At 63.6% G+C, this 54,300-nt stretch carries 60 protein-coding genes (1 of these 60 only partly in view); 29 read left to right on the top strand and 31 right to left on the bottom strand.

Translation table 11 applies throughout. The features are described from left to right. The 3 genes in view from RID11_RS13135 to RID11_RS13125 are tightly spaced (each overlapping or abutting the next) and all read right to left on the bottom strand, a layout consistent with a single transcriptional unit that may run on beyond the window. Positions 1-353, bottom strand: the 5' portion of a protein-coding gene (locus tag RID11_RS13135; protein WP_350139882.1) for a sensor histidine kinase. Its footprint begins 1,399 nt before the window's first position; the window shows 353 of its 1,752 coding nt (coding positions 1-353); the start codon lies at positions 351-353; the stop codon falls past the left edge of the window. Then, the gene (locus RID11_RS13130) at positions 350-904 is read right to left on the bottom strand and encodes an RNA polymerase sigma factor (RefSeq protein WP_350139880.1); all 555 of its coding nucleotides are present in this window, start codon (positions 902-904) and stop codon (positions 350-352) included. The genes RID11_RS13135 and RID11_RS13130 overlap by 4 nt, the downstream gene beginning before the upstream one ends. Beyond that, a complete protein-coding gene (locus tag RID11_RS13125) occupies positions 901-1,068 on the bottom strand; it encodes a NepR family anti-sigma factor (RefSeq protein ID WP_350139878.1) in 168 nt (55 codons plus the stop codon). Before RID11_RS13125 ends, RID11_RS13130 begins: the two co-directional genes overlap by 4 nt. 139 nt (positions 1,069-1,207) lie before the next feature. Here RID11_RS13125 and RID11_RS13120 point away from each other — a divergent pair, with 139 nt between their 5' ends. Continuing rightward, entirely contained in the window at positions 1,208-2,026 is an 819-nt protein-coding gene (locus RID11_RS13120; RefSeq protein WP_350139876.1) for a response regulator, read from the top strand. 84 nt (positions 2,027-2,110) lie between these two features. Here the strand turns inward: RID11_RS13120 and RID11_RS13115 are convergent, their stop codons facing one another. Next, positions 2,111-2,281: a DUF1328 domain-containing protein gene (locus RID11_RS13115; RefSeq protein ID WP_350139874.1), complete on the bottom strand. Its 171-nt coding sequence runs from the start codon at positions 2,279-2,281 to the stop codon at positions 2,111-2,113. 173 nt (positions 2,282-2,454) lie between these two features. Here RID11_RS13115 and RID11_RS13110 point away from each other — a divergent pair, with 173 nt between their 5' ends. Continuing rightward, the gene (locus tag RID11_RS13110; protein WP_350139873.1) at positions 2,455-2,784 is read left to right on the top strand and encodes an ElaB/YgaM/YqjD family protein; all 330 of its coding nucleotides are present in this window, start codon (positions 2,455-2,457) and stop codon (positions 2,782-2,784) included. Positions 2,785-2,787: 3 nt separating this feature from the next. Beyond that, positions 2,788-3,141, top strand: a complete 354-nt coding sequence (locus RID11_RS13105) for a phage holin family protein (RefSeq protein WP_350139871.1) — start codon at positions 2,788-2,790, stop codon at positions 3,139-3,141. Here the strand turns inward: RID11_RS13105 and RID11_RS13100 are convergent. After that, a complete protein-coding gene (locus RID11_RS13100; RefSeq protein WP_350139869.1) occupies positions 3,138-3,545 on the bottom strand; it encodes a hypothetical protein in 408 nt (135 codons plus the stop codon). The genes RID11_RS13105 and RID11_RS13100 overlap by 4 nt on opposite strands. Positions 3,546-3,612: 67 nt before the next feature. Between RID11_RS13100 and RID11_RS13095 the strand changes: the two genes are divergently transcribed. After that, a complete protein-coding gene (locus tag RID11_RS13095; protein ID WP_350139868.1) occupies positions 3,613-4,344 on the top strand; it encodes a Crp/Fnr family transcriptional regulator in 732 nt (243 codons plus the stop codon). Between the two features lie 4 nt (positions 4,345-4,348). Here the strand turns inward: RID11_RS13095 and RID11_RS13090 are convergent, their stop codons facing one another. The 3 genes from RID11_RS13090 to RID11_RS13080 form a co-directional block, all read right to left on the bottom strand. Then, the gene (locus RID11_RS13090; RefSeq protein ID WP_350139866.1) at positions 4,349-6,004 is read right to left on the bottom strand and encodes a mechanosensitive ion channel family protein; all 1,656 of its coding nucleotides are present in this window, start codon (positions 6,002-6,004) and stop codon (positions 4,349-4,351) included. A 65-nt stretch (positions 6,005-6,069) separates the two neighbouring features. Then, a complete protein-coding gene (locus RID11_RS13085; RefSeq protein WP_350139864.1) occupies positions 6,070-6,561 on the bottom strand; it encodes a pyridoxamine 5'-phosphate oxidase family protein in 492 nt (163 codons plus the stop codon). Further along, a complete protein-coding gene (locus RID11_RS13080) occupies positions 6,561-6,761 on the bottom strand; it encodes a CsbD family protein (protein WP_350139863.1) in 201 nt (66 codons plus the stop codon). Before RID11_RS13080 ends, RID11_RS13085 begins: the two co-directional genes overlap by 1 nt. 108 nt (positions 6,762-6,869) lie before the next feature. Here RID11_RS13080 and RID11_RS13075 point away from each other — a divergent pair, with 108 nt between their 5' ends. Beyond that, a complete protein-coding gene (locus RID11_RS13075; protein WP_350139861.1) occupies positions 6,870-7,964 on the top strand; it encodes an AI-2E family transporter in 1,095 nt (364 codons plus the stop codon). Positions 7,965-7,968: 4 nt separating this feature from the next. Here the strand turns inward: RID11_RS13075 and RID11_RS13070 are convergent, their stop codons facing one another. The 3 genes from RID11_RS13070 to RID11_RS13060 form a co-directional block, all read right to left on the bottom strand. Further along, positions 7,969-9,561, bottom strand: coding sequence for a phospholipase D family protein (locus RID11_RS13070; protein ID WP_350139859.1), 1,593 nt, complete (start codon positions 9,559-9,561; stop codon positions 7,969-7,971). Positions 9,562-9,819: 258 nt separating this feature from the next. Beyond that, positions 9,820-10,821 (bottom strand): YihY/virulence factor BrkB family protein, encoded by a 1,002-nt coding sequence (locus RID11_RS13065; protein ID WP_350139857.1) that lies wholly within the window; start codon positions 10,819-10,821, stop codon positions 9,820-9,822. Between the two features lie 9 nt (positions 10,822-10,830). Continuing rightward, on the bottom strand, positions 10,831-11,010 hold the full coding sequence (locus RID11_RS13060; RefSeq protein ID WP_350139855.1) for a PLDc N-terminal domain-containing protein: 180 nt from the start codon (positions 11,008-11,010) through the stop codon (positions 10,831-10,833). A 111-nt stretch (positions 11,011-11,121) separates the two neighbouring features. Here RID11_RS13060 and RID11_RS13055 point away from each other — a divergent pair, with 111 nt between their 5' ends. Further along, positions 11,122-12,237, top strand: coding sequence for a PRC-barrel domain-containing protein (locus tag RID11_RS13055; protein ID WP_350139853.1), 1,116 nt, complete (start codon positions 11,122-11,124; stop codon positions 12,235-12,237). 88 nt (positions 12,238-12,325) lie between these two features. Here the strand turns inward: RID11_RS13055 and RID11_RS13050 are convergent, their stop codons facing one another. The 5 genes from RID11_RS13050 to RID11_RS13030 all read right to left on the bottom strand — a co-directional run bounded on the left by RID11_RS13050 (position 12,326) and on the right by RID11_RS13030 (position 16,398). Further along, on the bottom strand, positions 12,326-13,090 hold the full coding sequence (locus RID11_RS13050; RefSeq protein WP_350139851.1) for a TIGR02186 family protein: 765 nt from the start codon (positions 13,088-13,090) through the stop codon (positions 12,326-12,328). After that, positions 13,090-14,004 carry a sulfite exporter TauE/SafE family protein gene (locus RID11_RS13045; RefSeq protein ID WP_350139849.1) on the bottom strand — a complete coding sequence of 305 codons (915 nt, stop codon included), beginning with the start codon at positions 14,002-14,004 and terminating at the stop codon, positions 13,090-13,092. Before RID11_RS13045 ends, RID11_RS13050 begins: the two co-directional genes overlap by 1 nt. 153 nt (positions 14,005-14,157) lie before the next feature. Continuing rightward, on the bottom strand, positions 14,158-15,474 hold the full coding sequence (locus RID11_RS13040) for an MATE family efflux transporter (protein ID WP_350139847.1): 1,317 nt from the start codon (positions 15,472-15,474) through the stop codon (positions 14,158-14,160). After that, a complete protein-coding gene (locus RID11_RS13035) occupies positions 15,467-15,976 on the bottom strand; it encodes a PaaI family thioesterase (protein ID WP_350139845.1) in 510 nt (169 codons plus the stop codon). Before RID11_RS13035 ends, RID11_RS13040 begins: the two co-directional genes overlap by 8 nt. Continuing rightward, complete coding sequence (locus RID11_RS13030) at positions 15,976-16,398, bottom strand: PaaI family thioesterase (protein WP_350139843.1); 423 nt, start codon at positions 16,396-16,398, stop codon at positions 15,976-15,978. Before RID11_RS13030 ends, RID11_RS13035 begins: the two co-directional genes overlap by 1 nt. Positions 16,399-16,515: 117 nt before the next feature. Between RID11_RS13030 and RID11_RS13025 the strand changes: the two genes are divergently transcribed. The 8 genes from RID11_RS13025 (at position 16,516) to RID11_RS12990 (ending at position 25,028) form a co-directional block, all read left to right on the top strand. Continuing rightward, positions 16,516-16,884, top strand: a complete 369-nt coding sequence (locus RID11_RS13025; protein WP_350139973.1) for a MerR family transcriptional regulator — start codon at positions 16,516-16,518, stop codon at positions 16,882-16,884. A gap of 172 nt (positions 16,885-17,056) precedes the next feature. Further along, positions 17,057-17,458: a MerR family transcriptional regulator gene (locus tag RID11_RS13020; RefSeq protein ID WP_050663189.1), complete on the top strand. Its 402-nt coding sequence runs from the start codon at positions 17,057-17,059 to the stop codon at positions 17,456-17,458. A gap of 36 nt (positions 17,459-17,494) precedes the next feature. Then, on the top strand, positions 17,495-19,273 hold the full coding sequence (locus RID11_RS13015; protein ID WP_350139841.1) for an acyl-CoA dehydrogenase C-terminal domain-containing protein: 1,779 nt from the start codon (positions 17,495-17,497) through the stop codon (positions 19,271-19,273). Between the two features lie 42 nt (positions 19,274-19,315). After that, complete coding sequence (locus tag RID11_RS13010; RefSeq protein ID WP_050663187.1) at positions 19,316-19,528, top strand: hypothetical protein; 213 nt, start codon at positions 19,316-19,318, stop codon at positions 19,526-19,528. Between the two features lie 25 nt (positions 19,529-19,553). Next, positions 19,554-20,687, top strand: coding sequence for an acyl-CoA dehydrogenase family protein (locus RID11_RS13005; protein WP_350139838.1), 1,134 nt, complete (start codon positions 19,554-19,556; stop codon positions 20,685-20,687). A gap of 268 nt (positions 20,688-20,955) precedes the next feature. Continuing rightward, entirely contained in the window at positions 20,956-21,591 is a 636-nt protein-coding gene (locus RID11_RS13000; RefSeq protein ID WP_350139836.1) for a glutathione S-transferase family protein, read from the top strand. Positions 21,592-21,605: 14 nt separating this feature from the next. Continuing rightward, positions 21,606-22,817 carry an acetyl-CoA C-acetyltransferase gene (locus tag RID11_RS12995; protein WP_350139832.1) on the top strand — a complete coding sequence of 404 codons (1,212 nt, stop codon included), beginning with the start codon at positions 21,606-21,608 and terminating at the stop codon, positions 22,815-22,817. A gap of 15 nt (positions 22,818-22,832) precedes the next feature. Then, positions 22,833-25,028, top strand: coding sequence for a 3-hydroxyacyl-CoA dehydrogenase NAD-binding domain-containing protein (locus tag RID11_RS12990; RefSeq protein WP_350139829.1), 2,196 nt, complete (start codon positions 22,833-22,835; stop codon positions 25,026-25,028). Between the two features lie 100 nt (positions 25,029-25,128). On the opposite strand, the gene RID11_RS12985 is transcribed toward RID11_RS12990, so the two are convergent. After that, positions 25,129-25,779, bottom strand: a complete 651-nt coding sequence (locus RID11_RS12985) for a carbonic anhydrase (RefSeq protein ID WP_350139826.1) — start codon at positions 25,777-25,779, stop codon at positions 25,129-25,131. 164 nt (positions 25,780-25,943) lie between these two features. Between RID11_RS12985 and RID11_RS12980 the strand changes: the two genes are divergently transcribed. From RID11_RS12980 to RID11_RS12960, 5 genes are all read left to right on the top strand, one after another. Further along, positions 25,944-26,324, top strand: coding sequence for a hypothetical protein (locus RID11_RS12980; protein WP_350139824.1), 381 nt, complete (start codon positions 25,944-25,946; stop codon positions 26,322-26,324). A gap of 79 nt (positions 26,325-26,403) precedes the next feature. Next, entirely contained in the window at positions 26,404-27,783 is a 1,380-nt protein-coding gene (locus RID11_RS12975; protein ID WP_350139822.1) for a leucyl aminopeptidase family protein, read from the top strand. Next, positions 27,780-28,553: a C40 family peptidase gene (locus RID11_RS12970; RefSeq protein WP_350139820.1), complete on the top strand. Its 774-nt coding sequence runs from the start codon at positions 27,780-27,782 to the stop codon at positions 28,551-28,553. The genes RID11_RS12975 and RID11_RS12970 overlap by 4 nt, the downstream gene beginning before the upstream one ends. Continuing rightward, entirely contained in the window at positions 28,550-29,518 is a 969-nt protein-coding gene (speB, locus tag RID11_RS12965; protein ID WP_350139818.1) for an agmatinase, read from the top strand. Before RID11_RS12970 ends, speB begins: the two co-directional genes overlap by 4 nt. Before the next feature lie 260 nt (positions 29,519-29,778). Then, positions 29,779-31,167 carry an autotransporter domain-containing protein gene (locus RID11_RS12960; RefSeq protein ID WP_350139815.1) on the top strand — a complete coding sequence of 463 codons (1,389 nt, stop codon included), beginning with the start codon at positions 29,779-29,781 and terminating at the stop codon, positions 31,165-31,167. Between the two features lie 91 nt (positions 31,168-31,258). On the opposite strand, the gene RID11_RS12955 is transcribed toward RID11_RS12960, so the two are convergent. After that, positions 31,259-31,504 carry an accessory factor UbiK family protein gene (locus RID11_RS12955; protein ID WP_350139812.1) on the bottom strand — a complete coding sequence of 82 codons (246 nt, stop codon included), beginning with the start codon at positions 31,502-31,504 and terminating at the stop codon, positions 31,259-31,261. Between the two features lie 100 nt (positions 31,505-31,604). On the opposite strand from RID11_RS12955, the gene lgt reads away from it, so the two are divergent. From lgt to pgeF, 3 genes are read left to right on the top strand one after another with little or no spacing between them, the layout of a single operon-like run. After that, positions 31,605-32,495: a prolipoprotein diacylglyceryl transferase gene (lgt, locus tag RID11_RS12950; RefSeq protein ID WP_350139810.1), complete on the top strand. Its 891-nt coding sequence runs from the start codon at positions 31,605-31,607 to the stop codon at positions 32,493-32,495. Beyond that, on the top strand, positions 32,468-33,553 hold the full coding sequence (locus tag RID11_RS12945) for a class I SAM-dependent methyltransferase (protein ID WP_350139807.1): 1,086 nt from the start codon (positions 32,468-32,470) through the stop codon (positions 33,551-33,553). Before lgt ends, RID11_RS12945 begins: the two co-directional genes overlap by 28 nt. Then, positions 33,550-34,305 (top strand): peptidoglycan editing factor PgeF, encoded by a 756-nt coding sequence (gene pgeF / locus RID11_RS12940; RefSeq protein WP_350139804.1) that lies wholly within the window; start codon positions 33,550-33,552, stop codon positions 34,303-34,305. Before RID11_RS12945 ends, pgeF begins: the two co-directional genes overlap by 4 nt. 70 nt (positions 34,306-34,375) lie before the next feature. On the opposite strand, the gene lpdA is transcribed toward pgeF, so the two are convergent. The 8 genes from lpdA to sucC all read right to left on the bottom strand — a co-directional run bounded on the left by lpdA (position 34,376) and on the right by sucC (position 44,188). Then, a complete protein-coding gene (gene lpdA, locus RID11_RS12935) occupies positions 34,376-35,764 on the bottom strand; it encodes a dihydrolipoyl dehydrogenase (RefSeq protein WP_350139801.1) in 1,389 nt (462 codons plus the stop codon). 134 nt (positions 35,765-35,898) lie between these two features. Further along, positions 35,899-36,294: an MAPEG family protein gene (locus tag RID11_RS12930; RefSeq protein WP_350139798.1), complete on the bottom strand. Its 396-nt coding sequence runs from the start codon at positions 36,292-36,294 to the stop codon at positions 35,899-35,901. Continuing rightward, positions 36,291-36,872: a GIY-YIG nuclease family protein gene (locus RID11_RS12925; RefSeq protein ID WP_350139795.1), complete on the bottom strand. Its 582-nt coding sequence runs from the start codon at positions 36,870-36,872 to the stop codon at positions 36,291-36,293. Before RID11_RS12925 ends, RID11_RS12930 begins: the two co-directional genes overlap by 4 nt. A 21-nt stretch (positions 36,873-36,893) precedes the next feature. Next, positions 36,894-38,456, bottom strand: a complete 1,563-nt coding sequence (gene odhB / locus RID11_RS12920) for a 2-oxoglutarate dehydrogenase complex dihydrolipoyllysine-residue succinyltransferase (RefSeq protein WP_350139793.1) — start codon at positions 38,454-38,456, stop codon at positions 36,894-36,896. A 3-nt stretch (positions 38,457-38,459) separates the two neighbouring features. Next, complete coding sequence (locus RID11_RS12915) at positions 38,460-41,420, bottom strand: 2-oxoglutarate dehydrogenase E1 component (RefSeq protein ID WP_350139791.1); 2,961 nt, start codon at positions 41,418-41,420, stop codon at positions 38,460-38,462. Between the two features lie 13 nt (positions 41,421-41,433). Continuing rightward, entirely contained in the window at positions 41,434-41,949 is a 516-nt protein-coding gene (locus tag RID11_RS12910; protein WP_350139788.1) for a hypothetical protein, read from the bottom strand. 95 nt (positions 41,950-42,044) lie between these two features. Further along, entirely contained in the window at positions 42,045-42,935 is an 891-nt protein-coding gene (gene sucD, locus RID11_RS12905; protein ID WP_350139786.1) for a succinate--CoA ligase subunit alpha, read from the bottom strand. A 59-nt stretch (positions 42,936-42,994) separates the two neighbouring features. After that, entirely contained in the window at positions 42,995-44,188 is a 1,194-nt protein-coding gene (gene sucC, locus RID11_RS12900) for an ADP-forming succinate--CoA ligase subunit beta (protein WP_350139783.1), read from the bottom strand. 516 nt (positions 44,189-44,704) lie between these two features. On the opposite strand from sucC, the gene RID11_RS12895 reads away from it, so the two are divergent. Further along, positions 44,705-45,382 (top strand): VPLPA-CTERM sorting domain-containing protein, encoded by a 678-nt coding sequence (locus RID11_RS12895; protein ID WP_350139781.1) that lies wholly within the window; start codon positions 44,705-44,707, stop codon positions 45,380-45,382. Positions 45,383-45,459: 77 nt separating this feature from the next. Here RID11_RS12895 and mdh read toward each other — a convergent pair whose 3' ends face one another. Then, a complete protein-coding gene (gene mdh, locus RID11_RS12890) occupies positions 45,460-46,422 on the bottom strand; it encodes a malate dehydrogenase (RefSeq protein WP_350139778.1) in 963 nt (320 codons plus the stop codon). Between the two features lie 157 nt (positions 46,423-46,579). On the opposite strand from mdh, the gene RID11_RS12885 reads away from it, so the two are divergent. Next, entirely contained in the window at positions 46,580-47,323 is a 744-nt protein-coding gene (locus RID11_RS12885) for a sulfite exporter TauE/SafE family protein (protein WP_350139775.1), read from the top strand. A gap of 5 nt (positions 47,324-47,328) precedes the next feature. On the opposite strand, the gene RID11_RS12880 is transcribed toward RID11_RS12885, so the two are convergent. After that, positions 47,329-47,634 carry a hypothetical protein gene (locus RID11_RS12880; protein WP_350139773.1) on the bottom strand — a complete coding sequence of 102 codons (306 nt, stop codon included), beginning with the start codon at positions 47,632-47,634 and terminating at the stop codon, positions 47,329-47,331. A 207-nt stretch (positions 47,635-47,841) separates the two neighbouring features. On the opposite strand from RID11_RS12880, the gene RID11_RS12875 reads away from it, so the two are divergent. From RID11_RS12875 to RID11_RS12860, 4 genes are read left to right on the top strand one after another with little or no spacing between them, the layout of a single operon-like run. Continuing rightward, a complete protein-coding gene (locus RID11_RS12875; protein WP_350139771.1) occupies positions 47,842-48,702 on the top strand; it encodes an HpcH/HpaI aldolase/citrate lyase family protein in 861 nt (286 codons plus the stop codon). Positions 48,703-48,708: 6 nt separating this feature from the next. Continuing rightward, on the top strand, positions 48,709-49,254 hold the full coding sequence (locus tag RID11_RS12870) for an NnrU family protein (protein ID WP_350139769.1): 546 nt from the start codon (positions 48,709-48,711) through the stop codon (positions 49,252-49,254). Between the two features lie 4 nt (positions 49,255-49,258). After that, positions 49,259-49,462 (top strand): DUF1737 domain-containing protein, encoded by a 204-nt coding sequence (locus tag RID11_RS12865; protein ID WP_350139768.1) that lies wholly within the window; start codon positions 49,259-49,261, stop codon positions 49,460-49,462. A 2-nt stretch (positions 49,463-49,464) separates the two neighbouring features. After that, the gene (locus tag RID11_RS12860; protein WP_350139765.1) at positions 49,465-50,493 is read left to right on the top strand and encodes a MaoC family dehydratase; all 1,029 of its coding nucleotides are present in this window, start codon (positions 49,465-49,467) and stop codon (positions 50,491-50,493) included. 253 nt (positions 50,494-50,746) lie between these two features. Here RID11_RS12860 and RID11_RS12855 read toward each other — a convergent pair whose 3' ends face one another. The 3 genes from RID11_RS12855 to RID11_RS12845 are packed head-to-tail and all read right to left on the bottom strand — an operon-like array spanning position 50,747 to position 53,063. After that, positions 50,747-51,487: a lysophospholipid acyltransferase family protein gene (locus RID11_RS12855; protein WP_350139763.1), complete on the bottom strand. Its 741-nt coding sequence runs from the start codon at positions 51,485-51,487 to the stop codon at positions 50,747-50,749. Beyond that, complete coding sequence (locus RID11_RS12850; RefSeq protein ID WP_350139760.1) at positions 51,484-52,389, bottom strand: cell division protein FtsX; 906 nt, start codon at positions 52,387-52,389, stop codon at positions 51,484-51,486. The genes RID11_RS12855 and RID11_RS12850 overlap by 4 nt, the downstream gene beginning before the upstream one ends. Continuing rightward, entirely contained in the window at positions 52,386-53,063 is a 678-nt protein-coding gene (locus tag RID11_RS12845; protein ID WP_074785618.1) for a cell division ATP-binding protein FtsE, read from the bottom strand. Before RID11_RS12845 ends, RID11_RS12850 begins: the two co-directional genes overlap by 4 nt. A 109-nt stretch (positions 53,064-53,172) precedes the next feature. On the opposite strand from RID11_RS12845, the gene RID11_RS12840 reads away from it, so the two are divergent. Beyond that, positions 53,173-54,105, top strand: a complete 933-nt coding sequence (locus RID11_RS12840) for a zinc-ribbon domain-containing protein (protein ID WP_350139756.1) — start codon at positions 53,173-53,175, stop codon at positions 54,103-54,105. The last annotated feature ends 195 nt before the right edge of the window (positions 54,106-54,300 follow it).

Raw genomic sequence — 54,300 nt, 5'->3', positions numbered from 1 at the left:
CCGCGTGCGTTGTCGCGGTAGCCCGCAAAGGCGAAATTGTCGGATCGTTCCACCACCTCGGACATCACCGCGCTACAGGTGTCGCCCGACGATTGCAGTGCGGAAATCTGAACCGCCAGTGTCTCGGCCGAACTGATGGCCGAGCGGATGACCTCGCGGCTTTCGCCGACCGCCTGCTGCGTGCGTTGCAGAAGGGCGGATTCGGAAAGCGACTGGCGCTCCTGCAGGACCTTGTTGGTCTGATAGACCGAGATCAGCCCAAGCGGCAGGATGGCGATGCTGAGAACCACGATCAGTTGCGTGGCAAGACGGGGTTTGAGAGCGCGCCGGGACAGCACGGGCCGGGCACTCATGCCGCAGGCGTGCCCTGGACCACGGCGAGCGTCGCGGCATCTGTCATCTCAAGTTCGTCCTCGTCATCGAGATGCATCAACTCCGCCAGCCGCTTGCGGGCGCGGTTGGTGCGGCTCTTGATTGTGCCGACGGCACAGCCGCACATCTCGGCGGCGTCCTCATAGGAGAAGCCCTCAGCCCCGACGAGTACCAGAACCTCGCGCTGTTCGTCGGTGAGTTTGGCGAACGCCTCGCGGAAATCGGTCATAGCAAGATGTCCGTCATGGGCGGGCTTTTCCGACATTTGCCCGGCCATCGTGCCGTCGGGGTCCTCGACCTCGCGGCGGCGCTTGCGATAGAGCGAATAGTAAGTGTTGCGCAAGATCGTGAAGAGCCAGGCGCGCAGATTGGTGCCGGGCTGGAACTTGTCGAAATTGCCCCACGCCTTGACCACCGCGTCCTGCACGAGATCATCCGCCGTCGCCGGATTATGCGTCAGGCTCATCGCGAAGGCGCGCATTGCTGGCAAATGCTCAATCAGTTCGTCTCTGGGATCGGGTTGACGGGTCACGAGTCATCCTTTGACGATTGCTCGGAATTGTCCTGGGATTCTTCGGGCTCGTCACTCTCCTGCGCGCGCAACTGGTCTAGCAATTGCGAGAAACGGTCCGGCAACGGCTCTTTCACCGTGTCCGAATAGACGCGCCGGAGATTGTCGTCGATCTGCTGTTGCAATCTTGAAGTCCTGTGTTTGTTTGCCATTGTGCCGCTTTTTCTGCCATGCTTGAGCGGGCGGTTTTTTTCGCCCGAGCGGGAACCTAACACGCCAAGCCGCGTTTGGTTCCATGCACAGTAACATTTTTTCGAGGATGCCATGACGGAAACCCAAAGCCAGCCTGACCTCGCGCAGAACATTGCGGAAGAGTTGCCCTATCTGCGGCGCTATGCGCGGGCGCTGACCGGCAATCAGAAAACCGGGGATCACTACGCGGCGGCCACGCTGGAGGCGCTCTTGGCCGACAGGGACGTGTTCGATACGGGCCTGTCGCACAAGGTGGCCCTGTTCCGGGCGTTTCACCAGATCTGGGTCTCGTCCGGCGCCCCGGTGGACGAGATGGGCGAGGCGGATGGGGCCGAAGCCCGCGCGCAGTGGCGGCTCTCGACGCTGACGCCCAACACGCGCGAGGCGCTGTTGCTGCACAGTATCGAGGGGTTCCAGACCAGCGACATCGCCGCCATTCTGGACGTCAGCCCCGACGAGGCGCACGAGTTTCTAAGCATCGCGCATCGCGAGATGTCGGGCGACATTCGCGGGCGGATCATGGTGATCGAGGATGAGGCGATCATCGCCATGGACATCACCGCCATCGTCGAGGGCATGGGCCATGAGGTGACCGGCAATGCCCGCACCCGCGACGAGGCGGTGACGCTCGCACGGCGCGACCCGCCGGACATGATCCTTGCCGATATCCAGTTGGCCGACAGATCCTCGGGCATCGACGCGGTCAATCACATTCTCGAAGAGATCGGCGAGGTGCCGGTTGTCTTCATCACCGCATTCCCCGAACGGCTGTTGACCGGTGAGCGGCCAGAGCCTGCCTTTCTGATCACCAAGCCCTATTCCGAGGATCAGGTGCTGTCGGCGGTGAGTCAGGCGATGTTCTTTGCCAGCACGGAGACGTTGCAGGGCTGATTGCCAGCCCGTGAGATCGGAAAAGGCCCCGCACCGGCGAGGTGCGGGGCCTTTTTACGTGTTTGGTCCTTGAACCGACCCAAGTCAGGGCGAGCGGCCCTTGAGCGCGCGCACGACCATCGCCACGACGAAGAGAACGAGGAAGATCACGAACAGGATTTGCGCGATCCCCGCCGAGGCCGAGGCGATCCCGCCAAAGCCGAAGACGCCGGCGACAAGCGCGACGACGAGAAAGGTGAGTGCCCAGTAAAGCATGAAAGCCTCCATTGCTGAGTTTCCGTTGCGTTGAAAACCCCCGAGTGCGGCAAATGGTTCCGAAGAAAATACCGGAGCCATGGTTCGACCCGGAATTTTGACTGGTTTTTCGGGAACTTCCATCGCGCGTCCGCGTTGACCGTGTAACGCAACACGAAACGGAGGGCCGCAAAATGGCACAATCGAGAACCACCGACGCATCGCCGCAAAAGGACATCGACCAACTCTCGGAGCAGATCGCGACGCTGCGGCAGGATATTTCCGACATCTCGCAGACGCTGTCCGGGCTGGGCCGGTCGTCGCGCGACGCGGCCAGCGAACAGGCCCGCCAAAAGGCCGCCGACCTGCGTGATGCGGGCGCGCGGCAGATGCACAACGCGCAATACCGCGCCGAGGAAATGGGCCAGCAGGCCGCCGATCAGGTGCGCAATCAGCCTGCAGCGGCGGTCGGGCTGGCTGTTGGCCTCGGCTTTCTGCTTGGGTTCATGACCGGGCGGAAGTGACCGATGACCGGTTTCTTCTCGAGCATGGGCGCGCGCCTGCGCAATGCGGCGCGCGCCACCGCGTTCAGCGTGATGGGCGTGGTATTTGGCCTTGCGGGATTGGGATTTCTGACCGTGGCGCTTTGGATCCTGCTGGCCGTGCATGAAGGCGTGCTCGTTGCCTATACGGTGATCGGCGCGCTTTATCTTGTGCTCGGGCTATGCCTGATGGCGCTCGGGGCGCAGGGCGGCGGGGCAGATGAGCCGCGCCGGGCTGACCCACCGTCAGAGCAGCCCAAGGATCCGCTGGTGCAACTTGCCGAGGGCTTTGCCATGGGTATGCAGGCCGGACGGGCGATGCGCGAGCGGCGCGACTAGCGCCGCCGCTTGATCGTGCCCATGAGCGCCTCGCGGAGCATCTCGTCGGTGAAGGGGCGCACCAGCATGCCCCAGCCAAGCGCGTGGGCGTGGGCCGCGTCATCCTCGCCGATGGTGAGGATGACATGCGCGCCATGTTCGGCCAGACGCCGGTCAAGACCCAGTTCCAAGACCTGCGTCAGGCGCATTTCCAGAAACACCGCCGAAACTGCCGGTTCCGCGCTCAGATGCGGCGTGATCTCGGACGCGTCGCTGACATGGATGGTGCGGCACGGCCCCATATCCGCAAGCGATCCCATGATATCCTCTGCAATCAGCGCGTCGCGCTCCAGCACAAGGAAGACGGGTATCACCGGATTCGTGGTTTCGGGCATTGCATTGTTCATTGTATCGATCTCGGGCATGCTTCTTGGGTAGAGCATGCAAGGCACCCCCGCATTTAACTGTGACATATCGGGAAGGAAATATTCGATGGCGACTTCTTGCCGAAACTGCCCATTGCGCAAGCTGTCGCTCTTTGCCCCGATGAGCGAGCACGAAGTCGATTTCATGCAGGATTTCAAGACCGGGGAATTGCAGGTCGATCCGGGAACGACGCTGATGCTGGAGGGGTCGAACAGCCCGCAGCTTTATACCGTGCTGGAGGGGATGGGCCTGCGCTACAAGACCATGGCATCCGGCGACCGGCAGGTTCTCAATATCGTTCTGCCGGGGGATTTCGTCGGGTTGCAGGCCGGTGTGATGGAGGAAATGCAGCATTCCGTCGAGGCAACCACAGCGATGACGCTGTGCGTGTTCGACCGGAAATCGCTGTGGGCGCTGTTTCGGGATCAACCGGAGCGGGCGTTTGATCTGACATGGATCGCCGCCGTCGAAGAGCATTTTCTGGGCGAGGTTCTGGCGCTGATCGGACATATGAGCGGGATCGAGCGGATCGCGCGCGCCTTTGTGCGGCTGCATGATCGTGGCATGGCGCTCGGGTTGGTGGAGGGCGCGGAGATGCCCCTGCCCTACCGGCAACAGGATCTGGCCGACGCGCTCGGCCTGTCCCTGGTGCATACCAACAAGACGCTCAAGCATCTGCGCGAGGAGCGCATGGTGTCCTGGCGCAACGGGACGCTGCGGTTTCTCGACTATGACAAGCTGTGCGATATCGCCGGTCTGGACGGGGCGCGTACCCCGCTCACGCGCCCTCTGATCTGAACGATCACCCCTCCGAGGCCGGGACGAGAGCGCTGCCTTCGACGCGCTCTTGTGGCCACCAGTCAGGATGATGCTCGCGGATATAGCGCAACAGCCCCTCGCGCAGACGCATCTCTGTGGCCCAGCCGGTCGAAGGGTCGGGCGACATGGCGTAGAACGATATCTCCATCCCCTGCGCGTTGTGATCGGTCACATAACAGGCGATCTGATCATGCTCGATCACGCCCTCGTCGTTGCGTGCCAGGTCTATGAACCGGTCGCGCAGCACGTCGCTGTCGGCGCTGTGATCAAGACGTAGCCGGACGGTGTGCATGATCCGTGCATCCTTGACCGACCAGTTCTCGAAGGGTTTGGAAACGAAATAGCGCACCGGGACGATGATCCGCCGCTCGTCCCATGTGCGCAGGCGCATGAAGGTGTAGAAGATGCTTTCGACATAGGCCCACTCGTCCTCGAAGAGCACGCTGTCGCCGATCCGCACCGGCTTGGCCAGCGCGATCTGGAGCGAGGCGAGGATATTGCCCAGCACCGCCTGCCCAGCGATGCCCAAGAGCACCGTCAGCACACCCGCTGAGGCCAGCAGCGTCATCCCGACGGATTGAAAGAGGTTGAGCCGTGCCAGCACGTAGAACGCGGCAAACCCCACCATGAAGAGCACGATGACCCGCCGCAGCGCGTAAATCGAGGTATAAAGCTCGCGCTTGTCGAGACTGCGCGTGTCGTCGATATCGCCGACATAGCGCAGCGTGACGCGATCAAGGATCGCATCGACGATGCGCAGCGCGGCCATCCCCACACCAGAGGCCATGATGATGACGAGCAAGGGCTGCACGATGCTGGTGACCGGACCCGAGAACGAGACCGCAAGGCTGAGCACGACCTGCGCCAGCACCGCCACGGCGAACAGCGCCAGCGGGAATCCCGCGCGGGCGAACGCGTGCTGCAGAAAGCCGTAAGGGGCCTTGCGCGCGAGCATGGTGACCATCGAATTGACCGACCAGCCGATGCCGATAAGCAGGCCCAGCATGATCGGCAGGCCGATCCATTCCCAGATCCGCAGACCGCCCAACTGATCCTTCATACGGTCGGGGATGTATTGCTCGAAGGCGCGCGGGCCGTAGGCATCGTGCAGCGCTACGACATCCTCGACCGTCTGCGGTGTAAAGAGCCAGACCGGCTCGCTGTCCTCGCCTGCCTTGTAGCGCGCGATGCGTATCTCGTAGGCGCGGCCGTTCAACTCGAAGAGCTTGATCCCCAGATCGCGGCGCACCTCTCCCGGGGCGTTGCCCTCGCTGGCGGATTGCGCAACCTTGGCATCTAGGCGTGAGGGCAGACTGGACCAATCGACCCAGACGCGGCGATCGATTACCTGATATAACTGCTGCGCGACGCGAACCGCGCGGTCAACCTGACGTTCCGGATCGACCCGAGACAGGTTAAGAACATGCGCGGCCGCGTCGAACTGGCCCGCGCCCGCATATTCGACAAAGCTGCGCATCGCTGCGCGCGGTGTCGAGAGATCAAGATCATCGGGCGCAGGGCCAAGCCCCTCGTTCAACGCCTCGGCGGAGTACCACGCATCTGGTGTGTCTTGTGCGGCGGCCACCGTGCAGAAAAGAACGGTGGCGCAAAGGAAGAACAGGCGGGCAAAGGATACCATGATTGCCAAACGCCCGAGGGGGCGAATGGTTCCGTCATGGTCGTCTGTCTGGACTGCATTGTCGCTTAAGGCAGGGTCACCACGTCATGCGTGCCCAGATCGGGCCGCGCCTTGGACCCGAAGGCCGCACGGGCGATTTCAGCCGCGAATTGCGTACCGCTTGCCTCGACCGTCCAGATTTCGGCCTCTTCCGGCGTCAGTTCCAGCAGCACGGCGCTCGACTCCTCCGGCCCGCCCTCGAAAAAGGCCGAGGCGAAGACACTCCAGAGCTCGTTGAGCTTGTCGCGGTCACGGCTCACGGTGATCGGGCCGCTGAGGCAGGCGTAAAAGCGTTCATCGGGGCTCTGGATGGTAAAATGCGCGCGCCCGCTTTCGGCCCCGGTCTGTGCCAGTTGGTTGTCCGAGGCACACAGAAACCAGACCGTGTTGCGCGCCGCATCGGCATGGGGGGTCATCGGGCGCATGTGCAGCCCTGCCCCTTCGATACCCATCATGCCCGCAGTCTGATCGTCCAGCCGTTTCCAGAGGTCTTGCTTGAGGTCGTTTTTATCAGTCATCACGACACCCTCCGGCACCAGTTGTCGATCTCTTCTTCGGCTTCTTTCTTGGAGCGTCCATATTTTTCCTGGATCAGACCCACGAGCTTTTCACGCTCGCCCGCGACGCGCTCCAGATCCTGATCGCTCAATCGCGCCCACTCGACGCGGGCATTGCCCTTGAGTTTGTTCCATTTGCCTTGGATTTGTTCCCAGTTCATGACGCACTCCTTTCGGTTGCGATGCTCTGTCGGGACAACGCTGCCACGCGGCGCGTTGTTCCGCGCAAAAGCCATGGAACATTCGCGCGCGGCGTGCGTTGTGTCGGCATGATTAGTCCTCATTCCACTGGTGATCCGATCGTGCGGGTGGCCGTCATCGTGATCGCAGTGACGCTCGGCTTCGGGACGTTGAAACTCGGCGCTGACATTTTCGCGCCCATGGTTCTGGGGGTCGTGACCGGGGTCATCCTCGCGCCGATGACGGATGTCTTCGAGCGGTGGGGCCTGCCTGCCGGGTTGGCCTCGGCAATCATGCTTGTCCTCGGGGTGTCGGGGATCGCCGTAATGGGGATACTGGTGGAGCCGCTGATCTGGCGCGTGGTCGAGCATCTGCCGGCCATCAAATGGGAACTGAGCGCCATCATCGGAGAGTTTCGCGGCCTCGTCCGGGGGTTCGACGCGGTCAACCGCGAGGTCGAGGAAGCGCTTGGCACCCAAGCCCCCGGCAGCGGCGAGACCGAGAGCGAGAATGGACCCGACCCGATGCCGACCCTCACCAGCACGCTGTTTCTTGCCCCGGTGGTGCTGGCGCAGGTGCTGATCTTTGGCGGGACGCTGTTCTTCTTTCTGCTCACGCGCAAGGGCATCTATCAATGGCTGGCGCACTGGATCGGCACCTCGCGGGACACCGCGATCATTCAGCGCCGCTTTGCCACCGCCGAGCGGCTGGTGGCGCGCTATTTCCTGACGATCTCGATCGTCAATGCCGGGCTTGGGGTTGCGCTCGGCACGGCGCTTGCCCTGATCGGCATGCCCGCGCCAATCATCTGGGGGATCGGCGCCGCGTTGTTGAATTTCATTCTCTATGCCGGGCCGATGGTCGTGGTGGGCGCGCTTTTGCTTGCGGGGCTGATTGTCTTTGACGGGCTGATGATATTTGCACCGGCGGCGATCTTTCTTACCCTCAACATGTTCGAGGCGCAGTTCGTCACGCCCTCGATGGTGGGCAAGCATATTTCGGTCAACCCGCTACTGGTCTTCGTGTCGCTGGTGATCTGGCTGTGGATCTGGGGGCCGATCGGCGGGATCGTCGCGATCCCGGTACTGGTCATGGTCTTGGTCATGCTGGACATTTTCGAGGTCGACAGCGAGATCGGCGCTGAGACCGCGATGTCGCAGGGCACCGCAGACAACAGCAACTGAAGGCTCAGACGACCTCGTCCGGCAGGCCCGGGACCGGCGCGGCGACATCCCGTGCCACGTCCGAATCGTAGCGCACCAGAAAGCCCTGCCGCTTGCTGGGCGGCAGCGCGCTGTTGCTCTCCACAAGGCGCTGCCAGTGCTCGAACGCGATTTGCGGGTCAAGATACGCGGCGTCCGATTGCGGCGGCAGCCAGTGCCCCATCACGCGGCGGCGCAGTTCCTCGACATGGGCGGGCTGATCGAGGTAAAGCCCGGCCTCGCTATCCCACCGCATGCTGCGCCCGTTGAGATTGGCCGAAGACAGGATCGCCCCGAAATCATCAAAGATCGAAACCTTGGAATGCACGTAGACCAGCGGCGCATCCTCCAGCGCATCGCGACCGTCGCTGTCGGTCTTGCGCGGCTGCACCGGTGAGGCCACCAGAAACCGATCCGAGCCGAACGCGCGTTGCAGCCGTGTCAGGCAGCGCACCTGCTGGTATTCGCCGTAGCGCAGATCGAGACCCTGATTGCTGTCAAAGGCGGCGTCCTCGGGGGCGGCGGGCAAGACGACGATCAACCGCAGATTGGGACAGACGCGGGCGCGCATCGCAAGCGCGCGCGCTAACGGCATGTGCCGCAGAAACTGCGTCTCCAGATAGATCAGATGGCGGGCCTTGCCGATCGCTTCGATATGGCGGGTTTCGATCTCGCGCAGCACGGTTCGGGGGGCAAGGCGCAGCGGCATGCCACGACGGCGCCGCGACAAGGTGCGCAGAAAACCGGGTGCGGCGGGGGACGGGGCCGACCGTCCCGCGACACTGTCGAGAAAACTCTCCAGATGGGCCTGCGCGGCCTGTACCACGGGGCCCGTCACAATGGCCTGAATATCATGCCACGTGCGTTCGGCGGCGCGGCGGTGACGCTTGGTATCATAGCGCCGCTCATTGAGGTCGAGCCCGCCGATATACAGCGTCTCGCGGTCGAAAACGGCCATCTTCTGGTGATGGGTTGCCGGAAAAAGATCGACCGGGCGGAGCGGAAAGCAAAGCTGACCGTCACCATTCTCGTAGCAGATTTTCTGCAACCGGGGCGTCTCGATCCGGAAGCGTTCGCGCTCCGGCTCGCTCATCTCGCGCCAGGTCTGGGCAAGCTGGTTCATCTTGTGGCGCACGATCGGATAAAGCACCAGACGCGGCACGGTGCCGGTGCGCGCGTCGTGCAGCGCCAGCGTGAAATCGAGCCGCGCGGGTTCGCGCGTCAACTCACGCACCGCCGCGACCTGACGCAGCGTGCGCCAGGCCAACTGATGCAATTCCGGCGCGGCCACGGGATCGAAGTCGGACGTCACAAGACGCACCGCGACACCGCGATCGAGCGTGTGGACCAGAAGGTCCATCCACGTGGTGCCGATCTTGCGCGCCTCAGGCGAGCGCAATCGCGTGGCAAGGTCGATGACACGGAAACTGGCGATGATCTCGGATTTGGCCGTCAGAAACGCCCGCTCGAACGCAGGATAGGCTTCCTCGGCAGTGACCAGCACATCGAACTGATCGACAGTCGCTGCGATGGCGGGCTCCGGGTCTGCGTCTTGCGTGGTATGCGGTGCTTTTTCCATAATCTCGCTACAACGTGTTGTTTGGCTCCTTCACGTCCAGAAATCTTTCTCACGCGGTCCGGAGGATTTGTTTTCCGAAAAAGCCCCCGCCCTGCTGGGGACGGGGGCCAGGCACCCGGGGTATCAGCGGGTGACCCGGGATCATCGGGTATGGGGACAGGCATGAACCCGGGCAAACCAGCGTATGTGGCGCTGGCTTCAGTCAACCAACCCCGTGGAGCGGGAAAAGTTCCATAGTCTCAGCTCTAGCTCACAGCCTCAGTGCTTTGGGGCCTGCGATGTGCGGTCTGGCGCGGGATGCAATTCGCCCTCACTGTCGGCGATGTGATCGGCGACGACGGCCTGTCGCTCACCGGCAGGCCGGGGCGCGCCGATCGTGGTATCGTGCCCCGTCTCAAGCTCGATCTCGGCATTGAGCAGCGCCCCCAGAAGCACGACATAGGCGCTGAGATAGAACCACAAGAGCAGCGCGATCACCGCCCCGATGGAGCCGTAGACCTCGTTCAGGGATCCGAAATTGCGCAGGTAGATCGAGAACGCGACCGAGCCTGCGGCCCATGTCACAAGGGCGAAAACCGCACCCGGGCTGATCCAGGCCACCCGCGCGCCGCGCCGGTTCGGACCATGACGATAGAGCAACCCGATGGAAAACAGCACAACGCCGAGAAGGATTACCCATTTCAGCGCGCTGATCAGCGCCTCCACCCCGAAAGGCAGCACCATCAGCGACAGGATGATGGGGACGAGGATGACGGCGGCGAAGGCGATGATCGCCACCCCGATCAGCAACAGGGTGAGGCCGATCGCCACCACGTAGCGCCAGAGCGGGTTGCGGCGGTGCTCTTCGCGGTAGACGGCATTGAGCCCGCGTATCAGGGCCGCCACACCATTGCGCGCGGTCCAGACCGCCAGCAGGAGCGAGATGATGCTGGTTAGTTGCAGCGTCGAGTCAGTCGAGCGGATCAGCGCCTCTATCTGACCCTCGACGATGCCATAGGCCGCCTCGGGCAGGAGTTGCTGCGCCATGCCAAGCTGGCTGGCGATGGTCTGCGGATCGGCGACGATCCCCCAGATCGCGATCAGCGCGGCGATGGCGGGAAAGATCGACAGCATGGTGTAGAATGCCACACCTGCCGAAATCAGACCAAGATTGCGGCTGTCGGATTCGCCCATGACCCGGCGCAGGACACGCCACCACGCGCGCCCGTTCAAATCCCGGGGGCGTGTCGCGTCGCGTGCTTCGCTAAAGGCATCGCTCATGGCTGTGCGCTATGCCGAGCGCGGCCCGGCAATGAGCCAGATGATAAAGCCCAGAAGCGGCAGCAGAAGGACCAGCAAAACCCAGAGCACCTTCTTGCCGGTGCTTTCGGCCGATCCGATCACGGACACGATCGCCCAGACGTCGAGGATCAATAGGATGATCCCGCCAAGTCCTGTCACTTCGAGCATGTGGTCTCCTTTTCTGTATTCCTGCCGCTTGCTCACGCGTGCGACGCACAGGGATAACGCGACCGGGGCGATCCGGTTCCCCAGAAAAATATGGGAAATTTTTGGCTGCGGATGAAACAACCGATGCACCCCGAGGGTTGTGGTTCCGAGGTGCCGGAACGCATTGGCGCCGACGGAACACAACCCGGAAGGAGCAAGACCATGAAACGTTTTCTCGCAACCACAGCCATCGTGGCCCTCGCGGCAGCGCCGGTTATGGCCGATATGCACTCGGAGAATGAGAGTGACATGAAGGCGAGCGAATCTGCCGAAATGTCCCAAGGTCAGTCCGACAAGGCCGCGAAATCCAACGCGAGCGCCAAGGTTGGCGACAAGACCATCCACGCCGCCGACATGATCGGCGAGCCGGTCTATATCCGCAGTGAAGACGCGTCAGATGAAGAGATCGCAGACAGTGTGAGCCAACCTGCCGATAACTGGGAGCGCGTGGGCGAAATCGGTGATCTCATCCTCACGAAGGATGGCGAGATCGACTCCGTGACGCTTGACGCCGGCGGCTTTCTCGGGATCGGCGAGAAGCATGTCAGCACCGGCATGGACGAGCTGAAGTTCGTCTCGTCCGAGGGCGGCGACAACGCCGAAGCCGAAGCAGGTGCCGCGCGGCATTTCTACGTCGTGTTCACCGGCGACCGCAGCGCGCTTGAGGACCGTGACGAGGTTGACGAGCAAAGCGAACGCGACAGCGGCAACAGCTTCTGGAGCGACGAGTCGGAAAAGCAACGCTCGCAAGAAAAGAATGAGGGTCAGGCCAGCAACGAGAGCACTGGCAATACCAGCAGCGAGCAGGCCAGCAACAACGCCTCCGAGCAGGGCACGCAGACCGCGTCTGACGATTCCGACATGTCGGGTCAGGCCAGCCAGTCGGCCGAGCTGACCACCGATCAGCGTGACGCGTTGACCGCAGAGGATCTGCAAGGGCTGTCGGTCTATGGCAGCAACGACGAAAGCATCGGCGAAATCTCGGAGCTCGTGGTGAGCGACAATGGCGACATCTCGCAGGTCGTCATCGATGTCGGCGGCTTCCTCGGGCTTGGCGAAAAGCCGGTTGCCCTTCCGTTTGATGAAGTATCGTTGCGCGAGGGAGAAGAAGACATGGCCGACACGCTGCATGCCACGGTCGCGCATAGCAGCGAAGACCTTGAAGGCATGAAAGAGTGGGAAGGGTAACGCCCCTTCACCCCAGTCTCATCTTCGGGCCGGGCTCTGAGGAGCCCGGCCTTTTTCGTGTCTGAAAGCCGGGCCTCGTGGGCCGTGCTCAGCCGCGCCGCATGATCTGGAATGCTGCGGATGCACCCCAACCGGCGGCAATGGCAATGGCCAGCGACATCAGCCCGTAGAGCATCGGCTGTTCGCGCGACAGGGTGAAGAGCCAGCGTTCCAGCCCGACCTTTCGCACCTCGATCACGGTCTGATACTGCGATACCACACGGCCCTCTCGGGTCAGGAAGATGCGGGTCTGATAGGCGCCTTCGGTCAGGTTGGCGGGCAGGCTGATCGCGGTGCGAAACAGCGTCTGCTCATCCAGCACCACCGCGCTTTCGCGCATCTGATAGGCGTTCTGGTCACGCTTGATGCGAATGAGCGCATCGGTGAAATTCTCGACATCGACATTGGGGGCCATGCTCGCGGCCCCGACCGACCGGATCGCGCGCGGGATCGAGATGCGGTGACGCAGGTCTTCGGTATTGGACAGCACCTTGTCGAGCGGGCCGGTGGTGGCCACGGCGTAGAAACTGGGCGCGGCGTCGAGATCGACCATGTCGGTATTGACCCAGATGCCGAACTGCCGGTCCTTGCGGCGCACCTGCACCGGCAATGACGGCCCGGAGACGGTGATCACCACGTCGAGCGCTGTTTCGGGGATCGGAGCCTCGCGTTTGACCGCGCCGAAGATCAGGATTTCCGATCCGTCGAAGGTCGCGGTGATCGCCACCTTGTCGCTGGACAGGCCCAGCACCACCTCTTCGGCGCGCAAAGGGGCGGCGGCGAGGATCAGCAGGGCGGCCAGACGCCACAGCATCAATGCCCCCCCGCCGCGCCGAGCGAGTAAAGCTCGGAGGGCTGCAAAAGCAGATCGAGCGCCAGTTTGCCACAGACCACCAGCACCATCATCGCCAGCAGGATGCGCAGCTGTTCGGCCTTCATCTTGGTGCCGATCGAGGTGCCGATCTGCGCGCCGATCACGCCGCCCACCAGCAACAGCACGGCAAGTGCGATATCCACGGTATAGTTCGTTGTGGCGTGCAGCATCGTGGTAAACGCGGTCACGAAAATGATCTGAAACAGCGAGGTTCCCACCACCACCTTGGTCGGCATGCCCAGCAGGTAGATCATCGCGGGGACCATGATGAACCCGCCACCGACACCCATGATCGCCGCGAGGATGCCGACGCTGACCCCCACCAGAAGCGGCGGGATCACCGAGATATAAAGGCCCGAGGTGCGGAACCGCATCTTGAACGGCAGGCCATGCACCCAGCCGTGTTTCTTGCGCTTGGGGGCCGCACCGCGCCGGGTGTTGCGGATGGCGCGCAGGCTCTCGATGAACATCATGCCACCGACGACACCAAGGAATACGACGTAGCACAGCTTGACCAGCAGATCGACCTGACCCAGGGATTTGAGGTAGTTGAACAGCACCACGCCCAGAGCGGCCCCGAACAGGCCGCCAATGAGCAGCACCGTGCCCATTCGGAGATCCACCGTCTTTCGCCTGAGATGGGCCAGAACCCCCGAGAAAGACGAGGCAACGATCTGGTTGGCCTCGGTCGCGACGGCGACGGCGGGCGGGATGCCGATGAAGAACAGGAGCGGGGTCATAAGGAACCCGCCACCGACCCCGAACATGCCCGACAGCACTCCCACAAGCCCGCCCAACCCCAGAAGCAGGAAGGCGTTGACCGAAACCTCGGCTATGGGGAGGTAGATTTGCATGGTATCCCTTAGCCTCATCCCCGCTTTCATTGCAAGGGACAGCGCCCGGCGAAACGCCGCAGGCCCGATCAATTCTTATTAACTGGACTTAACTTTCGTGATCTTCGAATGTTGGCCCGGTAATCAGGGGTTTGCAAAGGACCAAGCCCCACGCTATCCGACAGCCCGCTCCAGCGCCGGGTAGCGCAGGCCGAGGGTCACGCCGCGCGCGACAAAGCTGATCAGAAGCGCCAGCCACAGCCCGTGATTGCCGAGCGACGGCACCAGTGCCGCCGCTGCCGCCACATAGACCACGAGGCTGAGTGCCATCATGTTGCGCATGTCGCGCGAACGGGTCGCGCCAATGAACACCCCGTCGAGCATATAGGCGGCAAGCCCGAGGATCGGGGCGGCGGCCATGTAGATCAGATAGCTGCGCGCCTCGGTCTGCACCTCGGGCACCTTGGCCATGAGATCAATGATCGCGCCGCCGAAACTCGCAAAGCCGACCGCCAGCGCGATACAGACCACCAGCCCCCAGAAGCTGGTCATCAGCGCCCCGCGTCGCAAGAGCGCCACCGCGCGTGCGCCGTAGGCCTGCCCCACCAGCGCCTCGGCGGCGAAGGCGAAGCCGTCGAGCGCATGGGCGGTGATGTTGAGGAACTGCAACAGCACCTGATTGGCCGCCAGCGTCACGTCGCCGAAATCCGCGCCCAGAAACAGGAATGAGATGAAGATGATCTGGAGCATCAGCGAGCGCAGCAGGATATCGGTATTCACCATGGCCATGTTGCGCAAACGTGCGCGGTCAAAGACGCGCGGCCAGTCGCGCCAGGCGGGCACGCCAAAGGCATCGCGGCAGAACCAGAACCCGAGCGCCAGGCCGCCCCATTCGGCGATCACCGTGGCCTGCGCCACGCCGGTCACGCCCATATCGAGCCACAGCACGAACCACAGGTCGAGCCCGATATTGACGCCGTTCATCAGCACCTGGATCAACAGCACCGCGCGGGTGCGTTCCTGCGCAATGAGCCAGCCGGTCATGCCGAAGAGCGCGATCATCGCAGGCGCAGACCAGACGCGAATCGCCATGTAGTCGCGTGCGAGGGCCTCGACCTCGGCACTGGCGGGGGAGATCTGGAAGGCGGCCCAGAAGATCGGCACTTGCATTACGATGACGAAAACGCCCCCGGCAAAGCCGATCATCAGCGCGCGGGTGATCAGGGCCGCGACCTCGCCGGTCTGCCCCGCGCCATGCGCCTGACTGGTGAGCCCCGTGGTGCCCATCCGCAGAAAGCCGAAGATCCAGTAGATTCCGGTCAGGATCACCGCCCCGATGCCGACCGCGCCGATGGGGGCGGCGAGCCCGATCTGCCCCACCACGCCGGTATCCACCGCGCCCAGAATGGGCACGGTCGCGTTGGAAATGACGATCGGCAGGGCGATCCTGAGGACGCGGGCATGGGTGACCGCACGGGCGGCGTCACTCATCGCGGCGCGGCATCAGGAAATGGCCGGTGGCCTGCGCGAAGGGGCGCGAGCGGTTGTCCTGCCACGCCTCGACGTGCACGGAGGCATAGCGCCGCCCCGAGCGGTTGACCTGCGCACGGGCATAGGCATCGCGCGGCAGGCCGGAGCGCAGGTAATCGACGGTGAAATCAATCGTCTTGGGCAGGCGCGGCAGGCGGCCCTCGGTAAGCGTCTCGACCTGCACCTTGCCGCTCTCGATCTCTTCCCACAAATGGCCCCAACTGAGCCCGATGATCGAGGTGATTTCGAGAAACGCCGCCGTCGCCCCGCCGTGCAGGGCCGGCAGAAGGGGGTTGCCGATCAGCTTTTCATCGAACGGCATCACGGCGGTCAGCTCGTCGCCGCGGCGCTCGAACTGCACGCCGAGAAAGCGGATGTAGGGGACACCCTCCACCAGCGCCTTCAATGCGGCATCGCGGCGTTGCTTGACCACTTGCACGGGTTCGGGACGGGCGCGCGCCATCAGCCGCCCTCCACGGTGAATGTGCCGGTGGCGGTGGCGACAGGGCGCGCGCTGTCGTCGTCCATCGCGCGGGCGCGCACGAAGGCGACGGACCGGGTGATGTGATAGCATTCGGCATGGGCGCGGATCGCCTGCCCCGGTGTGGCGGGGCGCATGTAGTCGATGCGCAAATCAATGGTCGCGGTTCCGCCGGGCGAGGCAGGATGGCTCATCGCTGCCGCCCCGCAGCAGGTATCCATCAGCGCCGAGACAGCGCCACCGTGAATCACCCCCGTCTCCGGGTCGCCGATCAGGCGCTCGTCGTAATCCATCTCGATCTCCGCGTGGCCCTCGCCCATTGCGGTCAGGCGCATACCGAGCGCGCGGGCATGCGGCAGCGCCTGCATGAACTGCTGCGCGATCCGGTTCTTTTCGTCATCCATGGGCATCCCCGCTGCGATCTTGCGCCCTTTATGGAGTGCAACGGGCCGGGGCTGCAAGAGCGGCGGTTGCGCGGCGCGCGCCTTGGCCCTAACCTGCCCGTGCAGGAGGGCCGGGTGATGGCGGAGAACAGACTGTCCTTCAAGGAGATGTGCGCGAAATACGACGTCACGCCGCGCACGTTGCGTTATTACGAGTATATCGAACTCTTGCAGCCGGAGCGCGAGGGCAGGTCACGCTATTACGGGCCGCGCGAATGTGCCCGGATGACGCTGATCCTACGGGGTCGGAAATTCGGATTCGCGCTCGAGGATATCCGCCAATGGCTGTTGATCTACGAGCATGAGGGCACCGACGCGCAGATGCGCAGCTGGATCGACCTTGCCGACCGGCAACTTGAAGAGCTTGCCGAACAGCGCCGCCAGATCGACGAGGCGATGACCGAGTTGCGCCAGTTGCGCGACCAGACGGCGGCGAATCTCGACTGAAACAGGCTGACGCAGGGGCAAGGAAATGTCCCGCCATGCGCCTTTACCTTGCCTTATCTTACGTCAATTCAAAAGTGACGTGACGTAGCGGTTACGTAAAGCCGCGCGGCTGTTGTAACCATAGGGGACCCGACGCAGATAGTCGCCAGATGCTCTGCGACGAGGCAACGCTATGACTGATGATGTGATGACTATCCGGCAGATGTGCGAGGCGTTCGACGTCACCCCGCGCACCCTGCGATTTTACGAGGCCAAGGAACTGCTCTCGCCGATCCGGCAGGGACAGCGCCGCCTCTTCACCCGGCGCGACCGCGCGCGGCTGAAACTGATCCTGCGCGGCAAGCGCTTCGGCTTCAGCCTCGAGGAACTGCGCCAGCTGCTCGATCTCTACGACAAGGGGGATCAGCAGCACACCCAGATCGCCCGCGCCTACGAGGTGGCCAAGGCGCGTCTGGCCGAGATGGAGACACAGCGCGACGAGTTGGAGGCCGCGATCTCCGAGTTGCGCGAACAGATGACATGGGGCGAGCGTATGCTGGCCTCGCTCAAGGACAACCGCGACGCCGCCGAGTGACACCGGCACGGCCATTCTTTAGGGAGAGAGAACCAGATGCCAAGCTACACCGCACCGACCCGCGACATGCAATTCATCCTGCATGACGTGCTGAACGTGTCAGAGCAGGACACGCCGGGTTATGCCGAACTTGACCGCGATTTCACCAGCGCGGTGCTGGAAGAGGCGGGCAAGATTTCCTCGGAGGTGCTGTCGCCGCTGAACCCGGTGGGCGACAGCGAGGGCTGCGTTCTGGAAAATGGCGTGGTGCGCACGCCCAAGGGCTTCAAGGCGGCGTTTGACCAGGTCCGCGAGGGCGGCTGGACCGCGCTCGATCTGCCCGAGGAATACGGCGGCCAGAATATGCCTTATGTGCTGGGCACCGCCGTGGGTGAGATGTTCTCGGGCGCCAATCAGGCGTTTACCATGTATCAGGGTCTGACCCATGGCGCGGCCTCGGCGATCCTTGCGCATGGCTCGGACCAGCAGAAAGACACCTATCTGCCCAGGATGTTCTCATGCGAGTGGACCGGCACCATGAACCTCACGGAACCGCATTGCGGCACCGATCTGGGCCTGATGCGGACCAAGGCCGAACCGCAGGAGGATGGCAGCTTCAAGCTGACCGGGCAGAAGATCTTCATCTCGTCCGGCGAGCATGACATGGCCGACAACATCATCCATCTGGTGCTGGCCAAGATCCCCGGCGGGCCCGACGGTATCAAGGGCGTGTCGCTTTTCATCGTGCCGAAATTCATGGTGAACGACGACGGCAGCCTCGGCGACCGCAACGGCGTGTCCTGCGGCAAGATCGAAGAGAAGATGGGCATTCACGGCAATTCCACCTGCGTGATGAATTATGACGGCGCAACGGGGTATCTGCTGGGGCAGGAACACAAGGGCATGCGCGCCATGTTTACCATGATGAACGAGGCCCGGATCGGTGTTGGCATGCAAGGGCTGGCACAGGCCGAAGTCGCCTATCAGAACGCGCTTGCCTATGCGCGCGACCGGCTTCAGGGCCGCGCGGTGACCGGCGATGAAAACCCCGACGGCCCCGCCGACCCGCTGATTGTGCATCCCGATATCCGCCGCTCGCTGATGGATCAGAAGAGCTTTATCGAGGGCGCGCGCGCCTTCATGCTCTGGGGCGCGGAACTGATCGACCGCTCGCATCGCGGCGAGGACGCGGAGGCCGAGGGGCTGATCTCGCTGATGACGCCGGTGATCAAGGGCTTTCTGACCGACGAGGGCTATGACATGACCGTGCTGGCGCAGCAGGTCTATGGCGGGCATGGCTATATCGAGGAATGGGGCATGTCGCAGTTCACCCGCGACGCCCGTATCGCGATGATCTACGAGGGTGCGAATGGTGTGCAGGCGCTCGATCTGGTGGGGCGCAAGCTGGCGCAGGACAGCGGCAAGCACGTCATGGCCTTCTTCGAGATGGTCAAGACCTTCCTCAAGGAGAACGAGGGCAACGAGGCGCTGAAGAAAGACTTCCTCGACCCGCTCAAGGCGGCCTCGAAAGACCTGCAGGCCTCGGCGATGTTCTTCATGCAGAACGGCATGAAAAACCCCAACGCCGCGCTTGCCGGATCCTATGACTTCATGCACCTTTTCGGCCATGTCTGCCTCGGGCTGATGTGGGCGCGGATGGCCAAGGCGGCGCATGCGGCGCTGGAGGCGGGCACCTCGGATGAGGCGTTCTACCGCACCAAGCTGGCGACAGGCCGTTTCTACATGAAGCGCCGCCTGCCCGCGACCGCGCTGCATCTCGCGCGCATCGAGAGCGGCGCGGAGCCGGTGATGGAGCTTGACGCCGAGGCTTTCTGATAACGCGGTGGGTTGAACCCCACCCTACGGGAGGAGGAAACGATGCCGAAACGCTTTCGCCTGACGCGCCGCTTCAACGCGGCGATGACCGAGGACGGTTATCGCCGGTTGCGCAAATTCAGTCAGGAGGCGGGGCTCGATGAGGGCGAGGCGCTGTCCTTCCTCTTCGAGAATTTCGACAGCGTGATCGACGAGGACACGTTCGCGCACCGGCTGCGCATCTTCAATTCGGAGCTCGACGCGCGCAAACGCTGACCATTCAGGGACGGGAGGCCCAGCCATGACATGGATGACGGACGAGCACCGGATGCTCGGCGAGATGACCGCCAAATTCATCAATGATGAATGGCGGCCGCATTACGAGCGCTGGCGCAAGGCCGGGATCATGGACCGCGAGACATGGGTTGAGGCGGGCGAATTGGGCCTGCTCTGCCCTTCGATCCCCGAGGAATACGGCGGCGCGGGAGGCGATTTCGGGCATGAGGCGGTGATCTGTCTGGAGCAGAGCCGGGCCAATCTGGCCAGCTGGGGCAATCCGATCCATTCCGGCATCGTCGCGCATTACATCCTTGCCTATGGCAGCGAAGAGCAAAAGAAGACATGGCTGCCCAAGATGGTCTCGGGCGAGATGGTCGGTGCGCTCGCCATGACCGAGCCCGCCGCCGGATCGGACGTGCAGGGGATCAAGACCCGCGCGGTGCGCGACGGCAACGCCTATCGCCTGTCGGGGCAAAAGACGTTCATCACCAACGGCCAGCACGCCGACCTGATCATCGTCGCCGCCAAGACCGACCCCAAGGAAGGGGCCAAGGGCATCTCGCTCGTCGTGGTCGAGACCGAAGGGGCCACGGGCTTTGCACGCGGGCGCAACCTTGAAAAGGTCGGGCTGCATGCGGGCGACACGTCGGAATTATTCTTCGACAACGTGGAAATCCCGCCCGAGAACATCCTTGGCGGCGAAGAGGGGCGCGGCTTTTATCAGATGATGGAGCAGCTGCCGCAGGAACGGCTGATCATCGCCTGTGGTGCGCAGGGGGCGATGGAGGGCGCGGTGGAACGCACGGTGCGCTATGCCAAGGAGCGTCAGGCCTTTGGTGGACCGATCCTGCAATTCCAGAACACCCGCTTCAAGCTGGCCGAATGCCAGACCAAGACCGCCGTCTGCCGCGCCTTCATGGATGAATGCATTTCCGAGCACATGCGCGGAGAGTTGAGTGTCGAAAAGGCGGCGATGGCGAAGTATTGGCTGACCGATGCGCAGGGCGAGGTGCTGGATGAATGCCTGCAACTGCATGGCGGCTATGGCTACATGCAGGAATACGACATCGCCGAAATGTGGGCCGATGCCCGCGTGCAGCGCATCTATGGCGGCACCAACGAGATCATGAAAGAGCTGATCGCGAGGGCGCTGTGATGGTCCGGGCGGTGGCACATATGGCAAATGCCGGATGCCTCCGGCGGGGATATTTGCAGCAAGATGAAGGAGCGGAGGACCACCCTGCCGCGCGCACGGGCCACTTGGCATCAGGCGCGACGACAGGGCTTCACCTTGCACGTCCATCGGCTTCCCAGCCTGTGACGCCATGCCATCAAAGCGCATTAAACTTAATCAATGATGAACAGCCCCCTGCTTCATCTTACCAAAAATATCCAAATCCAACACCGCAACCGGGAGCCACGCCATGACGATCAAACTCCACTGCTTCGGCGAGAGCGGCAATGCCTACAAGGCGGCGCTGGCGCTGGAGCTTTCCGGTCTCGACTGGGACCCGGTCTTCGTCGATTTCTTCGGCGGCGAGACGCGTGGCGACGCGTTTCGTCACATCAACGTGATGGGCGAGGTCCCGGTGCTGGTGGACGGGGACACGACCTTGACGCAATCGGGCGTCATGCAGATGTACATCACCGAGAAGACGGGAAAATTTGGCGGCGAAACACCGCAAGAGGCCCGTGAGGTGATGCGCTGGATGTTCTGGGACAATCACAAGCTCAGCTCTCAGGCCGGGATGACGCGGTTCCTGATGAACTTCCTGCCCGAGGAAAAGCGCCCCGCAGAGGTGATCGGCTTCATGCAGGGGCGGCTCAAGGCCGCCTATGCTGCGCTCGATGCCCATCTGGGGGGCCGCGACTGGATCGTGGGCGATGCGATCACCAATGCCGACCTGAGTTGCTGCGGCTACCTCTTTTACCCCGAGCCTTTCGGCTTCGACCGCAAGGACTGGCCCAAGATCGACCGGTGGCTCTCGAATATCGAGCGCCTGCCCGGCTGGAAACACCCCTATGACCTGATGCCCGGCAGCCCTGCTGACCGAGCGTGAAAAAGGAGACCGAGATGACAGATGCCTATATCTATGACGCCGTGCGCAGCCCCCGCGGCAAGGGCCGCAAGGATGGCGCGCTGCACGAGGTGACCGCCGCGCGGCTCTCGGCGGATATGCTGAACGCGCTGAAAGAACGTAGCGGGCTTGAGGGTCACGCCGTCGAGGATGTGATCTGGGGCAACGCCACGCAGGTGATGGAACAGGGCGGCTGTCTTGCGCGCACCGCCGTGCTGGCCTCGGATCTGGACGAGCGTATTCCCGGCCTCTCGATCAACCGTTTCTGCGCGAGCGGGATGGAGGCGGTGAACCTGGCCGCCAACCAGGTGCGCGCAGGCGCCGGGGACGGTTATATCGCGGGCGGGGTCGAGATGATGGGCCGCGTCGCCATGGGCAGCGACGGGGCGGCGATTGCCGTCGATCCCAGCATTGCCATGGACAGCTATTTCGTGCCGCAGGGGATTTCGGCGGATATCATCGCCACCGAATACGGGTTCAGCCGCGATGATGCCGACGCGCTCGCCGTGGAATCGCAGCGCCGCGCCGCCGCCGCCTGGGAGGACCGCCGCTTTGACCGCTCGATCATCGAGGTCAAGGATCAGAATGGCCTCTCGATCCTTGATCGTGACGAATACATGCGCCCCGGCACCGACATGCAGTCGCTCGGGGCCTTGAAGCCCAGCTTCAAGGATATGGGCGAGGTGATGCCGGGCTTCGATGCCGTGGCCAAGCTGAAATACCCGCACCTTGAGGCGATCAACCACATTCACCACGCCGGTAACTCCTCGGGTATCGTGGACGGGGCGGCCGGTGTGCTCGTGGGCAGTAAGGCGTTCGGCGAGAAATGGGGCCTGACCCCGCGCGCGCGCATCCGTCAGACCACCAAGATCGGCACCGATCCGACGATCATGCTGACCGGCCCGGTGCCCGCCACCGAAAAGGCGCTGAAAGACAGCGGCATGGCGATCTCGGATATCGACCTCTTCGAGGTGAACGAGGCGTTTTCCGCCGTCGTCCTGCGCTTCATGCAGGCGTTTGACGTCGATCATTCCCGCCTCAACGTCAATGGCGGGGCGATTGCCATGGGCCATCCGCTCGGGGCCTCTGGCGCGATCATCATCGGCACGCTTCTGGATGAGCTGGAGCGCAGCGGCAAGGGCACCGGCCTCGCCACGCTCTGCGTGGCCTCCGGCATGGGCGCCGCCACCATCATCGAACGCGTGTAAGGGGAGACTGCGACAATGACCGATTTCACCATGAAAAAGGGCGCTGATGGCGTCGCGATCATCACCTGGGACGTGCCCGGCAAGTCGATGAACGTGATGAACCAACAGGGCTTTCTCGACCTTGAGGCGCTGATTGATGACGCGCTCGCCGATGACGGCGTCAAGGGCGTGATCCTGACCTCGGGCAAGGAGGGGTCTTTCGCCGGGGGCATGGATCTCAACATCATCGCCAAGATGCGCGACGATGCGGGCGATGAGCCTGCCAAGGGACTCTTTGAGGGGGTAATGGGCATGCACGCCATCCTGCGCAAGATCGAACGCGCGGGCATGGACGACAAGAACAAGGGCGGCAAGCCGATCGCCGCCGCCCTGCCCGGCACCGCGCTTGGCATCGGGCTGGAAATCCCGCTCGCCTGCCACCGGATCTTTGCCGCCGATAACCCGAAGGCCAAGATCGGCCTGCCCGAGATCATGGTCGGCATTTTCCCCGGCGCGGGCGGCACCACGCGGCTGGTGCGCAAGCTGGGCGCGATGTCGGCCTCGCCGCTCTTGCTCGAAGGCAAGCTGAACGACCCCAAGAAAGCCAAATCCGCCGGGGTGGTGGATGAGGTCGTGCCCGCCGATCAATTGATCGAAAAGGCCCGCGAATGGGTGCTCTCGAGCCCGAATATCGTCAAGCCCTGGGACGAGAAGGGCTACAAGATGCCCGGTGGCGCACCCTATCACCCGGCGGGCTTCATGACGTTCGTGGGCGCCTCGGCCATGGTTAACGGCAAGACCCAAGGCGCGTTCCCGGCGGCCAAGGCGCTCTTGTCGGCGGTCTATGAGGGCGCGCTCGTGCCGTTTGATACGGCGCTCAAGATCGAGGCGCGCTGGTTCACCAATGTGCTGATGAACCCGTCCTCAAGCGCCATGATCCGCTCGCTCTTCATCAACAAGGAGGCGCTGGAGAAAGGTGCCAACCGTCCCGACGTGCCGGATCAGAAGGTTAAAAAGGTCGGCGTCATGGGCGCGGGCATGATGGGCGCGGGCATCGCGCTTGTCTCGGCCATGGCCGGGATGGAGGTTGTCCTGATTGACCAGAAACAGGAGGCCGCCGACCGCGGCAAATCCTACACCGCCGATTACATGGACAAGGGGATCAAGCGCGGCAAGGCGACGGAAGAGAAGAAGCAGGCCGCGCTCGATCTGATCACCGCCACCACCGAGTATTCGGCGCTCAAGGGCTGTGACCTGATCATCGAGGCGGTGTTCGAAGACCCTGCCGTCAAGGCCGAGGCCACCAAGAAGGCACTGGCCGAGGCGGGCGAGGATTGCATCTTCGCCACCAACACCTCGACCCTGCCGATCACGGAACTGGCCAAGGCGTCTGACAATCCTGAGAACTTCATCGGCATCCACTTCTTCTCGCCTGTCGAAAAGATGATGCTGGTCGAGATCATCAAGGGGCAGAAAACCGGCCCGCGTGCCGTGGCCAAGGCGCTCGACTACGTGCGGCAAATCCGCAAGACGCCCATCGTGGTGAATGACGCGCGGTTCTTCTACTGCAACCGATGCATCATCCCCTATATCAACGAGGGTATCCGCATGGTGGCCGAGGGCGTGGCCCCCGCGCTGATCGACAACGCCGCGCGGCAGTTGGGCTTCCCGGTCGGGCCGCTGCAACTGGTCGATGAGACCTCGATCGACCTCGGGGCCAAGATCGCCCGTGCGACCAAATCCGCCATGGGCGACACCTACCCCGACGCCGCCGTCGATGAGGTGATCTTCTGGATGGAAGGCGAAGGGCGGCTCGGTCGCAAGGCCAATGCCGGGTTTTTTGAGTATGACGAGAAAGGCAAGCGTCTCGGCTATTGGGAGGGCCTCGCGCAGAAATACCCCCGCGCAGAGGAACAGCCCGACCTGCACGAGGTGCAGCACCGGTTGATGTTCGCGCAAGTGCTTGAGGCGGTGCGTGCGCTGGAAGAAGGCGTGCTGGAGGATATCCGCGAGGGGGATGTGGGCGCGATCCTCGCCTGGGGCTTTGCGCCCTGGTCGGGCGGGCCGTTTGCCTGGCTCGACATCATCGGCACGCCCTATGCCGCCGAGCGCTGCGACCAGCTGACCGAGAAATTCGGGCCGCGCTTTACCACGCCCGCACTGCTGCGCGAGATGGCCGACAAGAACCAGGGCTTCTATGCCCGGTTCGGCCAGCAGTCACAGGCGGCGTAAAAGAAAAACCCCGCGTGCTCAAACCGGGCGCGCGGGGTTTCTTTATGGCGAAAATACTCAGAATCCCCGGCCTGCCACGCAGCAGCGCCGGGGGTCTTCATCACAGCGGCACGAACCCGCCCTGGCTTGCGCTGTATTGTTCCAGCGATCCGCTGCCGATTTCGTGCCAGAGCCCGTGCAGCGTCAATTCGCCCGAGGCCACCGCCGCCTCGACGAAGGGAAAGCTCATCAGGTTTTCCAGCGACACCATCACCGCCTGTTTTTCCAGCGCCTTGAGCTGCGCCGCCTCGTCGCCCATGTCCTTGACCCGCTCGTAGCCGGGCCGCAGGATATCGAGCCAGCGGCCCACGAAACTGGTCTGCTCCTCGAGTTCCGGCGCATGGCCCGCGCACATCTGCTGGCAGCCCTTGACGCCGCCGCAGGCCGAATGGCCGATCACGATCAGATGCGCCACCTTGAGCGCGGTCACCGCGAATTCCACCGCCGCCGAGGTGCCGTGCTGCGCGCCGTCGGTCACGTAGGGCGGCACGAGGTTGGCGATGTTGCGGTGAATGAAGAACTCGCCCTGGTCCGCGCCGAAGATCGAGGTGACATGAACGCGGCTGTCGCAGCAGGAAATCACCATCGCGCGCGGATGCTGGCCTTGCTGGGCGAGGTGCCGATACCATGCCTGATTTTCCGTATAGCTGGTGGCCTTCCATCCGTGGAAGCGATGCACGAGATAGGTCGGCAGGGGGCGGGCGTAATCCATGGTCTCTCCGGCGCTTGGGGCGGCTCACGGCTGGATAATCGGTATTCACCTCGAATTCGAGCCATAATTTGCAGGCGCGGAAACCATTTGGGAACCGCGCAGATGCCATTCTCTGCCGCGCCGTGGGGGCAAAGGCACGACAAGCGGGTGAGAAGGTGAACAACGTGGAACAACCGACGGTGCTGCAACAGCACGAATGCGTGCGGCTCGATGCCGACCGGCTGGAGGCGCTTTATCTGGAATTGGGCGAGACGAGCGCCGAGGATGTGGTGTGCCGCGCGCTCGAGGAACTCGCGGCGCGGCTGGGTCATGCCGAGCGGTTCTACCGCGAGGGGCGGTTGGATGAAATGCGCAAGAGCAGCCGCAGCCTGATCGCCATCGCCGATCAGATCGGCATGGCGTTGCTGGCGCGGGTGGCGGGGGATGTGACGGGCTCTATTGACGCGGGTGATTACAACGCGCTTGCGGCCACCTTTGCGCGGCTGTTGCGGATCGGTGAACGCTCGCTCTGCGAGATATGGGAGGCGCAGGACACACCCTTTTGAGAGCCGCGATTTGGCGGTTGCAGGCGGCGCAATCGGGGCTAGGCTGGCGGGGATCACCCGTTGCAAAAGGTCCGCTGATATGAGCCTGACATTCGCCGCCCCCGACAGCCCCGCCATCCCGCTGCATGTGGTGGAGGAGGGCGCGTTCGACGGCTGGCTCGACGCGCAGTCCCCGCAGGTCGCGGCCTGGGTGCGCGCCATGGGCTTTACCGCTGCGCTTGGTCGCGTGCTCGCCGTGCCGGACGCGGCGGGTGGCATCGCCTTGGCGCTAGCGGGTTATGGCAGCGCCACCTCGCGCGCCCGGGGCCGGTTTCATCTGGCGGGCGCGGCAGCGGCCCTGCCCGAGGGCACCTACCGGCTGGAGGGGCTGCCCGAAGAGGCGGCAGAGACCGAGGCGCTTGGCTGGCTGCTGGCGCATTACGCCTATGAGCGCTACCGCGAGCAAAGCCCGGCCAAGGCGCGGCTGATCGCGCCCGAGGGCGTCGATGCCGGGCGGCTGGAGGTGATCGCGGCGGGCGAGGCGCTGACCCGTGACCTGATCAACACCCCGGCCAACGATCTGGGCCCCGATGCGCTGGAGGCTGCGTGCCATGCCATCGCCGATCAACAGGGCGCGCGGCTCACCTGTACGCGCGGTGCGGACCTGCTGGAACAGAACTTTCCGCTGATCCACACCGTCGGGCGTGCCGCCGCGCAAGCCCCACGCCTGATTGAGATGACATGGGGGGAGAGCGGGCCCAACCTGACGCTGGTCGGCAAGGGCGTCTGTTTCGACACAGGCGGCCTCAACCTCAAGCCCGGGGCGTCGATGGGGCTGATGAAGAAGGACATGGGCGGCGCGGCGACGGTACTGGGGCTCGCGCATATGATCATGGCGCTCGATCTGCCGCTGCGGCTGCGGGTGCTGATCCCGGCGGTGGAAAATGCGGTTGCGGGCAATGCGTTTCGCCCCGGTGACATCCTGACCGCGCGCAACGGGATGACCGTCGAGGTCAACAACACCGATGCCGAGGGGCGTCTGGTGATGGCCGATGCAGTGGCCTACGTGGCCGAAGAATGCCCCTATCTGATGATCTCCATGGCCACGCTCACGGGGGCCGCGCGGGTGGCGCTCGGGCCGGATCTGGCACCCTATTACAGCGATGATGCGGGCTTTGCGGCGGCGCTGGAAAGTGCCGCCGCGCGCGTCGCGGACCCGGTCTGGCGGCTACCGTTTCACACGCCCTACGAGGCGATGATCGAGCCGGGGATCGCCGATCTCGACAATGCGCCGTCGGGTGGTTTTGCAGGCTCGATCACCGCCGCGCTGTTCCTGCGCCGCTTTGCGGGCGGGCTCAATTACAGCCATTTCGATATCTACGGCTGGACGCCGAGCGCGGCCCCCGCACGGCCCAAGGGCGGCGTCGGCATGGGGGCGCGCGCGTTGCTGGACGCCTTGCCGGGGGTGCTGAACCTGTGAGCGCGCCGCATCTCATCGGCTGGCCGCTGGTCGATCTGCGGCGCGCGCCCGAGGGTGCGCGCGACCGGCAATTGCTGATGGGCGAGGCGGTGGAGATCGTGCCGCCGTCATCCTCGGGCCTGACCCGAGGATCTCCCGGCTGGGTGGCGGTCAAGGCGCTGCGCGACGGCTATCCCGGGCATATCCCGGAGGCGGCGCTGACCACCGGCAGCGTCACCCACCGCGTCTGCGCCCGCGCGACGCATGCCTATGCCGCGCCCGATTTCAAGAGCGCCGAGCGCCTGAGCCTTAGCTTTGGCGCGCGGCTGGAGGTGCTGGGGGAGAAGGGACGCTTTGCCGAGACCCCGCAGGGTTACGTGCCGCGTGTTCACCTCACGCCGCTGGCGGAGTGGGAGACCGACCCTGTGAGCATCGCCGAACTTTTCCTCGGGACGCCCTACCTCTGGGGCGGCAATTCCGCCTTTGGCATCGACTGTTCGGGGCTGGTGCAGGCGGGCTGCCTTGCCTGCGGCCTGCCTTGTCCCGGCGATAGCGGCGATCAGGCGCGTGCCCTGGGCGAGACGCTGCCCGAGGACGCCACCCTGCAACGCGGCGATCTGCTCTTTTGGCGTGGGCATGTGGCCTGGGTTGCCGACCCCGGCACGCTGCTCCATGCCAATGTGCATCACATGGCGGTGGCTTATGAGCCTTTGCAGGCCGCCATTTCCCGCATCGCGGCGCAGGGCGACGGCCCGGTGACCGCCCGCAAACGACTGAAAGGACTGACATGACTTCCGATCCCTTCTTCCATCCGGTCTCGGGCTTCGAGATGCCACGCTTTGCCGGGGTGCCGACCTTCATGCGGCTGCCTTATGTGCCCAAGGGACATGCGCGCTATGACGACGTGCAGATCGGCCTCGTCGGGGTGCCGTGGGATAGCGGGACCACCAACCGGCCCGGCCCGCGCCACGGACCGCGACAGTTGCGCGATGCCTCGACCATGATCCGCGCGCAGCATCCGACCTCGGGCATGCGCCCGTTCGAGGCGGTGAATTGCGCCGATCTGGGGGATGTGGGGCCGAACCCGGCGGATATCATCGACAGCATGGCGCGGATCACCGAGTTTTACGACGGGGTGACGGGTGCCGGGATCATGCCGCTGACAGCGGGCGGCGATCACCTGACGACGCTGCCGGTGCTGCGGTCGCTGGCGCGGCGCTCAGCCCTGGGCATGATCCATTTCGACAGTCATACCGATCTTTATCATTCGTATTTCGGCGGCACGATGTATACCCACGGCACCCCCTTCCGCCGCGCGGTCGAGGAAGGGCTGCTCGATCCCAAGCGCGTGGTGATGATCGGGCTGCGCGGCACCATGTATGACACCGAGGACCGCGATTTCGCGAAGGCCGAGGGTATCCGCCTGATCCTGATCGAGGAATTCCATGCGCGTGGCCCCGAGGACGTTATGGCCGAGGCGCGCGAGATTGCGGGCGATAGCGATACCTATGTCAGCTACGACATCGACTTTGTCGATCCGACATTTGCCCCCGGCACCGGCACGCCAGAGGTCGGTGGGCCGAACAGCTATCAGGCGTTGCAGGTGGTGCGCGGGCTGGAGGGGGTGAAGATCGTGGGCGCCGATCTGGTCGAGGTCTCGCCGCCCTTCGATGCCTCCGGCAATACCGCGTTTCTGGGCGCGTCGATCATGTTCGAACTGCTCTGTGTGATGGCGGGGGTCCGCAGCGCGCAATAAGCACCCACGCCACACCGCCATAGGGAGTACGCAGTTGCCTGCACATCGCGTGCGGGCCTATGTTGCGCGTTTGAGACAGGTCGAAAGATTTGCAAAGCTCCATTTGCGAGCCACTCGCGCAAAAGTGATACCCATGCCATGGTGGATAAAATTGAGAGTTTGAGACGGTGCCACCCGAGCGATTGCGGCCTGAGCAGAGCCCCTGCCCTGCGCGCATTAGGCTGGACCAGATATTCAGAGCAGGATCAGGGATTTCCAGAATGAAAAGATTTTTCTTCGCGACAACGACGGCACTGGCACTGGTTGCCGGCTCTGCTGCTCTGGCGCAAAGTCTCACAATCAACGGTGACACGACTGGCGCGCCTACGTGGAACAGACCCATAGGTGCCGGGCCTACATTGTCAGGTGCCGGCACTGCGACACCGTTTCAGACGGTTAACGTGACGATCACGCAGCCGCTGTCGTTCTCAGCCGAGACTACAGTAGCCGGGTTCGACACTTATCTGCACCTCTACCAGACCAGCTTTGACCCCAATGCGCAGCTGACGAACCTTGTAGCGGGCAACGATGATGGCGGGACGGGCCTGTTGTCGCTGATCAATGCAGCCAATGACGGACCGTTCACGCCTGGTGAATATATCGTTGTCGTGGGCGGCTTCGACAATCTCGATTTCGGCATCTATACGCTGGTTCTCAACGGCGCGATCGTCGGATTTGCGAACGCACTGCTCGACGAACTGGAAGCAACGGCGGGCACGTTCGCGCGTCTGAGCACCCGCCAGAGCTTTGGCAACACACGCAGCGGCGCACAGAACAGCTTTGCCACTCGGGACCTGCAATCGCCGCTCGGGTTCGGCGGTGACGTCGAGGGGGCACCGGTCGTGTCCTCGAAGAACGGCCAGCTGATGGGCAGCCTTTATGTGTGGGGCGAATTCACCGGCCTCCGGGCAGACCACAAGGGCGGCAATAGCCAGCGCGAGTTCTTCAGCACGGGCCTGCAGATCGGCGCCGACGTCGCGCTCGACGACAATTTCGTCGCCGGTCTCTCTGCCGGATACAATGATCTGGAAGAGCGCAGCACCAACATCGAAACCGAGGGCGATTTTTTCTACGTTCAACCCTATCTCGGCTATCGCCGCGGAGCATGGTCGGCAGAGGCATCGCTGATGTACGGCCAAGCCGACTATGACCAGGTCAGCATCGGCGGCACGGGCACGGCGGACAGCGATGTCTGGGCCATCGGGCTGTCGGTCGCGCGCGATCTCGAGATGAGCAATGCGATTACGCTGACCCCGATGGCCTCTGCCCGCTACGGCGAAGAGGACATCACCGGCAAATCCGGAACGCTTGCCGGGGCAGGCTCGACAACGGTCGATTTCAGCGAATACTCGGTCGGAGCACGCTGGACCCGGAACACCGGCAACGGCATGAACTACGTCGGTCTGCATGCCGACTACGTTGACAGCAGCGCGCCGCAGGCGCTCGCCGGGGGCGGTTTCGACCCCGAAGGCCTGAGCGGACGCGTCGAATTCGGCGGCGGCATCCAGGTGACAGCCAACAGCAACGTAAGCATGGGCTTCCAGATCGGCGGTATCGGTTCGGATCTTCCGGATTATGCCGGGCAGGTGCGCTTTGGCATGAATTTCTGAACCTGTCACACTTGTCAGGCAAAAGGGGCGCAGACCGGACCGTCTGCGCCCCTTTTGCCGTCATGGGGCCCCATTGGCATGAGTGCACCGCTCAGAACTTGCCCTGTTCCAGCGCCTCGATCCGCGCCTTGAGCGCGTCGTTTTCCTCGCGCGCCTTCTGGGCCATGGCGCGGACCGCGTCGAATTCCTCGCGGGTGACAAAATCGCGATCGGCGAGCCAGCGGTCGATCATCGACTTCATCGCCGTCTCGGCCTCGTCCTTGGCCCCCTGGGCGACGCCCATGGCATTGGTCATCAACTGGCTGATATCGTCGAGCATCTTGTTTCGGGTCTGCATGGCATGTTTCTCCGGCGTTACATCTCACCCCCATATATGGCCCGAGGGCGGTCGATCACAAGGTTGACTTTCCCCGCGCAGCAACGGCACAGAGGCACCCATGCAGGCCATGATCCCCTTCCCCGATATCGCGCCGGAGATCTTCTCGATCTCGCTCTTCGGCATGGAATTCGCGCTACGGTGGTATGCACTGGCCTATATCGTTGGGATCGTGATCGGCTGGCGGATCGTGGTGGCCAGCGTCCGGCGTCCGGCGCTCTGGCCCAACGACAGTGCGCCGATGGATGCGCGGGCGGTCGAGGACCTGCTGACTTGGGTGATCCTCGGCGTGATCCTTGGTGGCAGGATCGGCTATGTGCTGTTCTACCAACCCTCCTACTACCTCGCCAATCCGGGTGAGATCCTCGCCGTCTGGCAAGGCGGCATGGCGTTTCACGGCGGGCTGATGGGGGTGGTTCTCGCGGTGGTGGTGTTCTCGGCGCGGCGCGGCATTCGCTGGCTGTCGGTGGCGGATGTGCTCTGCATGGTGACGCCGGTGGGTCTTTTGCTGGGGCGCATCGCCAATTTCATAAATGCGGAACTCTGGGGGCGGCCCACAGACCTGCCCTGGGGTGTGGTCTTTCCGAGTGCGGCGGCACAGGATTGCCCGAATGTGCTCGGGCTTTGCGCCCGCCACCCGTCGCAACTTTACGAGGCGGCGCTGGAAGGGCTGATCCTCGGGGCGGTGCTGTTATGGCTGGGCTGGCGGCGCGGTGCGCTGAAAACCCCCGGCACGCTGACCGGGCTGTTCTTTGCAGGCTACGGCGCGGCGCGGTTCCTGGTGGAATTCGTTCGTCAGCCCGATGCGCAATTCGTCAGTGAAGGCAATCCGCTGGGGCTGGCGTGGCATGTGGCGGGCTATGGCCTGACCATGGGACAGATCCTGTCGCTGCCGATGATCGTCTTCGGCATCGGCATGTTCCTATGGGCGCGCAGGGCCCGCCCGGCGTGACGGCGCTCGGGCGTCATATCGCCGCGCGGATCACCGCCACTGGGCCGATCACGTTGGCCGATTACATGGCGACCTGCCTCATGCATCCCGAGATGGGCTATTACGCGACGCGCGATCCATTGGGGGCGGCGGGCGATTTCACCACCGCGCCGGAAATCAGCCAGATGTTCGGCGAATTGCTTGGGCTGTGTCTGGCGCAGACATGGCTCGATCAGGGGCGTCCCGCACCCTTTGCCGTGGCTGAACTCGGGCCGGGACGTGGTACCCTGATGGCCGATATATTGCGCGCCACCAAGGGCGTGCCGGGGTTTCATGCAGGCGCGCAGGTACATCTGGTCGAGACCTCCCCTACCCTGCGCGAGAGGCAGGCGCAGAGCATTCACCATGAGAGCTTGGCATGGCACGACAGGGTCGAGGACTTGCCCGATCTACCGCTCTTTCTGGTGGCGAACGAGTTTTTCGACGCCCTGCCGATCCGGCAATTCCAACGGCAGGGCGCGGCCTGGCACGAGCGGGTCGTGGGACTACGTGACGGGGCGCTGACGTTCGGCCTCGGCGGGCCGGTGATCCCGCCCGATCTGACGCATCGGCTGGCGGACACGCGGGACGGCGACATCGTCGAGACCTGCGCCCCGGGCCGCGCCATCGCCCAAGAGATCGGCACGCGCGTGGAGGCGCAGGGCGGCACCGCGCTGATCATTGATTACGGTGACTGGCGCTCGCTTGGCGATACGTTTCAGGCGGTGCGGGATCATGCCCCGACCGATCCACTGGCCGCGCCCGGTGACGCGGATTTGACCGCGCATGTGGATTTCGAGGCCCTGGCCGAGGCCGCGCCCTGTGCGCATGCCCGCCTCATCCCGCAGCGCACGCTGCTCTTTCGTCTGGGCATCGAGGCGCGCAAGGAGGCGCTGGCGCGCAATCTGACCGGGGCGGCGCGCGACAACCACCTGGCGGCATTTCAACGCTTGACCGGCCCCGAGGAAATGGGGAGGCTCTTCAAGGTGCTCGCCCTGCATCCAAAGGCCCTGCCACCTCCGCCCGGATTTGACCCATGACGCTTGAAATCCTGACCTCGGACAGCCTCGCGCCCTTGCGCCACGGGTTCTTTACCCGGCGGGGCGGAGCCTCGTCAGGCGTGTTCGCGGGTCTGAATTGCGGGCCGGGGTCGTCGGATCAATCCGAAATCGTGACGATCAACCGCGCCCGCGTGGCCCAGGCGATGGCGGTGGAACCCGCGCGTCTCGTGACGGTGCATCAGGTGCATTCGGCGGATGTGGTGGCGGTTGACGGGCCGTTGGCCGAGCGGCCCCGCGCCGACGCAATGGTGACGGCGACACCCGGCGTGGCGCTTGGCGTGCTGACGGCGGATTGCCAGCCGGTGCTGTTCGCCGATACCGAAGCCGGGGTGATAGGTGCAGCGCATGCGGGCTGGCGCGGTGCGCTTGACGGGGTGCTGGAGGCGACGGTCGCTGCGATGGAGGGGCTGGGTGCCAGGCGCGACCGGATCACCGCCGTGATCGGCCCCTCGATCAGCCAGGCGGCTTATGAGGTGGGGCCGGAATTCCTTGAGGATTTCATGGCCGAAGACCCCGCCTATAGCCGGTTTTTCGCCAACGGAGAGAATGGGCGTTATCAGTTCGATCTGCCCGGTTTTGGCCTGCATTGCCTGCGTCGTGCGGGTGTGGGCGATGCGGAATGGACCCGGCATTGCACCTATGGTGACGCTGCGCGGTTCTATTCCTACCGCCGCGCCACCCATGCGGGCGAGGCCGATTACGGGCGGTTGATCTCGGTGATCCGGCTCTAGGGTCGCGGGGGACTATTGGCCTGGAGCGGGCCTCTGGTTGACACCCCCCGCGAGTCGCGGCCGGATTTCCTCAGCTGTGGATCGGGCCGTCGCCGCAGGCGAGGGCGGCCTCGCGCACCGCTTCGGAGTAGGTCGGGTGCGCGTGGCAGGTGAGGGCCAGATCCTCGGCGCTCGCGCCGAACTCCATCGCGACGCAGATTTCGTGGATCAGATCGCCCGCCATCGGCCCGATGATATGCGCGCCCAAGATGCGGTCGGTCTCCTTGTCGGCGAGGATCTTGACGAACCCTTCGCCCGCGAAATTCGCCTTGGCGCGGCCGTTGCCCATGAAGGAGAACTTGCCGACCTTGTAGGCACGCCCTTGATCTTTCAGGCTTTCTTCGGTCTCACCCACATTGGCGACCTCGGGGTGGGTGTAGATCACGCCGGGGATGACGCCGTAATTCACATGGCCATGCTGACCGGCCAGCACGCAGGCGACGGCCATGCCCTCATCCTCGGCCTTGTGGGCGAGCATGGGGCCCTCGATGGCGTCGCCGATGGCGTAGACGCCCTTGATATTGGTCTGCCAGTGGTCGTCGGTCTTGATCTGGCCGCGCTCTGTCATCTCGACACCGAGGCTGTCGAGACCGAGGCCATCGATATAGGGTTTGAGGCCGGTGGCGACGAGGACCACATCGGCGTCAAGCTGATGTTCGCTGTCGTCCTTGCGCAGTTTGTAGTTGACCTTGGCCTTGGTCTTGAGCGCGTCGACGGATTGCACGGCGGCGCCCATGACGAATTTAATACCCTGTTTTTTCAGGATTTTCTGGAAGTTCTTTTGCACTTCGCCATCCATGCCGGGGGTGATCGCGTCGAGATATTCGACCACCGTCACCTCGGTGCCCAGACGGGCATAGACCGAGCCCATCTCGAGCCCGATGACGCCTGCGCCGATCACCACCATGGTCTTGGGCACCTTGGGCAATTCCAGCGCGCCGGTGGAGGTGACGACCACCTTTTCGTCGATCTCGACGCCCGGCAGGCTGCTCGCCTCGGAGCCCGATGCGATGATGATAGTCTTGGCCTCGTGGGTGTCGTCACCGACCTTGACGCGGCCCGCCTCGGGGATCGAGCCCCAGCCCTTGAGCCAGTCTATCTTGTTCTTCTTGAACAGAAATTCGATGCCCTTGGTGTTCTGCCCGATGACGTCATCCTTGTAGGCGAGCATCTGTTTCCAGTCGACCGAAGGCGACTTGCCCTTGAGGCCCATCTTGGCGAAATTATGCTCGGCCTCGTGCAGCATGTGGCTGGCGTGCAGGAGCGCCTTGGAGGGGATGCAGCCGACGTTGAGGCAGGTGCCGCCCAGCGTCTCGCGGCCCTCGACCACGGCGGTTTTCAGGCCCAGTTGGGCGCAGCGGATGGCGCAGACATAGCCGCCGGGGCCGGAGCCGATGATGATCACGTCATAGGATGCCATGGGTCAGAGTCCTTTCGTTTTTGCGCGTCGGTATCGCGTCGGTATTCTGTCGGTATCGCGTCGGTGGGGTTTGGGGGCGCTGCCCCCTTGGCCTGCGGCCAATTCCCCCAGAATATTTTTGGCAAGATGAAGCATCAGACGAGCGCCGCCAAGAGCATGAGCAGCGTGGCGAGAAAGCCCACCGCCCAGATCAGCGAGCGCCACGGGCGCAGGCCGAGGTAGTAGGCCGGGATATAGACCACGCGGGCGGCGAGGTAGGTGTACGCGCACGCGGCGGTGACGGGGGTGGACTGATCGGAGAGCGTGACGGTAACGCAGGCGATGGTGAAGAGGATCAGCCCCTCGAAATGGTTGGCAAGCGCCCGGCCCAGACGGGCGGTGCCGTCGGACATCTGTTTCGACGGTTCGCGGTCGCGGGCGGACATGGTGTAGCCGGGGCCAAGTTCGAGGTTCGCCGGGACCGCGTAGAGCAGGTATTGGACGACCTGCAGGAGGGCGGCGAGGGTGAGGGCGGTGAGTTCGGGGGTCATGTAATCTTCTTATCAAACTTCTTGCCAAGTTTCTTCGCCGATTTCCGAACTTGGCGATGGACCTCTCGTATGGAAATTTCGTCCGCCCAAGACCACTGCAAGAGCCTTTGAGCGCCTTGCCAATCTCCACCACGCTTGTTTAGCGGCGGTTCGATCGCCGTGATCAGCAAGGCCTCAAGTTCTACAAGCGGGGCACTTGCATCTAGTTTGATGTCCTGTTCCGAGTCGATTGGTTCTTCGCGGGGGTCAATCGTAGCTTCATCGTGGTTATATGGAGAAGCTTGATCCAAACCGAACCAAGAAAAATGCGTCCATCTGCCTCTATTTTCATTTCTAGTATGCGCCCATAGGCGATTACCTAGGCGCGCATTTCCGGTTCCTGCCCGCCCCACATACAATGGTGCGCGATTGACGTCTTGAAGAATATAAACTCCCCTTTGGTTGTTTACTAAGAACTGCGGTTCATCAGGTTCTGTCCGCCAGTTTTGATAAGTTGGTATCCAGCCGCATATCTCGAATTCGTCCCATTCGACTTTTTCCAAACTAAAGTGAATCCCGAAACATTTGATCGACGACATTCCCATTTCCCCCGATGCGGATCACAGATCCATCAGCAACCGCCGGGGGTCTTCGAGCGCCTCTTTGACGCGGACGAGGAAGGTGACCGCACCCTTGCCGTCGACGATGCGGTGGTCGTAGCTGAGGGCGAGATACATCATCGGGCGGGCCTTGATCTCGCCGTTGACGACCATCGGGCGCTGCTGGATCTTGTGCATGCCGAGGATGCCCGATTGCGGCGGATTGAGGATCGGCGAGGACATCAGCGAGCCGTAGACGCCGCCGTTGGAGATGGTGAAGGTGCCGCCCTGCATTTCGGCCATGGAGAGCTTGCCGTCGCGGGCGCGGGCGCCTTTCTCGGCGATGGCCTTTTCGATCGCGGCAAAGCCCATCTGGTCGGCGTCGCGAATGACCGGCACGACGAGGCCGGTCGGGGTGCCCGCCGCGATGCCGATATGCACGAAGTTCTTGTAGACGATATCGGTGCCGTCGATCTCGGCATTGACCTCGGGCACTTCTTTCAGCGCGTGGCAGCCGGCCTTGGTGAAGAAGGACATGAAGCCCAGTTTCACGCCGTGTTTCTTGTTGAACTCGTCTTTGTATTCATTGCGCAGCGCCATCACCTCGGTCATGTCCACCTCGTTATAGGTGGTGAGCATGGCCGCCGTGTTCTGGCTGTCCTTGAGGCGGCGGGCGATGGTCTGGCGCAGGCGGGTCATCTTGACCCGTTCCTCGCGGCTCGCATCCTCGGCGGGGCTGGGCGCGCGCGGCGCCTGTGCCGGGGTTGATGCGGCGGCGGGGGCCTGTGTTGCGGCGGCGGCGGCCTTGGCCACGTCCTCTTTCATCACGCGGCCATCGCGGCCCGAGCCCTGCACCTGATCGCGGCTGACGCCCTTTTCGGCCATCGCCTTTTTCGCCGAGGGCGCATCTTCGACATCCTTGCCGGAGGCGGCGGGTTTGTCGTCGCTGGCCTCATCCGACGGCTCGGGGCGCTTTTGCGGCTCGATCGTGCCATCGGCGGCGCCGGAGAGGATGGCGAGCTTGCCGCCGGCCTGCACGGTGTCGCCCTCTTGCGCTAGGATTTCGCACAGCGTGCCGGCGGCGGGGGCGGGCACCTCGACCGAGACCTTGTCGGTCTCGAGCTCGCACAGCATCTCGTCCTGCGAGACGCTGTCGCCGACCTTTTTGAACCAGGTCGAGACGGTCGCCTCTGAGACGGATTCGCCAAGCGTGGGGACCATCACGTCGGTGTTGCCCTTGTCGCCGTTGCTGCCCGAGGCGGCCTGTGCGGTCTTGGACTTGTCGTCCTTGGTCTTCTTGTCGTCTTTGGCCTTCTTGTCGTCCTTGGCGGGGGCGGATTTGGCGTCGCCCTCGGTGATGGTGGCGAGGAGCGCATCGACGCCCACGGTCTCGCCCTCGGCAGCGACGATCTCGCCCATGGTGCCAGCGGCGGGGCTGGGCACCTCGACGGTCACCTTGTCGGTTTCCAGCTCGCACAGCATCTCATCCGCGGCGACGGGATCGCCGGGCTTCTTGAACCATGTGGCCACGGTCGCCTCGGAGACGGATTCGCCAAGGGTGGGGACACGAACTTCGGTGCTCATCACTTATTTCCCTTCGATGGTCAGCGCGGCATCCACCAGCGCCTCTTGTTGGTCTTTGTGCTGCTTGGCCAGGCCCGTGGCGGGCGAGGCGGCGGCGGCGCGGCCGGCATATTGGGGCCGCTTGTGCTTGGCCTTGATGCGCGTGAGCACCCATTCGATATTCGGCTCGATGAAGGACCAGGCGCCCTGGTTCTTGGGCTCTTCCTGGCACCAGACCATTTCGGCCTGCTTGAAGCGCTCCAGCTCCTTGACCATGGACATGGCCGGGAACGGGTAGAACTGCTCGATCCGCATCAGGTAGACATCATTGATGCCTCGCTTGTCGCGTTCCTCGAGCAGGTCGAAATAGACCTTGCCGGAACACATCACGACGCGCTTGATCTGCTTGTCGGGGGCGAGTTCGGTGTCCGAGAGCCCGTATTGCGCATCGTCCCACAGCACCCGGTGGAAGGAGGAGCCGGTGGTGAATTCCTCGGTCTTGGAGACCGCCATCTTGTGCCGCAGAAGCGATTTCGGCGTCATCAGGATGAGCGGCTTGCGGAAGGTGCGGTGCAGCTGGCGGCGCAGGATGTGGAAGTAGTTGGCGGGCGTGGTGCAATTGGCCACGATCCAGTTGTCGCCGCCGCACATCGTGAGGAACCGTTCCAGACGGGCGGAGGAGTGTTCCGGGCCCTGCCCCTCGTAGCCATGCGGCAGAAGGCAGACGAGGCCGGACATGCGCAGCCATTTACTCTCGCCCGAGGAGATGAACTGGTCGAACATGATCTGCGCGCCGTTGGCGAAGTCGCCGAACTGCGCCTCCCACAGGGTGAGGGCGTTGGGTTCGGCGAGGGTGAAGCCGTATTCGAACCCCAGAACGGCGTATTCCGAGAGCATCGAGTCGATGGCCTCGTATTGCGCCTGCCCCTCGCGGATGTGGTTGAGCGGGAAGTAGCGGTCTTCGTCATCCTGGTTGATCAGGGCGGAATGGCGCTGGCTGAAGGTGCCGCGCGTGCTGTCCTGCCCAGACAGGCGCACCGGGTAGCCCTCGGTGAGCAGCGAGCCGAAGGCAATCGCCTCGGCGGTGGCCCAATCAAAGCCGGTGCCGGATTTGAACATCTCGGCCTTGGTGTCGAGCAGGCGCGAGACGGTCTTATGCAGGGTGAAATTCTCGGGCGCGGTGGTCAGCGCGCGGCCGATTTCCTCGAAGGTTTCGGGTTTGATCGCGGTTTCGCCGCGCTGGTAATCCTCGTCCTTGCGGTCGAGATGGGACCATTTGCCGTCGAGCCAGTCGGCCTTGTTGGGGCGGTAGTCCTTGCCGGCCTCGAACTCGTCGGCAAGATGCGACTGGAACGCCGCCTTCATGTCCTCGATCTCGCCCTCGGGGATGAGACCGTCCTTGACCAGCCGCTCGGTATAGAGCGCGAGCGTGGTCTTCTGCTGCTTGATCTTCTTGTACATCAGGGGGTTGGTGAACATCGGCTCGTCCCCCTCGTTATGGCCGAAGCGGCGGTAGCAGATGATGTCGATCACCACGTCCTTGTGGAACTTCTGGCGGAACTCGGTGGCGACCTTGGCGGCATGCACCACGGCCTCGGGATCGTCGCCGTTGACGTGGAAAATGGGCGCCTCGACCATCAGGGCGATATCGGTCGGATAGGGCGAGGAGCGGCTGAAATGCGGCGCGGTGGTAAAGCCGATCTGGTTGTTGACCACGATATGCATGGTGCCGCCGGTCTTGTGCCCCTTGAGGCCCGAGAGGCCAAAGCCTTCGGCCACCACGCCCTGCCCGGCAAAGGCCGCGTCGCCATGCAGCAGGATGCCCATGACCTTCATCCGCTCGGTGTCGCCCAACTGATCCTGCTTGGCGCGGACCTTGCCCAGAACGACCGGGTTCACGGCCTCGAGGTGGCTGGGGTTGGCGGTGAGCGACAGGTGCACCTTGTTGCCGTCAAACTCGCGGTCATGGCTGGCGCCGAGATGGTATTTCACGTCGCCCGAGCCGTCGACCTCTTCGGGTTTGAAGGAGCCGCCCTGAAACTCGTTGAAAATGGCGCGGTAGGGCTTGCCCATGACGTTGGCCAGCACTGACAGGCGGCCCCGGTGGGGCATGCCGATCACGATCTCCTCGATCCCGAGATTGCCGCCGCGCTTGATGATCTGCTCCATCGCCGGAATGAGGCTCTCGCCGCCATCGAGACCGAAGCGCTTGGTGCCCATGTATTTCACATGCAGGTATTTCTCGAAGCCCTCGGCCTCCACGAGCTTGTTGAGGATCGCCTTGCGCCCGTTGCGGGTAAAGCTGATTTCCTTGTCATAGCCCTCGATCCGCTCCTTGAGCCAGGACGATTGCTCGGGGTCGGAGATGTGCATGTATTGCAGCGCGAAGGTGCCGCAATAGGTGCGTTTGACGATGGCGAGGATCTCGCGCAGGCTCGCGACCTGAAGGCCGAGCACGTTGTCGATGAAGATCGGGCGATCCATGTCGGCCTCGGTGAAGCCGTAGGATTTCGGGTCAAGCTCGGGGCGGTGGCCGTGATCGCGCAGGCCGAGCGGGTCAAGCTCTGCGATCAGGTGGCCACGGATGCGGTAGGCACGAATGAGCATCAGCGCGCGGACGGAATCGAGCACGGCACGCTGGATCGCCTCGTCGGTGACCTCGACGCCCTTCTCGGAGGCCTTGGAGGCGATCTTCTTGCCTGCGTCCTTGAGTTCCGCCTCGGCGGGCCATTCGCCGGTCAGCGCGGCGGTCAGGTCATCCGAGGGCATCGGCGGCCAGTCGGCGCGCGCCCAGGAGGGGCCGGCTGCCTCGGCGCGGACATCGTCATCGCCATCGCCAAGCGCGTCGAAAAAGCCGCGCCACGCCTCGTCCACCGCGTTCGGATCGCTGGCATAGCGGGCGTAAAGCTGCTCGAGATACTCGGCATTGTGCCCCTGCATGAAGCTGGAGGCGTGGAACTGATCGTTTGGGGATTGGTCGGTCATTGGTCTTTTTCCTCTACTCAAGGGAAATGACGATATGCGAGCAGTCAGAATTTCTGAAAGTGCCCATGGCCGTTCCAATATTCATTCCGCCGAAACCGTTTTTGGCTCTATATTCCATAAACACCTTATGAGTTCCGCTACTAGATACCGGCGTTACACTCGTGCTTATGTGTTCGAAGCTACCAGGATCACGCATTCGATCTTCAATATCTCGTTTAAAGTTCGCGTGTGAGCCATCCCAGGCGCTTAGGCAGTGAAAACCCTTCCTCTTTTTCTCCGCTTCTTCCGCTTGCGCAAGTTCGGTCTGTGCTTGTTCAACTTGCGAACGAGCCGCTGCCTCTTCCGGAGTCTCCGACGAACCTGAAAAGAAAAACCAATAAATCAGCCCACATATTACTACTAGGCCAACGATGCCAGAAGCCGTATCCTTTGCGGAACTTTCTGCTGAAGCCGCCTCGTGTTTGGCAAGCTTTTTCTTGATCTCTGCTAGTTCTTGGTTCGTGAGCTTGTCGCTCTCTTTTCTTGTCATCTCTTGAGACTCCGGTTTTCGAGGCAGGACAAGACGCGATCCAGCTCAAACATTCACGATCTAGTGTGGCGATGAAAGCCAATCTTTGCATTCACCTAAGTTGTTCGCCCGATCGCCTTGAGCACAGCCTCGCCGAGGCCCGCGGGGCTGTCGGCGACGACGATCCCGGCCGATTTCATCGCCTCGATCTTATCGTCGGCGCCGCCCTTGCCGCCCGCCACGATGGCACCGGCATGGCCCATGCGGCGGCCCGGGGGGGCGGTGCGCCCGGCGATGAAGCCTGCGGTGGGTTTCCAGCGGCCGCGCTTTTTCTCGTCGGCGAGGAACTGTGCGGCGTCTTCCTCGGCGCTGCCGCCGATTTCGCCGATCATGATGATGCTCTCGGTCTCGTCATCGGCGAGGAACCATTCCAGCACGTCGATATGCTCGGTGCCCTTGATCGGGTCGCCGCCGATGCCGACGCAGGTCGATTGGCCAAGGCCCACATCCGAGGTCTGTTTCACCGCCTCGTAGGTCAGTGTGCCGGAGCGCGAGACCACGCCGCAGGAGCCGCGCTTGTGGATATGGCCGGGCATGATGCCGATCTTGCAGGCATCAGGCGTGATGATGCCGGGGCAGTTCGGGCCGATGAGCTTGGAGGTGGAGCCCTCCAGCGCGCGCTTGACGCGCATCATGTCGAGCACCGGGATGCCTTCGGTGATGCAGACGATGAGCTCCATCTCGGCGTCGATCGCCTCGAGGATACTGTCGGCGGCGAAGGGCGGGGGCACGTAGATCACCGAGGCGTTGGCCCCGGTCTCGTGGCGCGCCTCATGCACCGAGTTGAACACGGGCAGGTCAAGATGCGTCGCCCCGCCCTTGCCGGGGGTGACGCCGCCGACCATCTTGGTGCCATAGGCGATGGCCTGTTCAGAGTGGAACGTGCCCTGCGAGCCGGTGAGGCCCTGACAGATCACTTTGGTATTTTCGTCTACGAGGACTGCCATCTTGGCGTTCTCCTGTAATGAATTCGCGGGAGAGGTGGGTTGGCACCCACCCTGCGGGATCAGCCTTTCACAGCCTTCACGATCTTTTCGGCGCCGTCCTTGAGGTCGTCGGCGGCGATCACGTCGAGGCCGGAGGTGGAGATGATCTCCTTGCCCTTCTCGACATTGGTGCCTTCGAGACGCACCACCAGCGGCACCTTGAGGCCGACCTCTTTCACTGCGGCGATCACGCCCTCGGCGATCACATCACAACGCATGATGCCGCCGAAGATGTTGACGAGGATGCCCTTGACCTGCGGATCGGAGGTGATGATCTTGAATGCCTCGGTGACCTTTTCCTTGGTCGCCCCGCCGCCCACGTCGAGGAAGTTGGCAGGCTCTGCACCGTAGAGCTTGATGATGTCCATGGTGGCCATCGCCAGACCCGCGCCGTTGACCATGCAGCCGATCTCGCCATCCAGCGCGATGTAGTTGAGGTCGTATTTCGAGGCTTCGAGTTCCTTGGAGTCTTCCTCGGTGGTGTCGCGCAACTCGGCGATGTCCGAGTGGCGATACATCGCGTTCGAGTCAAAGCTCATCTTGGCGTCGAGACATTTCAGATCGCCCTTGTCGGTGACGATCAGGGGGTTGATCTCGAGCATCTCCATGTCTTTTTCGACGAACATCTTGTAGAGCGTGCCCATCAGCGCCACGCATTGCTTGATCTGCCCGCCGGTGAGGCCGAGATTGAAGGCGATGCGGCGGCCGTGGAACGGCTGATAGCCGGTCGCGGGATCGACCGAAAAGCTGAGGATCTTTTCCGGCGTGGAGGCCGCGACCTCTTCGATATCCATGCCGCCCTCGGTGGAGGCGACGAAGCTGACGCGGGAGGTCACGCGGTCGACCAGCAGGGCGAGATACATTTCCGTCTCGATGCCGGAGCCGTCCTCGATATAGATGCGGTTGACCTGCTTGCCGGGCGCGCCGGTCTGCTTGGTCACCAGCGTGCGGCCCAGCATGCGCTTGGCCTCGTCGGCGGCCTCTTCCACGGATTTCGCGAGGCGCACACCGCCTGCGTCACCGGCACCGGCCTCCTTGAACTTGCCCTTGCCGCGGCCGCCGGCGTGGATCTGCGCCTTGACCACCCAGAGCGGTCCGTCGAGCGCGCCTGCGGCTGTCTTGGCCTCTTCGGCGCGCAGAACCACGCGGCCATCCGACACCGGGGCGCCGTAGGAGCGAAGCAATGCCTTCGCCTGATACTCATGGATATTCATGAAACTGTCCCGTTTTGCTGCGATCAGGACAGGTATAGACATAGAATCATGCCCGCCTTAAACGGTTTTTTGCGGTTTCGGGCCAATTCGGGTGCATAAAGGGATTTTGTGATCACGCGGCTAAAACGTGTGATCACAAATCAGCCGTGCTTAAAATCCAAACAGAAACGAATCGAGTCTCTTTGGAGAGCACTGTTTGTATTCCGTTACGAATTTACTTTCCAATAGGTAGTTTTCCAAAGTCAGGATGCACCTCAAGACTGCACGACGCCTCAGGATGGAGGCCGAATCAAGGCAAAAACAGTCTGTTTCTGGCAAGTTTGACAGAATTGAGACAGAGATCCGGCTGATTCATGTTAATTTATTTGTACACATTTTGCTGCTCGGGTGAATGCGTCGGCGAACATCCTCGTGGGGGCGGGGAAACGCGAAAATTAGTGACACCCAGGTCGCAAAACCAGTATTAGGGGAGATTAAGACATGACACTCAGGATTAAGACTGCGGCTGGTGGGCTGTTGCTCAGCCTCGGTATGGCAACGGCAGGTTCGGCGGCAACATATGACTTCCTCGCTGCCGCCAATGCTGGCGGAGGGATTGGGGAGTCGATTTACGCGACCTATGACACGTCCCCGTTTTTCACGGGGCCGAATTTGAGGATCACGGCATCTGCGACAGATGACAATGCCGGTGATACTGAACAATTCGTCTATTTCGACAACAACAATGCCGGTATCGGTGTATGTAAGGATGCGACATCCGGTGCGGCGATTGGCACGGCAACCAACGGCGGGGGCAACCAGTGTGACCCTGCCAGCGACGACGGCATAACAAGTGTATCCGAGACGCTGACGATCGAAGCCACGGAAACCTCCGTGATCATCGAAGCGCTCTGGTTCAACGCCAATCACGACAACGACCCCGTGACCTCTGCGAGCTACATGATCAACGGCGTCACGTATGACAGTGGTGACATGGTACCTGACAACGTCTCTGGCACGGGAAACTACAGGATTGATCTTGGGTTCGCCTTGGCCCTCGGCGACAGTTTCTCGATCACGCCAACAGATGGTTCACCGAACTCTTACATGTCTGCGATCGCAGTTTCGGCGGTGCCCGTCCCCGCTGCAGGCCTCCTGCTTCTGACCGCCCTTGGCGGGCTGGGACTGGCGCGGCGGCGGCGGCGCGCAGCCTGACATTGGTCTAAACACGGCAGAAAGGCCGTCCCGAGTGATCGGGGCGGCCTTTTCGTTTCCATCTGAGCGATTCCTGATCAGGCCAGCGAGCTGTCGATTTCCTTGCAGGCCTTGACGAGGCCTTTGACCGCATCGACGGATTTGTCGAACATCTCCTGCTCGTCCTTGTTGAGCGAGATGTTGACGATGCGCTCGATGCCGCCCGCGCCGATCACGGTGGGCACGCCGACATACATGCCCTTGACGCCCACTTCGCCATCGCACCAGGCGGCGCAGGGCAGGACACGTTTCTGGTCCTTGAGATAGGCCTCTGCCATCTCGATGGCCGAGGTCGCGGGGGCGTAGAAGGCCGAGCCGGTCTTGAGCAGGCCGACGATCTCGGCGCCGCCGTCACGGGTGCGTTGCAGGATCGCGTCGAGTTTTTCCTGCGTGGTCCAGCCCATCTTGATCAGGTCGGGCAGCGGGACGCCGGCGACGGTGGAATAGCGCACGCAGGGCACCATCGTGTCGCCATGCCCGCCCAGAACGAAGGCGCTGACGTCTTTCATGGAGACGTTGAATTCCAGGCTGAGGAAGTGGCGGAAGCGGGCGCTGTCGAGCACACCGGCCATGCCGCAGACCTTGTTCGCGGGAAGCCCTGAGAACTTCTGCAGCGCCCAGACCATCGCGTCGAGCGGGTTGGTGATGCAGATGACAAAGGCGTTGGGCGCGTTGGCGGCGATGCCCTCGCCCACGGATTTCATGACCTTGAGGTTGATGCCCAGAAGATCGTCGCGGCTCATGCCCGGCTTGCGCGGGACACCGGCGGTGACGATGCAGACATCCGCGCCCGCGATATCCTCATAGGACTGCGTGCCCTTGAGGGCCGCGTCGAACCCTTCGGCGGGGCCGGATTCCGCGATGTCGAGCGCCTTGCCCTCGGGGGTGCCTTCGGCAATGTCGAACAGCACGATATCGCCCAGTTCCTTAAGCGCGGCGAGATGGGCGAGGGTGCCGCCGATCTGTCCGGCGCCGATCAGCGCAATCTTGGGTCTGGCCATTGGATAGTCTCCATCGGTTGAAAAGTTGCGCTTGGGCGTAGTCGGATTTTTGGCTTCATGCAAGGGTGCTGCGCTGCGGCAAATGCGGGGCCGGGGCTGTTGTATGCGCATGCATGCCGCTAAAGTGCAGAAAATCGCTGAGTTTAGGGTGCGGGCCATGGGCTGGGACGTGTTTGCAATCGGGGTGCTGGCGGCGCTGTTCGCGGGGGTGTCGAAGGGGGGATTCGGCTCTGGCGCGGCGTTTGCGGGGGCGGCGATTCTGGCGCTGTTCGTGGAGCCGGGCATGGCCCTGGGCATCATGCTGCCGCTCTTGATGCTGATCGACGTGGCCACGCTGCGGCCCTATTGGCGGCAATGGGGGCGCGAGGAGGCGTGGTTCCTGATCCTCGGGGGGCTGCCGGGCGTGGCACTTGGTGTGGCGTTTTACCGGGTGGCGGATGCGGATCTGTTGCGCCTGCTGATCGGGGCGATCGCGATTGGCTTCGTGCTCTGGCAGGTGTTGGTGCGAAGCGGCGTGATCCGGGGGGCGCGCCGCGCCTTGCCGGGATGGGCGGGGATGCTGGCGGGGATGGTCGCGGGATTTACCAGTTTCGTGAGCCATGCGGGCGGGCCGCCCGCCGCCGTCTACCTGCTGTCGCGCGGGATCGACAAGACGCGCTATCAGGCGACCACGGTGATCCTGTTCTTCGTGCTGAATATCGCCAAGGCGGGGCCTTATGCGGTGCTGGGATTGTTCACCGCGCAGACCCTGCTGATTGATCTGGCGCTGGCGCCCTTCGCGTTACTCGGGGCGTGGATCGGGGTGCGCGCGCACCGGATCGTGCCGGAGCGGGCGTTTTTTGGCATTACTTATGTGTTACTGGCGGTGACCGGGGCCAAGCTCATCTTTGATGCGCTGTGACGCGCTCAGGCGTCGCTGCCGGGTTTGGGGAGAGGGGCGGCCATCGCCTCGAACGCCTGACCGCTGGCGATCAGGCAGGTCAGCCCGTCGGGCAAAGTTACGGTGATCGTCCAACTGCCGGAGGTTTGCGAGGCGAACACCTCCATCACCGCGCCCTGCGCGCCGAGGCCCATGGAGTGCCGCGTCTCGCCATACGCGGTGGCGAGGCGGTCCACCACAACATCACGTGGGGCGCAGTTGCCGGGTTGCGCCTGCGCGCCGCCCGCGATCAGGGCAAGCACGGCAAGGCCCGGGATCAGTCGTTTCAGCATCGTCTCATCCTTTCTGCGATTTGTCCCTGCCGTCCGGGGACGAGAGTGGCCAAGGAAAGGTGAACAGGCGGTTAACGCGGCGGGTAAAGCCGGGGGCAGGTGCGCGATGCTGCGTCGCGGCGAGAAAAGGCTTGAACGTTTCCTCCGAAAAGTGCCATTCCTGCGCAAGAATATTACAAGCAACAGAATCCAAGAGAGGGCAGACCCATGGACAGCAACGCGCATCCCTATCGTTCGGTGCTCTATATTCCCGGCTCCAAGGAGCGGGCGCTGGAGAAGGCGCGCGAGTTGCCGACCGATGCGATCATCTTTGATCTGGAGGATGCCGTCGCCCCCGATGCCAAGGCCGAGGCGCGCGCCACGCTGGTCGAGGCGCTGCGGCAGGGCGGCTATGGCAAGCGGGCCAAGATCGTGCGAATCAACGCGCTGACCACGGAATGGGGGCTGGAGGATGCCCGCGCGCTGCGCGATGCGGGGGCCGATGCGATCCTGCTGCCCAAGGTCAACAACCCGTCGGATATCGACAACCTTTCCGAGGTGATCGGTGCCAACCTGCCGGTCTGGACGATGATGGAAACCCCGGCCTGCGTGTTCAACGCGCGCGATATCGCCGCGCACCGGCAGGTGACAGGGCTGGTCGCGGGCACCAATGACCTGACCAAGGATCTGGGCTGCCGGGTGCGGGCCGACCGCCTGCCGCTGATGACGGCGCTGCAACGGATCGTGATGGCGGCGCGGGCGGCGCGGATCGTGGCGGTGGATGGGGTTTACAACCGGTTCCGTGATGGTGACGGGCTCAAGGCCGAATGCGAACAGGGGCGTGATCTGGGATTCGATGGCAAGACGCTGATTCACCCCGCGCAGATCGAGATCGCCAACACGGCCTTTGCCCCAACGAATTCCGAGTTAGAGCTAGCCGAACGACAGATAGCCGCCTATGAAGAAAGCCGGGCCTCGGGGCAGGGCATCGCGGTGGTCGACGGGCAGATCGTGGAGAATCTGCATGTCGTCGCGGCACAGCGCATCCTTGCCCGCGCGCAGGCGATACGAGACATGGCAGCGGAGTAGCAACCAATGACGTACCTCATCCTCGGGCTGATCCTCTGGGTCGCGGCGCATCTCTTCAAACGGGTGGCCCCCGATCTGCGCGCACGCATGGGCAATGCGGGCAAGGTGCTGGCGGCAGTGGGCATTCTGGCCGGTCTGGTCCTGATGATCTATGGCTATCGGCAGGCGGAGGTCTTCAACGTCTGGTTCCCGCCCGCCTGGACGGTGCATCTGAATAACCTGATGATGCTGGCCGCCGTGTTCGTCTACGGCATGAGTGCCACCAAGGGGCGGCTGCGCGGCGCGATGCGGCATCCGCAGCTGACCGCCGTCAAGATCTGGGCGGTGGCGCATCTGCTGGTCAATGGCGATCTGGCCTCATTGGTTCTGTTCGGCGGGCTGCTGGCCTGGGCCGTGCTGGAAGTGGTGGTGATCAACCTCTCGGAGGAATGGAACCGCCCGCAGCCGGGCGAGGCCAAGAAGGACGTGATCCTAGTTGTCATCACGGTGGTGATGTTCCTTGTCATCACCCTCATTCACAACTGGCTGGGTGTCTGGCCGTTCCCGGGGTAAGCCTATGAAACTCTATCGTTTTCTCTCTGCCGACGACACGTCGGAGTTTTGTCACAAGGTGACGGCGGCGCTCAATCAGGGTTGGGAGCTTTACGGCGATCCGACCTACGCCTTTGACGGGGCCAATGGCGTGATGCGCTGCGGGCAGGCCGTGGTGAAGGAGAAAGAGGGCGACTATGCGCCCGGGATGAAGCTGGGAGAGCAGTGACGATGAAGACCAATCCGGGGCGGTTCTTCGAGGATTACAGGCTGGGAGAGGTGATCCGCCACGCGGTGCCGCGCAGCGTATCAGGGGGCGAGCGGGCGCTTTATCACGCGCTTTATCCGGCGCGGCTTGCGCTTTATTCCTCGAACGAGTTCGCCCGCGCGAGCGGCTTGCCCGACAGCCCGATCGACGACATGGCGGCGTTTCACATCGTGTTCGGCAAGTCGGTGCCGGATATCTCGCTCAATGCCGTGGCCAATCTGGGCTATGCCGAGGCGCGCTGGCTGCGCCCGGTCTATCCCGGCGACACCCTGCGCAGCGAATCCGAGGTGATCGGGCTCAAGCAGAACTCGTCCGGCAAGACCGGGGTGGTCTATGTGCGCACCACGGGGTTCAACCAGCATGACCTACCGGTGATGGAATTCGTGCGGTGGGTGATGGTGCGCAAGAACAACCTCGATGCGCCTGCCCCCGAGGCGGTGGTGCCGCAGACGGAGGCGGTGGTGGACCCGAGCGATCTGGTGATCCCGGCGGGGCTCGATTTCAGCCATTACGATTTCGGGCTGGCCGGCGAGCCGCACCGGGTGGGCGATTACGAGATTGGCGAGCGGATCGACCATGTCGACGGCGTGACCATCGAGGAAGCCGAGCACATGATGGCGACGCGGCTGTGGCAGAACACCTCGAAGACGCATTTCGACGCCACACCGCGCGCGGACGGCAAGCGGCTGATCTATGGCGGGCATGTGATCTCGATGGCGCGGGCGCTGTCGTTCAATGGCCTCGCCAATGCGCAGATGATCGCCGCGCTCAATGCAGGCAGCCACGCCAACCCCTGTTTCGCGGGCGACACCGTGCGCGCGTGGTCAGAGGTGCTGGATCGCGCCGAGGTGGATGCGCCGGGCGTGGGCGCGCTGCGCCTGCGGCTGGTGGCGACCAAGGGGGGCGAGCCGTTTACCCTCAAGGGCGAGGATAGCAAATACCTGCCGCATGTGCTGCTCGATCTCGATTACTGGGTGCTGATGCCGGTGTGAGGCGGGTTTGGCCTTAAGCTGCCGTTGCCGCATCCCGCGCGAAACGCACCGAAGGTGCCGCGCGATCGCCGGGCCGTCCCGCGGCCTGGCGATTTGGAAGGGCGCGCAACGTGTTGAGTTTAGAATGACTTGGCTGGGATAAAGTACCCGCATCTGCCGTTGCATCGCCAGTCGCCGGCCCTGCGATCACGCAGCACCTTCTGTCGGGGTTCTATGTCCGCATCAGGCCATTCGACACCGACGCGGCCCCCGCTCAGCCCGCCGTTTCCGGATCGAACCCGGCCTCGCGCATGAGCCGGTTGGAGGCAGACTCGATCTCGTCTTCGAGCCGTGCCATGAACGCCTCCTTGCCCAGCCCCGCCTCGATGCGCGGCAGGAATTCCACCACCCCGAGGCCCGGCTTGCGCAGGATGCCCTTGCGGGGCCAGAACACACCCACATTGGTGGCCACCGGCACGCAATCCTGTCCCAACTCGTGATAGAGCACGCCGGAGCCCACCTTGTAGGGGGCCTTGACCCCCGGCGCGATGCGGGTGCCCTGCGGGTAGATGATCAGTTGCCCGGGTGCCAGCCGCCCCTTGCCGACATCGGCGACCATCTGCTTGATGGCGGCGCTGCGCTTGCCCCGGTCCACCGGCACGCAGCCGATGCGCAGCGCATATTGCCCGATCACCGGCGCATACATCAATTCGCGCTTCATGATGAACTTGCCCGCCGGGACCGACCCGTAGATCAGGATGATATCGAGGAAACTCTGATGTTTGGCGACGATCAGCACCTCATCCTCGGGTGGCGTGCCGCGCACCTCGGTGCGCAGGCCCACCATCCAGCGCGCGGCCCAGCGCACGACGCGGCACCAGGCATGGCAGGCGGCCAGCGCGCCCTTGCGGCTGAGCAGCGCCCAGGGCAGGTAGAGCAGCCCCAGAACCGGCATCATCGCATAGATGAACACCACGAAAACCAGCGACCGCAGCCATTGAACCGCCTGCATCACGGCATCTCCTCCAGCGTCTTGCGCGCCGCAGCCCGGGTCGCGAAAAACGCGACCACGGCGGCCAGAACCGGCACCACCGGCGGCCAGAGCCAGTGCCAGCCCTGAAACCCGAGCCCGGTCAGAAATCCGCCCGCCGCATCGGCGCTTGGCAGGGCGAGAATGGCGAGACAGCCCACCGCCATGCCAATGGCGGCCCCACCGAGGGCGCGCAGCGTGAAGCGCCGCACAAAGGCCCGCGCGATATAGCTGTCGCGCGCGCCCACCAGGCGCAGCACCTGTATGACCTGCGCATTGGCGGCAAGGGCGGCGTTGGCCGCCAGCGTGATCATCGCCGCCGTCGCGCCGCCGATCAGCACCAGCGACAGCCAGCCCAGGAGGCGCAGCCGGTCGGCGGCGCGCACCAGCGGCGCGCGCCAGCGTGTGTGATCGTCGAGCACCGCGCCCGGCACCTCGGCCTGCAGGCGCAGGCGCAGGCCATCGGCATCAAACCCCTCGGCGGTTTCGATCACCTCGATCAGGCGGGGCACCGGCAGTTGATCGATCGGCAGGTCCGGGCCGAACCACGGCTCGAGCAGGGCGGCCTGTTCGGCATCATCAAGCGCGCGGGCGCGCGCGACGCCGGTCGTCGTCTCAAGCACCCGCAGCGCGGCGGCGGTCTGGGCCGCCATCTGTGCCTCGGGGGCCGAGATGCGGACCGTCGCGGTGCGCGCCAGCTCATCCCCCCAGCGTTCGGCCAGACGCCCCGTCGCCAGCGACAGCGCCAGCGCGAAAATCGCCAGAAACGCCATCGCCCCCGCGCTGAACAGCGTAAGCCATGCGGTGAAGCCGGTGGGCGGCACCACCCGGTCCGCCTGCACATCACCGATCAGAAGATCGCCCAAGCCACGGATATCCAGCTTCACAGATCTGCCCCCGCCAGTTGCAGGCGCCGCGCCGCGATGCGCAGCACCCGCGCCTGCACATGTGCCTTGGCCGCCCGGATCAGCGCCAGATCATGGGTCGCGATCAGGATCGTCTTGCCCATCAGGTTGAGCTCGATCAGCAGACGCAGCAGGCGCTGCGACATCTCCCAATCGACATTGCCGGTGGGCTCGTCCGCGAGGATCACGTCGGGCGACATGATCACCGCGCGCGCCAACGCCGCGCGCTGCCGCTCGCCGCCCGACAGTTCCGGCGGGCGCGCCTTGGCCCTCTCGCGCAGACCGACCCAGCCGATCAGTTCCTTGAGATTGGCCCCCTCGGCCAGCAGATCGCGCCCCGACACGCTGAGCGGCAGGGCGATGTTGTCCTCCACGCTGAGGTGGTCGAGAAACTGGCAATCCTGATGCACCACGCCAACGCGCCGCCGCACGGTGGCGATATCGTCGCGCCCCATCTCGCGCCGGTCCTGCCCGAACAGGCGCAATTGCCCCGAGGTGGGCACCAGCGCGCCGTAGCACAGCTTCAGGAGCGTGGTCTTGCCCGCCCCCGACGGCCCGGTCAGGAAATGGAACGATCCGGGGCTGAGCGACAGCGACACCTCGCTGAGCAACTCGCCCCCGCCATAGTTGTAAGCCACATCTTCCAGCTCGATCACGGGCTGCCCCTCAATACGCATATCCTCCCTAAATGCCCCAGAGGCCACACATGTGCAATGATCGAGCGCGTGATTCGCTTTGCTCTTTTCCCAAGGCAAAGAAGCGCTTATGCTTTTGATCGAGGACAGGGGGCCGGATAACGGCGACACGGAACAGGCGACAGGTGGCACCATGAGGCTGACTTGCCCGAATTGCGGGGCGCAATACGAGGTCCCGGAGGCGGTGATCCCAGCCTCGGGGCGTGATGTGCAATGCTCGAATTGCGGCGATACCTGGTTTCAGCATCACCCCGACCATGCGCCCGCCGAGGCAGAGGATGTGCCGGACGAATACGCGGCCCCGCCTGACGCCGCCGCCGAGGCAGACCCGGAGCCTGCGCCCGAACCGATACCTGAACCGGTGCCCGAGCCGACAGCCGAGGCCGCACCCGAAGAGCCGCCTGCGCAGCGCAGGCTTGATCCGAACGTGGCCGATATCCTGCGCGAAGAGGCCGAGCGCGAGCGCGCTGCCCGCGCGGCCGAGGGGGCGGGCGGGCTTGAGACCCAGCCCGATCTGGGCCTTGCCGATCCCGGCATATCCGAGGATGAGCGCAGCCGTCAGGCCCGCGCCCGGATGGAACGTCTGCGCGGCGGCGGTGAGACGCCACCGCCCGCGCCCTCCGAAGAGCAGGTCGACGAAAGCCGCGACGACGATATCGACCCGTCCTCACGGCGTAATCTGCTGCCCGATATCGAAGAGATCAACTCGTCACTGACTTCAAGCGGGGAGCGCGGCGACACGGCGTCGGCGGCGGCAGCGGAGTTGCCTGAAGAGGTGCCGATATCCAGTCGGCGCGGCGGCTTTCGATCGGGGTTCCGGCTGGCGGTGATCACCTTCGTGGTGGCCACCATCGTCTACCTGACGGCATCCAGCATTGCGCAGATGATCCCCGCTGCCGAGGCCCCGCTGGCGCAATATGTCGAGGCGGTGAACGCGGCGCGCACGCAGCTCAACGATCTCGTGTCGCGCGTCATCGCGCAGATCGGTGGCCCGGCGAACTGAACCGCGCAGCCCATGTCCGATGTCGTGCATGGGGCGGACGGATGGCGGGTATTTTGGTCTGGAGCGGACGTTAATTGGCCCGTAGAAGGTGCCGCGCGAGCGCAGGGCCGGGGACTGGCGATGCAACACCCGTGGCGGGCGCTTTATCCCAGCCAAGTCATTCTAACCTCGACACGTTGCGCGCCCTATCAAATC

The organism is Roseovarius sp. (assembly GCF_040219995.1).
Taxonomy (GTDB): Bacteria; Pseudomonadota; Alphaproteobacteria; order Rhodobacterales; family Rhodobacteraceae; genus Roseovarius.
Note: the sequence above shows the minus strand (reverse complement) of the source record. Positions and strands in the feature narration are given on the sequence as shown.

What these genes read in the sequence shown, in the direction of transcription:
- RID11_RS12930 (WP_350139798.1), bottom strand. Translation starts at nt 36,294, where the DNA reads ATGACCCCCGAACTCACCGCCCTCACCCTCGCCGCCCTCCTGCAGGTC.
- RID11_RS13020 (WP_050663189.1), top strand. Translation starts at nt 17,057, where the DNA reads ATGACTGATGATGTGATGACTATCCGGCAGATGTGCGAGGCGTTCGAC.
- RID11_RS13100 (WP_350139869.1), bottom strand. Translation starts at nt 3,545, where the DNA reads ATGCCCGAGATCGATACAATGAACAATGCAATGCCCGAAACCACGAAT.
- RID11_RS12925 (WP_350139795.1), bottom strand. Translation starts at nt 36,872, where the DNA reads ATGTCGTCGATCAAATGTTTCGGGATTCACTTTAGTTTGGAAAAAGTC.
- RID11_RS12955 (WP_350139812.1), bottom strand. Translation starts at nt 31,504, where the DNA reads ATGCAGACCCGAAACAAGATGCTCGACGATATCAGCCAGTTGATGACC.
- RID11_RS12995 (WP_350139832.1), top strand. Translation starts at nt 21,606, where the DNA reads ATGACAGATGCCTATATCTATGACGCCGTGCGCAGCCCCCGCGGCAAG.
- RID11_RS12915 (WP_350139791.1), bottom strand. Translation starts at nt 41,420, where the DNA reads ATGACCGACCAATCCCCAAACGATCAGTTCCACGCCTCCAGCTTCATG.
- RID11_RS13060 (WP_350139855.1), bottom strand. Translation starts at nt 11,010, where the DNA reads ATGCTCGAAGTGACAGGACTTGGCGGGATCATCCTATTGATCCTCGAC.
- RID11_RS13040 (WP_350139847.1), bottom strand. Translation starts at nt 15,474, where the DNA reads ATGAGTGACGCCGCCCGTGCGGTCACCCATGCCCGCGTCCTCAGGATC.
- RID11_RS13115 (WP_350139874.1), bottom strand. Translation starts at nt 2,281, where the DNA reads ATGCTTTACTGGGCACTCACCTTTCTCGTCGTCGCGCTTGTCGCCGGC.
- RID11_RS12860 (WP_350139765.1), top strand. Translation starts at nt 49,465, where the DNA reads ATGAAGACCAATCCGGGGCGGTTCTTCGAGGATTACAGGCTGGGAGAG.
- RID11_RS13105 (WP_350139871.1), top strand. Translation starts at nt 2,788, where the DNA reads ATGACCGGTTTCTTCTCGAGCATGGGCGCGCGCCTGCGCAATGCGGCG.
- RID11_RS12985 (WP_350139826.1), bottom strand. Translation starts at nt 25,779, where the DNA reads ATGGATTACGCCCGCCCCCTGCCGACCTATCTCGTGCATCGCTTCCAC.
- RID11_RS13010 (WP_050663187.1), top strand. Translation starts at nt 19,316, where the DNA reads ATGCCGAAACGCTTTCGCCTGACGCGCCGCTTCAACGCGGCGATGACC.
- RID11_RS13005 (WP_350139838.1), top strand. Translation starts at nt 19,554, where the DNA reads ATGACATGGATGACGGACGAGCACCGGATGCTCGGCGAGATGACCGCC.
- RID11_RS13030 (WP_350139843.1), bottom strand. Translation starts at nt 16,398, where the DNA reads ATGGATGACGAAAAGAACCGGATCGCGCAGCAGTTCATGCAGGCGCTG.
- RID11_RS12865 (WP_350139768.1), top strand. Translation starts at nt 49,259, where the DNA reads ATGAAACTCTATCGTTTTCTCTCTGCCGACGACACGTCGGAGTTTTGT.
- RID11_RS13085 (WP_350139864.1), bottom strand. Translation starts at nt 6,561, where the DNA reads ATGACTGATAAAAACGACCTCAAGCAAGACCTCTGGAAACGGCTGGAC.
- RID11_RS12875 (WP_350139771.1), top strand. Translation starts at nt 47,842, where the DNA reads ATGGACAGCAACGCGCATCCCTATCGTTCGGTGCTCTATATTCCCGGC.
- RID11_RS12945 (WP_350139807.1), top strand. Translation starts at nt 32,468, where the DNA reads ATGGGCGCGCAGGGCCCGCCCGGCGTGACGGCGCTCGGGCGTCATATC.
- sucC (WP_350139783.1), bottom strand. Translation starts at nt 44,188, where the DNA reads ATGAATATCCATGAGTATCAGGCGAAGGCATTGCTTCGCTCCTACGGC.
- RID11_RS13035 (WP_350139845.1), bottom strand. Translation starts at nt 15,976, where the DNA reads ATGGCGCGCGCCCGTCCCGAACCCGTGCAAGTGGTCAAGCAACGCCGC.
- RID11_RS13000 (WP_350139836.1), top strand. Translation starts at nt 20,956, where the DNA reads ATGACGATCAAACTCCACTGCTTCGGCGAGAGCGGCAATGCCTACAAG.
- sucD (WP_350139786.1), bottom strand. Translation starts at nt 42,935, where the DNA reads ATGGCAGTCCTCGTAGACGAAAATACCAAAGTGATCTGTCAGGGCCTC.
- RID11_RS13055 (WP_350139853.1), top strand. Translation starts at nt 11,122, where the DNA reads ATGAAACAACCGATGCACCCCGAGGGTTGTGGTTCCGAGGTGCCGGAA.
- RID11_RS13120 (WP_350139876.1), top strand. Translation starts at nt 1,208, where the DNA reads ATGACGGAAACCCAAAGCCAGCCTGACCTCGCGCAGAACATTGCGGAA.
- RID11_RS12840 (WP_350139756.1), top strand. Translation starts at nt 53,173, where the DNA reads ATGCTTTTGATCGAGGACAGGGGGCCGGATAACGGCGACACGGAACAG.
- RID11_RS13090 (WP_350139866.1), bottom strand. Translation starts at nt 6,004, where the DNA reads ATGGTATCCTTTGCCCGCCTGTTCTTCCTTTGCGCCACCGTTCTTTTC.
- RID11_RS13075 (WP_350139861.1), top strand. Translation starts at nt 6,870, where the DNA reads ATGATTAGTCCTCATTCCACTGGTGATCCGATCGTGCGGGTGGCCGTC.
- RID11_RS13095 (WP_350139868.1), top strand. Translation starts at nt 3,613, where the DNA reads ATGGCGACTTCTTGCCGAAACTGCCCATTGCGCAAGCTGTCGCTCTTT.
- RID11_RS12870 (WP_350139769.1), top strand. Translation starts at nt 48,709, where the DNA reads ATGACGTACCTCATCCTCGGGCTGATCCTCTGGGTCGCGGCGCATCTC.
- lgt (WP_350139810.1), top strand. Translation starts at nt 31,605, where the DNA reads ATGCAGGCCATGATCCCCTTCCCCGATATCGCGCCGGAGATCTTCTCG.
- RID11_RS12975 (WP_350139822.1), top strand. Translation starts at nt 26,404, where the DNA reads ATGAGCCTGACATTCGCCGCCCCCGACAGCCCCGCCATCCCGCTGCAT.
- RID11_RS13050 (WP_350139851.1), bottom strand. Translation starts at nt 13,090, where the DNA reads ATGCTGTGGCGTCTGGCCGCCCTGCTGATCCTCGCCGCCGCCCCTTTG.
- RID11_RS12990 (WP_350139829.1), top strand. Translation starts at nt 22,833, where the DNA reads ATGACCGATTTCACCATGAAAAAGGGCGCTGATGGCGTCGCGATCATC.
- RID11_RS13065 (WP_350139857.1), bottom strand. Translation starts at nt 10,821, where the DNA reads ATGAGCGATGCCTTTAGCGAAGCACGCGACGCGACACGCCCCCGGGAT.
- RID11_RS12885 (WP_350139775.1), top strand. Translation starts at nt 46,580, where the DNA reads ATGGGCTGGGACGTGTTTGCAATCGGGGTGCTGGCGGCGCTGTTCGCG.
- RID11_RS12880 (WP_350139773.1), bottom strand. Translation starts at nt 47,634, where the DNA reads ATGCTGAAACGACTGATCCCGGGCCTTGCCGTGCTTGCCCTGATCGCG.
- RID11_RS12910 (WP_350139788.1), bottom strand. Translation starts at nt 41,949, where the DNA reads ATGACAAGAAAAGAGAGCGACAAGCTCACGAACCAAGAACTAGCAGAG.
- RID11_RS13070 (WP_350139859.1), bottom strand. Translation starts at nt 9,561, where the DNA reads ATGGAAAAAGCACCGCATACCACGCAAGACGCAGACCCGGAGCCCGCC.
- RID11_RS13045 (WP_350139849.1), bottom strand. Translation starts at nt 14,004, where the DNA reads ATGCAAATCTACCTCCCCATAGCCGAGGTTTCGGTCAACGCCTTCCTG.
- pgeF (WP_350139804.1), top strand. Translation starts at nt 33,550, where the DNA reads ATGACGCTTGAAATCCTGACCTCGGACAGCCTCGCGCCCTTGCGCCAC.
- RID11_RS13080 (WP_350139863.1), bottom strand. Translation starts at nt 6,761, where the DNA reads ATGAACTGGGAACAAATCCAAGGCAAATGGAACAAACTCAAGGGCAAT.
- RID11_RS13015 (WP_350139841.1), top strand. Translation starts at nt 17,495, where the DNA reads ATGCCAAGCTACACCGCACCGACCCGCGACATGCAATTCATCCTGCAT.
- lpdA (WP_350139801.1), bottom strand. Translation starts at nt 35,764, where the DNA reads ATGGCATCCTATGACGTGATCATCATCGGCTCCGGCCCCGGCGGCTAT.
- RID11_RS13025 (WP_350139973.1), top strand. Translation starts at nt 16,516, where the DNA reads ATGGCGGAGAACAGACTGTCCTTCAAGGAGATGTGCGCGAAATACGAC.
- RID11_RS13110 (WP_350139873.1), top strand. Translation starts at nt 2,455, where the DNA reads ATGGCACAATCGAGAACCACCGACGCATCGCCGCAAAAGGACATCGAC.
- speB (WP_350139818.1), top strand. Translation starts at nt 28,550, where the DNA reads ATGACTTCCGATCCCTTCTTCCATCCGGTCTCGGGCTTCGAGATGCCA.
- mdh (WP_350139778.1), bottom strand. Translation starts at nt 46,422, where the DNA reads ATGGCCAGACCCAAGATTGCGCTGATCGGCGCCGGACAGATCGGCGGC.
- odhB (WP_350139793.1), bottom strand. Translation starts at nt 38,456, where the DNA reads ATGAGCACCGAAGTTCGTGTCCCCACCCTTGGCGAATCCGTCTCCGAG.
- RID11_RS12960 (WP_350139815.1), top strand. Translation starts at nt 29,779, where the DNA reads ATGAAAAGATTTTTCTTCGCGACAACGACGGCACTGGCACTGGTTGCC.